The organism is Cupriavidus sp. FW305-F7, assembly GCF_058782875.1.
In genome coordinates, this window is sequence record NZ_JBYSYC010000047.1 from 1 (window position 1) to 56,282 (window position 56,282).

Annotated in this window: 54 protein-coding genes and 3 pseudogenes (1 of these 57 running past the window's edge); 37 read left to right on the top strand and 20 right to left on the bottom strand. The window is 61.5% G+C overall.

Going from position 1 to position 56,282, the window contains the following annotated elements; all coding sequences use genetic code 11:
• Positions 1-553 precede the first annotated feature (553 nt).
• From AC3WL8_RS31995 to AC3WL8_RS32015, 5 genes are all read left to right on the top strand, one after another.
• The gene (locus tag AC3WL8_RS31995) at positions 554-1,057 is read left to right on the top strand and encodes a type II toxin-antitoxin system PemK/MazF family toxin (protein ID WP_492379645.1); all 504 of its coding nucleotides are present in this window, start codon (positions 554-556) and stop codon (positions 1,055-1,057) included.
• A gap of 172 nt (positions 1,058-1,229) precedes the next feature.
• On the top strand, positions 1,230-1,835 hold the full coding sequence (locus tag AC3WL8_RS32000) for an SMI1/KNR4 family protein (protein ID WP_492379646.1): 606 nt from the start codon (positions 1,230-1,232) through the stop codon (positions 1,833-1,835).
• Between the two features lie 72 nt (positions 1,836-1,907).
• The gene (locus tag AC3WL8_RS32005; protein ID WP_148271722.1) at positions 1,908-2,222 is read left to right on the top strand and encodes a hypothetical protein; all 315 of its coding nucleotides are present in this window, start codon (positions 1,908-1,910) and stop codon (positions 2,220-2,222) included.
• Positions 2,223-2,307: 85 nt separating this feature from the next.
• Positions 2,308-2,496, top strand: coding sequence for a hypothetical protein (locus AC3WL8_RS32010; protein WP_492379647.1), 189 nt, complete (start codon positions 2,308-2,310; stop codon positions 2,494-2,496).
• 369 nt (positions 2,497-2,865) lie between these two features.
• Positions 2,866-3,315 carry a hypothetical protein gene (locus tag AC3WL8_RS32015; RefSeq protein WP_492379648.1) on the top strand — a complete coding sequence of 150 codons (450 nt, stop codon included), beginning with the start codon at positions 2,866-2,868 and terminating at the stop codon, positions 3,313-3,315.
• 536 nt (positions 3,316-3,851) lie between these two features.
• On the opposite strand, the gene AC3WL8_RS32020 is transcribed toward AC3WL8_RS32015, so the two are convergent.
• The 4 genes from AC3WL8_RS32020 to AC3WL8_RS32035 form a co-directional block, all read right to left on the bottom strand.
• Positions 3,852-4,355, bottom strand: a complete 504-nt coding sequence (locus AC3WL8_RS32020) for a hypothetical protein (protein ID WP_249221388.1) — start codon at positions 4,353-4,355, stop codon at positions 3,852-3,854.
• Positions 4,356-5,496: 1,141 nt separating this feature from the next.
• Positions 5,497-5,742, bottom strand: coding sequence for a hypothetical protein (locus AC3WL8_RS32025; RefSeq protein WP_492379649.1), 246 nt, complete (start codon positions 5,740-5,742; stop codon positions 5,497-5,499).
• 26 nt (positions 5,743-5,768) lie between these two features.
• Positions 5,769-6,317, bottom strand: coding sequence for a zinc-binding dehydrogenase (locus AC3WL8_RS32030; protein WP_492379650.1), 549 nt, complete (start codon positions 6,315-6,317; stop codon positions 5,769-5,771).
• Between the two features lie 199 nt (positions 6,318-6,516).
• Positions 6,517-6,708, bottom strand: a complete 192-nt coding sequence (locus AC3WL8_RS32035; protein ID WP_492379651.1) for an alcohol dehydrogenase catalytic domain-containing protein — start codon at positions 6,706-6,708, stop codon at positions 6,517-6,519.
• A gap of 23 nt (positions 6,709-6,731) precedes the next feature.
• Between AC3WL8_RS32035 and AC3WL8_RS32040 the strand changes: the two are divergent.
• Positions 6,732-6,890 (top strand): annotated as a pseudogene (locus tag AC3WL8_RS32040) (transposase); the annotation flags it as partial.
• Between the two features lie 368 nt (positions 6,891-7,258).
• The gene (locus AC3WL8_RS32045; protein ID WP_492379652.1) at positions 7,259-7,441 is read left to right on the top strand and encodes a hypothetical protein; all 183 of its coding nucleotides are present in this window, start codon (positions 7,259-7,261) and stop codon (positions 7,439-7,441) included.
• Between the two features lie 284 nt (positions 7,442-7,725).
• Here the strand turns inward: AC3WL8_RS32045 and AC3WL8_RS32050 are convergent, their stop codons facing one another.
• Complete coding sequence (locus AC3WL8_RS32050; protein WP_211984090.1) at positions 7,726-8,856, bottom strand: IS110 family RNA-guided transposase; 1,131 nt, start codon at positions 8,854-8,856, stop codon at positions 7,726-7,728.
• Positions 8,857-8,997: 141 nt separating this feature from the next.
• Here AC3WL8_RS32050 and AC3WL8_RS32055 point away from each other — a divergent pair, with 141 nt between their 5' ends.
• The 4 genes from AC3WL8_RS32055 (at position 8,998) to AC3WL8_RS32070 (ending at position 11,103) form a co-directional block, all read left to right on the top strand.
• On the top strand, positions 8,998-9,447 hold the full coding sequence (locus tag AC3WL8_RS32055) for a YdcF family protein (RefSeq protein ID WP_492379689.1): 450 nt from the start codon (positions 8,998-9,000) through the stop codon (positions 9,445-9,447).
• A 5-nt stretch (positions 9,448-9,452) separates the two neighbouring features.
• Positions 9,453-9,644, top strand: coding sequence for an NAD(P)-binding domain-containing protein (locus tag AC3WL8_RS32060; RefSeq protein ID WP_492379653.1), 192 nt, complete (start codon positions 9,453-9,455; stop codon positions 9,642-9,644).
• Complete coding sequence (locus tag AC3WL8_RS32065; RefSeq protein WP_492379691.1) at positions 9,622-9,765, top strand: hypothetical protein; 144 nt, start codon at positions 9,622-9,624, stop codon at positions 9,763-9,765. The genes AC3WL8_RS32060 and AC3WL8_RS32065 overlap by 23 nt, the downstream gene beginning before the upstream one ends.
• Positions 9,766-10,209: 444 nt before the next feature.
• Positions 10,210-11,103, top strand: a complete 894-nt coding sequence (locus AC3WL8_RS32070) for a FadR/GntR family transcriptional regulator (RefSeq protein WP_235205963.1) — start codon at positions 10,210-10,212, stop codon at positions 11,101-11,103.
• Positions 11,104-11,146: 43 nt separating this feature from the next.
• On the opposite strand, the gene AC3WL8_RS32075 is transcribed toward AC3WL8_RS32070, so the two are convergent.
• The 4 genes from AC3WL8_RS32075 to AC3WL8_RS32090 form a co-directional block, all read right to left on the bottom strand.
• Positions 11,147-12,454, bottom strand: coding sequence for an NAD(P)/FAD-dependent oxidoreductase (locus AC3WL8_RS32075; RefSeq protein ID WP_200872620.1), 1,308 nt, complete (start codon positions 12,452-12,454; stop codon positions 11,147-11,149).
• 129 nt (positions 12,455-12,583) lie between these two features.
• On the bottom strand, positions 12,584-14,314 hold the full coding sequence (gene dld, locus AC3WL8_RS32080) for a D-lactate dehydrogenase (RefSeq protein ID WP_492379654.1): 1,731 nt from the start codon (positions 14,312-14,314) through the stop codon (positions 12,584-12,586).
• 27 nt (positions 14,315-14,341) lie between these two features.
• A complete protein-coding gene (locus tag AC3WL8_RS32085) occupies positions 14,342-15,832 on the bottom strand; it encodes an NAD-dependent succinate-semialdehyde dehydrogenase (protein WP_492379655.1) in 1,491 nt (496 codons plus the stop codon).
• Positions 15,833-15,842: 10 nt separating this feature from the next.
• Positions 15,843-17,105, bottom strand: a complete 1,263-nt coding sequence (locus tag AC3WL8_RS32090; protein WP_492379690.1) for a 4-aminobutyrate--2-oxoglutarate transaminase — start codon at positions 17,103-17,105, stop codon at positions 15,843-15,845.
• Between the two features lie 435 nt (positions 17,106-17,540).
• Between AC3WL8_RS32090 and AC3WL8_RS32095 the strand changes: the two genes are divergently transcribed.
• The 18 genes from AC3WL8_RS32095 to pdxR all read left to right on the top strand — a co-directional run bounded on the left by AC3WL8_RS32095 (position 17,541) and on the right by pdxR (position 38,977).
• Positions 17,541-18,323, top strand: coding sequence for a FadR/GntR family transcriptional regulator (locus tag AC3WL8_RS32095; protein ID WP_492379656.1), 783 nt, complete (start codon positions 17,541-17,543; stop codon positions 18,321-18,323).
• 49 nt (positions 18,324-18,372) lie between these two features.
• Positions 18,373-19,359, top strand: coding sequence for a TRAP transporter substrate-binding protein (locus tag AC3WL8_RS32100; RefSeq protein WP_492379657.1), 987 nt, complete (start codon positions 18,373-18,375; stop codon positions 19,357-19,359).
• Positions 19,359-19,853: a TRAP transporter small permease gene (locus AC3WL8_RS32105; RefSeq protein ID WP_013958632.1), complete on the top strand. Its 495-nt coding sequence runs from the start codon at positions 19,359-19,361 to the stop codon at positions 19,851-19,853. The genes AC3WL8_RS32100 and AC3WL8_RS32105 overlap by 1 nt, the downstream gene beginning before the upstream one ends.
• A 3-nt stretch (positions 19,854-19,856) precedes the next feature.
• Entirely contained in the window at positions 19,857-21,140 is a 1,284-nt protein-coding gene (locus tag AC3WL8_RS32110; protein ID WP_035827125.1) for a TRAP transporter large permease, read from the top strand.
• A complete protein-coding gene (locus AC3WL8_RS32115) occupies positions 21,137-22,030 on the top strand; it encodes an HpcH/HpaI aldolase/citrate lyase family protein (RefSeq protein WP_492379658.1) in 894 nt (297 codons plus the stop codon). Before AC3WL8_RS32110 ends, AC3WL8_RS32115 begins: the two co-directional genes overlap by 4 nt.
• Positions 22,031-22,125: 95 nt before the next feature.
• A complete protein-coding gene (locus AC3WL8_RS32120) occupies positions 22,126-23,799 on the top strand; it encodes a thiamine pyrophosphate-binding protein (protein ID WP_049800748.1) in 1,674 nt (557 codons plus the stop codon).
• 17 nt (positions 23,800-23,816) lie between these two features.
• Positions 23,817-25,073 carry a Zn-dependent hydrolase gene (locus AC3WL8_RS32125; RefSeq protein ID WP_492379659.1) on the top strand — a complete coding sequence of 419 codons (1,257 nt, stop codon included), beginning with the start codon at positions 23,817-23,819 and terminating at the stop codon, positions 25,071-25,073.
• A gap of 25 nt (positions 25,074-25,098) precedes the next feature.
• Positions 25,099-26,598: an aldehyde dehydrogenase gene (locus AC3WL8_RS32130; RefSeq protein ID WP_013958627.1), complete on the top strand. Its 1,500-nt coding sequence runs from the start codon at positions 25,099-25,101 to the stop codon at positions 26,596-26,598.
• A gap of 70 nt (positions 26,599-26,668) precedes the next feature.
• A complete protein-coding gene (locus AC3WL8_RS32135; protein ID WP_492379660.1) occupies positions 26,669-28,018 on the top strand; it encodes an MFS transporter in 1,350 nt (449 codons plus the stop codon).
• Complete coding sequence (locus AC3WL8_RS32140) at positions 28,015-28,641, top strand: RraA family protein (protein ID WP_492379661.1); 627 nt, start codon at positions 28,015-28,017, stop codon at positions 28,639-28,641. Before AC3WL8_RS32135 ends, AC3WL8_RS32140 begins: the two co-directional genes overlap by 4 nt.
• A gap of 36 nt (positions 28,642-28,677) precedes the next feature.
• On the top strand, positions 28,678-30,276 hold the full coding sequence (locus AC3WL8_RS32145) for an ABC transporter substrate-binding protein (RefSeq protein ID WP_492379662.1): 1,599 nt from the start codon (positions 28,678-28,680) through the stop codon (positions 30,274-30,276).
• Between the two features lie 60 nt (positions 30,277-30,336).
• On the top strand, positions 30,337-31,338 hold the full coding sequence (locus tag AC3WL8_RS32150; protein WP_035827110.1) for an ABC transporter permease: 1,002 nt from the start codon (positions 30,337-30,339) through the stop codon (positions 31,336-31,338).
• Positions 31,335-32,174: an ABC transporter permease gene (locus AC3WL8_RS32155; protein WP_013958622.1), complete on the top strand. Its 840-nt coding sequence runs from the start codon at positions 31,335-31,337 to the stop codon at positions 32,172-32,174. Before AC3WL8_RS32150 ends, AC3WL8_RS32155 begins: the two co-directional genes overlap by 4 nt.
• Positions 32,175-32,183: 9 nt before the next feature.
• Positions 32,184-33,836, top strand: a complete 1,653-nt coding sequence (locus tag AC3WL8_RS32160; RefSeq protein WP_492379663.1) for an ABC transporter ATP-binding protein — start codon at positions 32,184-32,186, stop codon at positions 33,834-33,836.
• A gap of 41 nt (positions 33,837-33,877) precedes the next feature.
• The gene (locus AC3WL8_RS32165; protein WP_492379664.1) at positions 33,878-34,741 is read left to right on the top strand and encodes a carbon-nitrogen hydrolase family protein; all 864 of its coding nucleotides are present in this window, start codon (positions 33,878-33,880) and stop codon (positions 34,739-34,741) included.
• Between the two features lie 2 nt (positions 34,742-34,743).
• Positions 34,744-36,240 (top strand): biotin carboxylase, encoded by a 1,497-nt coding sequence (locus AC3WL8_RS32170; RefSeq protein ID WP_492379665.1) that lies wholly within the window; start codon positions 34,744-34,746, stop codon positions 36,238-36,240.
• Positions 36,241-36,244: 4 nt separating this feature from the next.
• The gene (locus tag AC3WL8_RS32175; protein ID WP_492379666.1) at positions 36,245-37,273 is read left to right on the top strand and encodes a C45 family autoproteolytic acyltransferase/hydrolase; all 1,029 of its coding nucleotides are present in this window, start codon (positions 36,245-36,247) and stop codon (positions 37,271-37,273) included.
• 96 nt (positions 37,274-37,369) lie between these two features.
• Complete coding sequence (gene pdxR, locus AC3WL8_RS32180) at positions 37,370-38,977, top strand: MocR-like pyridoxine biosynthesis transcription factor PdxR (protein ID WP_492379667.1); 1,608 nt, start codon at positions 37,370-37,372, stop codon at positions 38,975-38,977.
• Between the two features lie 99 nt (positions 38,978-39,076).
• Here the strand turns inward: pdxR and AC3WL8_RS32185 are convergent, their stop codons facing one another.
• The 7 genes from AC3WL8_RS32185 to AC3WL8_RS32215 all read right to left on the bottom strand — a co-directional run bounded on the left by AC3WL8_RS32185 (position 39,077) and on the right by AC3WL8_RS32215 (position 44,736).
• Complete coding sequence (locus tag AC3WL8_RS32185; RefSeq protein WP_492379668.1) at positions 39,077-39,574, bottom strand: RidA family protein; 498 nt, start codon at positions 39,572-39,574, stop codon at positions 39,077-39,079.
• Positions 39,575-39,633: 59 nt separating this feature from the next.
• Positions 39,634-40,302 (bottom strand): helix-turn-helix transcriptional regulator, encoded by a 669-nt coding sequence (locus tag AC3WL8_RS32190; RefSeq protein WP_492379669.1) that lies wholly within the window; start codon positions 40,300-40,302, stop codon positions 39,634-39,636.
• 83 nt (positions 40,303-40,385) lie between these two features.
• Positions 40,386-41,195, bottom strand: a complete 810-nt coding sequence (locus AC3WL8_RS32195) for an ABC transporter ATP-binding protein (RefSeq protein WP_404997162.1) — start codon at positions 41,193-41,195, stop codon at positions 40,386-40,388.
• Between the two features lie 20 nt (positions 41,196-41,215).
• A complete protein-coding gene (locus tag AC3WL8_RS32200) occupies positions 41,216-41,929 on the bottom strand; it encodes an ABC transporter permease (protein WP_013958613.1) in 714 nt (237 codons plus the stop codon).
• A complete protein-coding gene (locus AC3WL8_RS32205; RefSeq protein ID WP_013958612.1) occupies positions 41,929-42,615 on the bottom strand; it encodes an ABC transporter permease in 687 nt (228 codons plus the stop codon). The genes AC3WL8_RS32200 and AC3WL8_RS32205 overlap by 1 nt, the downstream gene beginning before the upstream one ends.
• Positions 42,616-42,646: 31 nt before the next feature.
• Positions 42,647-43,894 (bottom strand): FAD-dependent oxidoreductase, encoded by a 1,248-nt coding sequence (locus AC3WL8_RS32210; RefSeq protein WP_492379670.1) that lies wholly within the window; start codon positions 43,892-43,894, stop codon positions 42,647-42,649.
• A 53-nt stretch (positions 43,895-43,947) separates the two neighbouring features.
• Positions 43,948-44,736 carry an ABC transporter substrate-binding protein gene (locus AC3WL8_RS32215; RefSeq protein WP_492379671.1) on the bottom strand — a complete coding sequence of 263 codons (789 nt, stop codon included), beginning with the start codon at positions 44,734-44,736 and terminating at the stop codon, positions 43,948-43,950.
• A 257-nt stretch (positions 44,737-44,993) separates the two neighbouring features.
• Between AC3WL8_RS32215 and AC3WL8_RS32220 the strand changes: the two genes are divergently transcribed.
• From AC3WL8_RS32220 to alr, 5 genes are all read left to right on the top strand, one after another.
• Positions 44,994-45,935, top strand: coding sequence for a GlxA family transcriptional regulator (locus AC3WL8_RS32220; protein ID WP_492379672.1), 942 nt, complete (start codon positions 44,994-44,996; stop codon positions 45,933-45,935).
• Positions 45,936-46,064: 129 nt separating this feature from the next.
• Complete coding sequence (locus AC3WL8_RS32225; RefSeq protein WP_013958608.1) at positions 46,065-47,081, top strand: arginine N-succinyltransferase; 1,017 nt, start codon at positions 46,065-46,067, stop codon at positions 47,079-47,081.
• 19 nt (positions 47,082-47,100) lie between these two features.
• On the top strand, positions 47,101-48,156 hold the full coding sequence (gene astA, locus AC3WL8_RS32230) for an arginine N-succinyltransferase (RefSeq protein WP_492379673.1): 1,056 nt from the start codon (positions 47,101-47,103) through the stop codon (positions 48,154-48,156).
• Entirely contained in the window at positions 48,140-49,516 is a 1,377-nt protein-coding gene (gene astB / locus AC3WL8_RS32235) for an N-succinylarginine dihydrolase (RefSeq protein ID WP_492379674.1), read from the top strand. Before astA ends, astB begins: the two co-directional genes overlap by 17 nt.
• Positions 49,517-49,573: 57 nt before the next feature.
• Positions 49,574-50,692: an alanine racemase gene (alr, locus tag AC3WL8_RS32240; RefSeq protein WP_492379675.1), complete on the top strand. Its 1,119-nt coding sequence runs from the start codon at positions 49,574-49,576 to the stop codon at positions 50,690-50,692.
• 24 nt (positions 50,693-50,716) lie between these two features.
• Here alr and AC3WL8_RS32245 read toward each other — a convergent pair whose 3' ends face one another.
• Complete coding sequence (locus AC3WL8_RS32245; RefSeq protein ID WP_492379676.1) at positions 50,717-51,052, bottom strand: hypothetical protein; 336 nt, start codon at positions 51,050-51,052, stop codon at positions 50,717-50,719.
• 98 nt (positions 51,053-51,150) lie between these two features.
• On the opposite strand from AC3WL8_RS32245, the gene AC3WL8_RS32250 reads away from it, so the two are divergent.
• Both AC3WL8_RS32250 and AC3WL8_RS32255 read left to right on the top strand, forming a co-directional pair.
• Entirely contained in the window at positions 51,151-51,786 is a 636-nt protein-coding gene (locus AC3WL8_RS32250; RefSeq protein WP_492379677.1) for a hypothetical protein, read from the top strand.
• A gap of 240 nt (positions 51,787-52,026) precedes the next feature.
• Positions 52,027-52,353 carry a hypothetical protein gene (locus tag AC3WL8_RS32255; protein ID WP_492379678.1) on the top strand — a complete coding sequence of 109 codons (327 nt, stop codon included), beginning with the start codon at positions 52,027-52,029 and terminating at the stop codon, positions 52,351-52,353.
• Here AC3WL8_RS32255 and AC3WL8_RS32260 read toward each other — a convergent pair.
• Positions 52,307-52,489: pseudogene (locus tag AC3WL8_RS32260) on the bottom strand (Mu transposase domain-containing protein); the annotation flags it as partial. The gene AC3WL8_RS32255 and the pseudogene AC3WL8_RS32260 overlap by 47 nt on opposite strands.
• Here AC3WL8_RS32260 and AC3WL8_RS32265 point away from each other — a divergent pair.
• Positions 52,455-52,825, top strand: a pseudogene (locus AC3WL8_RS32265) (IS4 family transposase); the annotation flags it as partial. The pseudogenes AC3WL8_RS32260 and AC3WL8_RS32265 sit on opposite strands and share 35 nt — an antisense overlap.
• Positions 52,826-52,936: 111 nt before the next feature.
• Here the strand turns inward: AC3WL8_RS32265 and AC3WL8_RS32270 are convergent.
• On the bottom strand, positions 52,937-54,067 hold the full coding sequence (locus AC3WL8_RS32270) for a porin (RefSeq protein WP_492379679.1): 1,131 nt from the start codon (positions 54,065-54,067) through the stop codon (positions 52,937-52,939).
• Between the two features lie 371 nt (positions 54,068-54,438).
• Positions 54,439-56,282, bottom strand: the 3' portion of a protein-coding gene (locus AC3WL8_RS32275) for an arylsulfatase (RefSeq protein WP_492379680.1). It continues 496 nt past the right edge of the window; the window shows 1,844 of its 2,340 coding nt (coding positions 497-2,340); its start codon lies off the right edge, out of view — the gene reads right to left on this strand; it ends in the stop codon at positions 54,439-54,441.

The window sequence follows — 56,282 nt, forward strand, 5'->3', positions numbered from 1 at the left end:
GACAATCCGACGGGTAGCAAACTACGTGAGGCAACAGGTCAGCGCGAGTTGCAATTCTGATGAGTCAATGCGCCGGCCCAGCGACAACTATCTTGGCCGGTTGGCCGGGATGGTTGTCCGAAAGCTTTAGTTCATGGTTGTCGGCGGCGCTGACCGAACCTTAAGTCAGCATGACTTTCGTCGAGGCAATGGCTGGCCTGCCAAGCGTATCAACGTTAAGGCACACAATCATGCTAGGCAGAACATCCACGCTTTGCCGGTCGACAATGTTTGGACAATCGGTAACCGTACAAGTATTGCTTACCGCTTGAACAATTGAGACGGACCAAGACGGCAGGCGGACCCCTATCAGGTCACTCTGCGATCGCAATGATCTGGTTTAGTTGCTCACAAGCCGCAGCAAATACCTCCAAGGGAGCCTGTCTCCAGGTCTCACGGCCACCTTGCGGATTGCAGTCGATCCAGATGATGTCACGTCGCTCAGGCACCCATAGCTTGCCCGCCATTAGATAGCCTCCGCGCCGATGCGTTGCGTGACCATGGATTCGCTGCCGTGCTTGATTGGGTCAAACTGAAGGATATGCATCCGATGCTGGTCCTGTCCCCGCGGCCGTTCAATGAACGGACCAGCATCGTGATTGGCTTGCCGATGACTACCGCAGCCTACAACGAGACCAATCCGTTTGCGATCAAGTTTCAAGGACCGAAGGAAAAGGTCAGCTACGTTCTGGCTCATCAACCCAAGTCGTTTGACTGGCGTGCCCGGAATGCAAAGGCTCACAGCCAGACGCCCCGGCGCGGCCGCGCGTGCTTGTTGTTGGCGATCAATAATTCTGCTAGCGACGCCCCTATGTGCGCTAACAGGCCAATCGCAGGCCGCTGCGTCCGGGCCACAGGAGCGCAATTGATCGATCAGCCGCGTCGCTCGCAAGGGCCGAAACGCTGCGGTGGCCGCAGACCTCAGCACTTGCATGTGGCGATTCCCCTTGGCCAGCTGCTGGCAGCATGTCCGACCTACCTTCACAAGACAGCGGGCTTCCGGCAGAATCATCTGTAATAGGCACCGCTTTTGGCGTCCAATTTAATACTGGATAAAATCCAGCAAATTGGGCGGAGCTATAGATGCGTCAACGAGTTAGGGTCTCCCGGCCTCCCCGTGTGCGACATGGGTGGTGATAAACGGCACTTCGGTGCCCATTACAATACGTTAGAGCACAGGAGGCCGCCACGTGCACCAAACTTGGCTACAGATTCGCTCACTGCTGGAGACTCGAAGCTGTCTCTCGTTGTTTGACCTGAACCCACCCGCATCTGCTGACGCTATCCGCTCCCTTGAGCGACACATCAGACTATCATTACCGCAATCGTTCAAGGAGTTGCTCGCTTTGCATAACGGGCAAGGTCCGGGCCGGAAGTGTGGCTTGTTCTTCGGAGACGAGTTCCTGTCAATCACCGAGATTCAAACCCAGTGGGACAACTGGAAATCTCTCGAGGACGAGAATCTGAACGAAGAGTTGGCGTCCTCCATGTCATCGCAACCACCCGGGGTAGTCAAGCCGCATTACCTCAACTCAAGGTGGGTTCCCTTCACGCACGATGGGGGAGGCAACCACAGCGCCCTGGACTTTGACCCTGATTCAGAAGGTCACATTGGGCAGGTCATCGCCTTTGGGCGCGACGAAGATGAGAAGAAGCTGCTTGGCAGTTCCTTCGAAGACTTTCTCAGTCAGTTTCAGCGGCGCCTTCTCTCTGCTCGCTGGAGCTTGGTGGAAGGCTACTGGAAATTTGAAGAACCTCAATACCGCTGCCACTACCATGCGTGGCCTGTGCTCTAACCCGTATCGAGCGGACAGCCACATGCGTCTTCGCCCGCTTGCGTCTGCCGCTCATATCGAACGTTAGAGATCATGAAGAGCATCGTCCTACTCATCGCATTGTTAGTTGGGCCAATAACAGCTATGGCTGAATCTGTCCTTGAAACATATCCCATTCTGACAATTCCTCGATCCGATAACTCTGATGTCTTGCTTCGGTATAAACTCACCGCTCGCGAAAAGACTCTGTTCAAAGAGATCGATTCGGAAACGGCAAAGCTCTCCCCGACTGCGGAATTGTCCGAATACCATGACGTCGCAATTAGGGTGAGCAGAAAATATGGTCTTAGCACAGACCAGAGCGTCGCATTCTTCACGCGGACAACATTCAGTGAGTTTGAGCAATGATCTCTTACAATTCACTGCGGGGACGACTGCCCTGACGGGCCGTGCCTGAGCTCAAACGTTTATGCGCGAAGGCGAGGAGTCGACTATGAGCGAAACGAGCAAAGACGCGAGAGCCGAGCTGATGGCAGTTCTAGCCAAGCTCGATCAGGTTCTTCCTGCCGAAGTGCATACGACGCTTCGAGCGCCAGTGCAGGCAGCTGACCTGGCTGGACTGGCCAGTACCCTTGCAGAAGGCGTCCAACTGCCAGATGACCTTCAAGTACTGCTCGGCTGACATGATGGGCAGGTTTGGAATTCGCCACTCAGTCGGAAGAACAATCGTCGGCTTCTATCCGTTAGGGAAATTCTCAGCGAGCGTTCGTTTTTCGCTGATCCGATGTCGGATTTTATAGAGCCTTGGTGCGCTTCGTGGCTCCCGGTTCTGACCAACGACGCAGGAGACTTCGTGGTGTACGAAACCGTCGGGGATCTCAGGGGTAAGTTGCTGCACTACTGGCACGACGATCCATCGAGGAGCGTCGCACACTCGTCATTGCTTCAATGGGCCGAGAGGCTACTTCACGAATATGAGCGGCCCGAAGCCTAACCCCTCCATCGAGCGGCAGCCGCAAGCTGCGCTTGAGGCTGCCGCTCATGTCGAACGTTGAGTGAGCGCATTTGCCGCGCGATCCCGCGCCACGAATGCCCGCTCCCGGTCGGTCAGAGACCGGCGGCCAGGAGCAGCGTTCCTGAAGGTGACTCGGGAAGCAGCTACCATTCGGAAAGCCATCCCTACAACGACGGTGAGAAAACGATGGGTTCAAAAATGACCGAGCCAGATCTGACGCTTTATCGAATAGTTGACGAGATTCTCTATTATCTCTGGGATCCCATTGGCGTCGCGAACTCTGCGGGTCCTCGGGATGAATATCGCATGTACGTGCCAAAAGTCTTTGAGCTGGTGATATTGGCCGATGGTCCCACCCTGTTGGCATACCTTCTGTCAGTCGAGCGAGACGGGATGGGCCTCGCTGGGAATTCCGCATCCGCCCAGCAGATTGCCGAACTACTGCTCGCCTGGCGAGCAAAGCTTTCCGAAGCTTCCCTTTCGTGACAATGCGTGCAGCTGTCTGGTTGGCCGCATCCGGCCATGAAGGGACACTTGTCCGATGCGTCATCGAGACAGTCACGTGGCAGCTCTACTCAGCAAGCGGTCGTTCGATCGCCGAGAGACGGCGTCGCGTCTGACAGGGTCATACTTTGTTCGCGGCGATCAACCGGGCGCGCGAAGAGATCCTAATTGCAAGATCAAGCGACCCAAGGCCCCCGCCGCGCGAACGCGGAGATACGGGCAGGCGTGTCGCTGGCGCCACTCGCGATGCTCGACCGAATTGAGCTTCTGTAACAGCACTTTGTTGTGGCCCAAGGCCATTGTCCAACTGTTGGACATTGCAGCATACGCCACGCATCGGCGAAGGCGCGCATTGGCATCAGATTGGAGCGCGCCCGGCTGGCAATAGCTGGCCTAATACCGCCATCATCCGGGAAGATTAAAGGACCATTTGTTTCAGTTTTGGAACGCCCCGATGGCTAAAATTGGGGCGGCTGATCCCATCATCTAGCCGCCTTAGGCGCGCCTGAACAGAGAGCCTATTCGCACACGGTCAGAGTCGCAGAAAGCGACGAAGGCGTAGTGGACTGGACGACGTTGTTGGTCTGATCCGCGATCTTGATATCGCTATAGGTGACATCCGTAACTGCAACGTGCTGGCCACCAGGGCAGGTTAAATCGCCCGGCTGCGCTGGTGGTGGCGAGAGCGTAAGGCACGCCCTGATGGATCCATTCTTACCGGAACTGATCGTTGCGGGGGTTGACACCAGGCCACTTGTGGCGGTCTTGTTTGCGGCATTCGGGCATTTTCCTCCGTTATTCACGCAATGATACGTGGCAGAGGCAGTCGCACTGGCTAGGTAGCTAATGTTCTGATTGTCTCCAAGACCAGTCTCCCTAAAACACACATTTGCATCGCCATCGGCTTGCAGCGACGCCGTGGCCGAAAGGAAATGGGGATTAGCTGCCCACGCGACTAGCGCGAGCGCCGCCAGCATCGCAGCTACCGCGAGCTTTCTGTGAGTCGTGAATTCTTGTTTCATGTTGGCCTCCTGAACCGCAGGCGAAGATGGTGAATCGTCATCACCTAGCCTCCAACGCCGACGGAGCCATATGTGGCACGAAGGCAGTGGTGAATACCGGCCGCGCTAGCGGCAATTGAAGTTGGCTGATTTGCTGTGGATGATCGAAGGCCTCGTATGTCGCTCTAGCTCAGGAGAGGTTTCCTGTCATGCGGCTCCTCGCCCAGCTTCGCGATCCGCGCTCACTGTCCCAGGAGCCGGCTTTGCGGGCAGGACCGCAACACACGATTCGAGGAGTTCGCAATAACCACTCCCATAGCCGTCAGCTTTGCACCCCTTGGATCCGCGAAAAAACAGCCAGATATCGAATGTCATTCCGAGCGCTGAGGCCTCGAGGTCCTGGGGTCTCCGCGAGGAAGAGGCGGCGCCAGATGCGCCGCGCGCGCAGAGCTCGTGCCAACGATGGGCGCTGTCCAACGGACTAAGCCCAGTCGCAGACCGGACGCTTTGGAAACCCGACTGGAAAAAATGCCTCCGGGTCCGGGGGCTTCCCGGAGGCCGAACGCGGGAGACGCTACACATCCCCGCGAAGAAGGTCCTCCTGGTCCTGGGGGTGTCCGGAGGGCCAACGCGAGGAGACACAACACATCCCCACCAACCAATGCTGGACGATCGTCATCAAAGTTGGCACCAACCATAATGTCTACAGCGTAGAAATATAAGTATGTTTCAACGCTGTAGCTGGCAACATCACCTCGGGTGAATCGCCGGTGCGGTACCCTCCATCGGTCGCTCGCGGCGACCTTACCCCCGGGCTGCCCTCGCAGTTCCTTTCCATTTCCGACAAACAGGTCAAATAAGCACCGTGGGCCGCTTCCGCGGCACCAGCCCTTCCGCCGAGGGTAGGCATGCAGACACTCAAGGGCTGGATATCAACCTAAGACGCCCAGTGCAACGACCGCAGTCCTACCGGCAACGGTCATTCGAGCTTGTCGTCGAAAATGGCTGAGATGGGTCGACAGCGGCCTGTCGCCAGTAGCCTTGTCGGCCCGGCAACGGCGGAAGTCGCGCCGACCACCTTCATGTCATCGCAGCACTACCCGTCGCGCCCGAGTCCAGGCAGTCTCACGATTACCGTTTTTCCAGTCTCATGAAAAGCGCCCTAGTCGTAAGCGGCCTGCCGTCCCACCTTGCCGACCGAGAGCGATTGTGAGAGCGCAGACGCGCTCAGCGTGCAGGACGCCTGCTCGATGTCGGCACTGTTCAGCGCCTGCTCGCAACGGGCAAGTTGTCCGGAGATGGCCGCACTCGCCGTGCCTTCCGATGCCGGCGTGGCTCCCTGGGCAGCAAGCGGTAACATAATGGACGCTGCAACCGCAGCCAACAGGACCTGAAGTAAGTTACGCATGATGATGTCCTCGGAATTGGTTCGGACTAGAGTCGCACGACGAGCTTGCCGAGAGCACGGTCGCTCTCCATCAGGCTGTGCGCCTGGCGGACTCCATCGAAATCGAACGTTCTGGCATGAGTCGATGGAAGGTGCCCCTTGGCGAGATCCTGCGCAATCCATGGCAGCGGTGATTCTGACAGGGGCAAAGCGGCAGTTCCCAGCAGACCGCTCGGGAAGAAATTGAGGCGCACCGCGGCGGGAAGGTCTTGCATCAGGTGAAACGACTCCAGGGCAGGAGGCCATCCTAGTAATCCGATAACACTGACCGCCCCGAACGGCCGCAGGGTTTTGACCGTATCACGCAGCGTCGTGGCGCCGACGACTTCCAGCGCCGCATCTACGCCTTCCGGTGGGAGTTGGCGAACATCGCCCGCGATTACGCCGGTGTCGACGACAACTTTGTCAGCGCCGACCTCTCGCAGGCGCCCTGCATTCGCCTGCGAGCGGGTGGTGGCAATGACATTCAGGCCGAGCGCCTTGGCGTAGGTGAGCGCTGCGAGGCCGACGGACGACGTGGCACCGCGTATCAGCAACGTCTGCCCGCGTTCGGCAGCAAGGCTCTTCTCCAGTACGCCCCATGCGGTCAGATAGGCCTCCGGCAGCGCTGCAAGCTCCTCCTATGTCAGCGGGACGTTGTCCAGCGCAATGACATTGCTGCGCAACACGGTTACCTGGTCGGCGTAGCTGCCACCTCGCGTGAATTGCATGCCCTCCATGGCGGTGGCGACGCGCTCACCGGATGCGAAACACGCCCGCGGGATCGTCGACGATCTCGCCGACGGCTTCGATGCCTGGCACGCGTGGTGCGGTGATGGGCCTCATCCTCCCGGCCCGCAGATAGGCTTCGGCGCGATTCAAGCTAAACGCGCGCACGCGAATCCGAACCTCGTCCGGCGTTGGCTCTGGAGATGCAATCTCACGCATTTGCAAGACTTCGGGGCCGCCCGCTCGAGCAAGGCTTTGGATGGATCAAGACCGTTGGCCGCATACGTCAGGTGATGGTGCGCGGACTCAAGAAGGTCGACTAGATGTTTGTGCTGAGCATGGCTGCCTACAACCTCGTGCGCATGCGCTCGCTGGGACAAATCCGTCCGCAGTTGCAGTAATCATGGTAATGAGGCCGGAAATGGGCGCCAAAAACGTGGAAAAAAGACGCAGCGACGCCTTCCGGATTGTGAAAAGTAGCGAACACACCAGCCCTTTTGGGGGAAGCTCCGCCGCTTCCATGGTGAGTACTTCAGCAGCCTGCTAGCCCTGTTCCACTCCATTGTGCTGGCCCGCCAAGAAGCCTGATAACCCTATCTAAATTGGCAGGTTATATTTTACGGATATGGTGCGTACTATCCAAGCAAAGATTTCCAGACTGCCACTACATGGTAGCTATCTACGCATTGGGTCTAAATATATCGCATATGTATTATAAAGAAATATGCGATGAGATTGACATCAATCCAAAGAAATTATTGAGAGTCTGATGAGTATCGGCAAGAGCAGCATGGGTTTATTAAGTGAACCCAGAAATCGCATCAAGTTAATTGATTATGTGTCTCCAGACACGGAAATCTCCGGGTACGAGTTTGCTCTCATGTTCGGCAGTCGGCATGCTCAAGCGGAGCTGGTTGACGCCGCATTGGAGCTATTTCACTCCGGATACTGATATGACTTCCGTTGTCAATCGGATTGGTTCGGTTTCTGGTCAGTGCATTTGATCTGAATTTCCTGAGGGCGACGTAGCAGTAATTCTCGACGGTGGATCACACTGATATTCGCGGGTTGGCTACCGCATTACAGAGGTCCGTCCAACGAGCCTGCCGCTACCTATGGTCGCAAATCGGATGACATTCCTTGCGTAGTATCTTCGCGGGTTACTCGGATGCCCGGGCTACGCCGCCTTCAGGAAACTCTTCCAGTGGGTTGTGGGGTGGTTGACGAAGCGCTGTGTTACACGGCGGGCGCCTCTTCCGATACGGCCAAGGACATGGACAGCTGGCTGATGTCCCAGATGAAGCCGGCCAGTTCGCGAGCCGTCGCGACTACCGCGATGTTCGCGTTTTTGCCTCGCGCGGCCAGCTTGCGATAGCGCCGGCATAGCCGGACCTGCGCGTCCCAGGCGCGATCGATGATAGCCTTCGGGATGCCTTCGTGCCGACGTTGAATGTCGGGACTTACGCGTGCCGGATGCCGGTAGCTCCAGGCGGCCTCCACGAGCAGCTTCCTTGCATAGCTGTTGCCGGTCTTGGTGATGCTGCCCTGACGGCGCCTATCGCCGGAGGAGTGTTCGGATGGTGTCACCCCCAGCCATGCCATCAATTGGCGCGGATGCTCAAAGCGCGAGAGATCGCCCAACTCCGCGAGCATGCCCACTGCTGTGGTGAATTGCACGCCGCGCATCGTTTGCAGGCCGAGCACGGCCGGATAGAAGTGCCAGTTGACGACCGCCTCGCGCAACGCGGCCTCCAGCCGGGCGCATTGCGCGAGGCGGTCCTCGATCGTGCGTCGATGCTCCTCGAACGCCAGTTGCTGCCACGCGCTGTCGAACGCATACGTGCTCAGCCAGCGCCGGTGCGCCGGCCCCCAGTCGGCCCGGCCCGCATAGCGCACCCCATGCGAGAGCAGAAAGGCCTTCAGCCGTTGCCGGGCACGCTTCAGATCGTCTTTGGCACTTACCCACGTACGTGAGAGATCGCGGAACGCTTCGTCCTCCACGGTGGGCACATAGACCCTCGACAGGTCGCCCGCGCGGAGCGCACGCACGAGCTTCACGGCGTCACGTCGATCAGTCTTGACGCGTTCACCCGGCTTTTTGGGAATCAACGACGGTGCGCACACCATGCAGTCGAATCCCTTCCCTGCAAGCTGTCGGTAAAGACCATATCCGCATGGGCCCGCCTCGTAGACGACCCTGACCCGTCGCGCTTTGGACTGCAGGCGCTTGCACAAGCGTTCGACTTCCGCCTTCGTCGTGCCGATCTTGCCGAGCAGTTCAACCTCGCCCTCGCCGAGCGCATAGGCGACCGTGATCGATTCCTTGTGAACGTCGAGCCCTACATAAAGCGTGCTATCGTGGTCCATGCTGGCCTCCGTGCCGGAAATCGCCGGGTGCGGCCCTGTCCGCACCGTGCGGCTCTGGCAGCAATGCTAACCCGCGTTTGATTCCTCGCGGCAGGCCAGCCTCTGCCTCACGGAAGTCATACTGTCTATGAAACTCTGATCATAGCGGGAGGGAAAACCAGAAATCGCGCAACCAGCGAAGCGAGTGAGATCGCAGAGCGGCTGATTTCCGCAGGCCTGAGCAGCACAAGAATAATTCTGGAAGAAGACTCATCCAACACTGCCGAAAATGTGCAATATGCGCGCACCCTAATGAAGAGCAGTAGTGTTCGGGAATTGCTTCTAATCGGAAAGATATACGCCAAGCGCCGGTACGTAATGACCATAAAAAAGAACTGGCCGGAGATTGAGCGAGTTTCATGCTTCGCGGTTAACTATTTTTGTGTCAGTCGGGCTCAATGGTGGGAATCTCCGATGCTAAGAATGCGAATCCTGCAAGAGGTTAGGAAGATCGAAAGATATCTGGAAATGGGCTACCTCTCTGAAGTAGAGGTAATTAAGCGTGAATTCAGACTGTGGTCGCCGTCACAACCTCTAATGTCCAACGAGTAAATGCGATGAGAATTGAAATAATCGGCACTGGCCATGCCGGCCTCGCACTGGCAGCGATGCTGCTTCGGTCCGGAAAGCACGAGATACGTATTTATTCGGACGGACGCCATAGCGAGAAGCTGTCTGCGATAATGGACGGCGGCGGCCATATGCGATTCGTAGATCAGCCAAATAATGTTGACGCTGCCGGGCAGTGAAGTCCGGCCCGGGCCCGAAGCCAACCAGGAGTTGTTCCTGCTGCGTCGCGAAGCCGAGGGTCAGTGGCGATTCGCCCGCTACATTTTCACGACCACCCACTCGCCGGCCCGCCCCGAGTGAACGGCCATGGCCACCTACGCCCTACCTCATGGCTGGTCGCCTTGTGCAGCTCACCAGCGTTTGACCGGTCCGGCTCAGCGTGAACACCTGACGGACGTCCCCGTGACCGGACCGCTGCAAAAGCCCGTAAAGCGCGCCACCTTGCGGCGAATGCCGCGCCACGCCACCCGGCGCCTTGCGGTTTCCGTGAGAGTCAAAATGAGAATCTCATGACAAAGGCACGAATGAACTGAGGTAGCCTTACGTCCCGCGGACGTCCGGTGTTTGCAGACCGCACGCCCTTATCACGGATTTCCACCTGAATCTCGAATTTCGAAGGTGCAGGATGCCATTACAAGGATCGGCCTGATCCCGCAGCCGCCCAAAGTTGCGGATTGCCAGCTGGGCCCCGTGCAAACGCATCGTATAAACTGGTCAGGCCATCAAACCGAAGGAGTTGACTTGCTGTTCAATCTGGAAGCCGTCTCAGCGCAGCGCCTTTACCGGCTAATCGCTGAGAAGATTGCCGAGAAGATTCGCGCCGGGGAGTTCCCCGTTGGCAGCCGACTGCCTGCAGAACGGGATCTGGCGGAAGCCTTGAACGTCAGCCGCTCGTCGGTGCGCGAGGCTCTGATCGCCTTGGAACTCAGCGGCTACGTCGAAGTGCGCCTAGGGAGTGGTGTTTACGTCACAAACCCGAAGGAAGGAACAGCTGTGGGTTCACCGCCTCCGACCGAGTCCACGGCTTCTTCATCCCCCCGACCCGCGGGCGATGTGGGCCCTTTCGAGTTGCTTGAGGCACGCCTGCTCGTCGAGCCCGAAGTTGCCGCGTTGGCAGCCCAGCATGCCAGCAACCAACAGCTCTCGGTGATTCGGGAAGCCCAAGAGGCCATGTCGGCGAGCGGAGCACCTAGCCATCTCGACCGCGCATTCCATGCAGCAATCGCGGCCGCCTGTGGCAATGCGGCGCTCGAAGCCGTGGTCCTCTCGCTACGCGATTTGAGTGAAGCCAGCCCAGTCTATCAGCGCCTGGACAAGCACTTCATCGGCCGCAAGGCCTGGAATGCTGCGTTGGTCGAGCACGACCGCATCACTAGCGCGATCCTTGAACGGGACCCAATCCGCGCGCGTCATGAAATGTACGCTCATCTGATTGCTATCATGGCGCGGCTGCGCGAGGACTTCGGTGACAGCCTGTCTTCATCCAGGCGCAAGGTTACTCCCAAGAAACGCGCGCCCAGTGTCAGCGACCGGAGTTCCAGAAACGCAACTACCGAAGTGGAGGATGCCACCGACCTGGTCGACGCTGAGGCACTTGCGCAGCACGCGTCTCGGACCGCCGCCCGGCGCAAGGTATGAGTCCCACGTAGTGCTTCGCTCCGTATGCCCGCCGGCCGTTCGCTCAATGCATCTTCACGCGTGGTCGTGTACCTCGAGAGAATAATCGCGCCAGCGTGTCAAGCGCCGCTCTAGGTAAGCCATGTAGCGCTCGCTGGTGCATCTGGTACAGCGACATATACATCAGCCTGGCGAAATAGCCCTCCAGCCACAGGTTGCCGCGAATCAAGCCCCCCATAAGATTACCGACCGTACTGTGTCGACCGAGCGAGACGAGGGACCCGAAGTCTCGGTATCGCCAGGGCTTCAATGGCTTGCCCGCGAGCCGCCGGATGAGTCCCTCGGCCAAGTGCGAGGCCTGCTGATGAGCCGCCTGTGCCCGAGGCGGCACCAATACTCCAGCCTCGCGCCCTAGCCACGGACAGGCCGCGCAGTCTCCAATGGCAAATACATGCTCGTCGAGCGTGGTCTGCAGCGTCGGGCCGACCCGTAGTTGATGGATTCCGTTGACTTCCAAGCCATCCAGACCGCGAGCAAACTCCGGCGCCTTAACCCCAGCCGCCCAGACGACCAACTCCGCGGCAATGCTGCGCCCGTCTGCCAGCTGGACACCGTGCTGCCGCACCTCCGACACGCGCGCGCCTGTGTGGATCGTCACGTTGAGCGCGCGCAACTGCTTCGCCGCCCCGGCTGATAATCGTTCTGGCAAAGCAGGAAGAATACGTGGGCCGGCCTCAATCAGATGGATCCCGAGTTGCGCCGGATCCAGGCGCTCCAGACCGTAGCTCAGCAACTCACGTGTGGTGTGCTTCAGTTCGGCCGCCAGCTCTACCCCCGTCGCGCCAGCGCCAATAATGGCCACCTGCAACTGGTGGGGCTGAAGCTGCTCGCTCTGGGCATGCGCTCGGATGCACGCGTTGACCAAGCGCCGGTGAAACCGCTCGCCATCCGCGGGAGTCTCGAGCGCGATCGCGTGCTCCCGCACGCCTGGAGTACCAAAATCGTTCGTCCGGCTTCCCACCGCAAACACCAGGGTATCGTAGGGGACATCGCGCAGCGGCGTAACGGCATCGCCGAACTCGTCCACATGAGGTGCCAGATGCACGACGCGCCGGCTCCGGTCCAGCCCAATTACCTCACCGATGCGGTCGGTAAAGCCGTGCCAATGGCCTTGCGCCATGTAGCACAGCTCGTGCATACCAAGATTCATGCTGCCTGCCGCAATTTCATGCAAATGCGGCTTCCAGAAGTGCGTGCGTTTCTTGTCGATTAGTGTGACATGTGCCTGCCCGCGCTTGCCCAGTCTGTCGCCCAGCAATGTGGCAAGCTCCAGGCCGCCGGCGCCACCGCCGACGATTACGATGCGGTGCAGCCCGTCGGGTGCTGTGGTCTGTGGTATTAGGGACATGTCTCAGCTCAATAAGTCGAACTTCGATTGGCGCCGGCTGATGACTGCTTGCTTCATAGGCTCGGTCTCCAAGGAAATCTCGTATGGCGGCGCTTACATATAGGACCGGCGTTTGCTCATCTGGCCCACACCGGGATTGAAGGTATTCGTCGGATCCACATCCCGATAGAACGCAGCCAGCGCCGGCTTTGCGCAATAGACGTGCCCGACGTTGTGTTCGGCGGGATACTCGCCACCCTTGGCGGCAATGAGGTCTAGCACCCGCTGCTTGATGGCTTCGAGGTTTCCGCCCTTCTTGACTATGTAGTCATGGTGGAATACGTGACACAAGAAGTGCGCGTAGCGGTAGCGCCCAATGAGTTGGGCTTCGATATCGGCCGGCAGGTGCTCGATCCAATCGCTGGTATTTCGAGGCAAAGCAAAGTCAAGCGAGAACACGCCTTCGACGTCTGAGCGGTGAATGGCGTTGTATCGAATGGCTGCCCCACCGGCAACGAAGCGGTGCAGAAATGCTTTCTGGCCTTCTTGCGGGTCGCAGGCGAACCATTCGCCGTCGTCCGGATCGCGTAACAGCCGTGCCAGCTGCTCCAGTATCGGCGCAACGTCACCGCCCGCCACTTTCAGGAGCACGATATGCTCGTACCGCTCGCGCAATGTCCGCAGCCGGACTGGCACATGCTCGGGCAGGAGTTGCCCCACCATTTGTGCGATCCGGTCCGCGGGATTGGCCGGGAGGAACCTGAACCGGCCCAGCAAGCGGTCAATCTGAGACTTCCACGCGAAGATGCTTGGTATCGCATCGGTGCCGAAGCGCTCGATGACAGAGAACATGTCCTTTGCATAGCGTGCGGACAAGTCGAAGATGTCCCGGTGCATGTACTCGCAGGCCACTGGCAGCGCCATCTCGGGGGCCAGTAGCCGGTGCCTCAGCACGCTCAACATGGCAGGGTCGCGCACACCAATGCAGAAGACCTGCGTTTGCTCGTCTGCCTCGAAGGTGTCCACTCGCACCGCAAACACCGCCAGCTTGCCAGCGCTGCCGGAGGTCTCGTACAGTCGAGCGGGATCATTGTTGAAACGCGCCGGTGTCGGCGCCGCGAAATCGCGCACACGAGCTTCATAGTCGGAGCATGAGGCCTTCCCGTTCACAGCGCTATCGATATCGGTCTCGGTAAAGTCGCCGTGGTCCAGGCGCGTGAGAATGGATTCAGGCGTATCGCCTAGCCGTATGCCAAGGTGATTCACCAGTTGCAGCACTCCCGAGGCGTCGACACGGGCGAACAACGCCAGTTCTGTGTAGGCCGGCCCCCGGCGGACCAACATGCCACCCGAGTTGTTGCAGATACCACCGACGACGGAGGCACCGATACACGATGAACCGATTTCTGAATGCGGTTCCCGCCCGAAGGGCTGGAGTGCACGTTCCAGGCCATGCAAGGTGGCCCCCGGGAAGCAGATCGCCTGCCTGCCTTGGTCGATCACCCGGATAGTCGTCATCAACAATGTGTTGATGACGACTACCTGCCGCCCGTAGTCCTCGGCTCCGCCGTGCGGCGTGGAGCCCTCGGTGAGGCCAGTGTTGGCCGCCTGCATGACCACAGCCTTGCCGGCGGCGACACATGCCTGCAGCACCTGCCATTGCTCCAGCAGCTTCGTGGGAAACACCACCGCCAGCGCCTCGCCCTCGCCGGAGCGAAAGCCTCGGCGATAGCGCTGCGTGCGACGACGTTCAGTCAGCACGTTGCGTGGCCCGACAATACGACGCAAGCGCTCGACAAACTCCGCGTCGTTTGCCTGATGTGGCGGAAAAACAGGCAGATGCATCTGGGCCTCCCTTGATTGACCCGCCGCTCAGGCGGCGATGTCTCCCAGGCAGAGGTACTTGAGCTCGACATACTCCTCAATGCCATGCTCCGAGCCCTCGCGCCCTAGACCCGACTGTTTGACGCCACCGAATGGCACATGTTCCATGGAGATCATGCCGGAATTGACCCCTACCATGCCGTATTCAAGCGCCTCACCCACGCGGAAGATGCGGCCCACGTCGCGGCTGTAGAAGTAGCTCGCGAGGCCGAACTCCGTGTCGTTAGCGGCGTCGATGGCTTCCTGCTCCGTGCCAAAGCGGAACACCGGCGCAAAGGGGCCAAAGGTCTCTTCACGCGCGCACAGCATGTCCGGCGTGGCGTCGGCCACTACCGTCGGCTGGAAGAACTGTCCCGCGCCCAGTTGCGCTAGCCGATTTCCCCCGGTCACGATGCGGGCGCCCTTGGCCAAAGCGTCCGCCAGGTGGCGCTCGACCTTGGCGACGGCCGCCTCCTCAATCAATGGACCCTGCTCGACACCGGCCTCGAAGCCGTTGCCGACCCTGGCTCGACGCACGCGATCGGCGAACTTCCGAACGAACTCGTCGTAGACGCCGTCCTGCACATAGAACCGGTTGGAGCAGACGCAAGTTTGGCCGGCATTGCGGTACTTGCTCGCGAACGCGCCCTCAACGGCACTGTCGATGTCGGCGTCATCGAAGACAATGAAGGGTGCATTGCCGCCCAGCTCGAGCGAGAGCTTCTTGACCGTCGGGGCGCACTGCGCCATCAGGATGCGGCCCACTTCGGTCGATCCAGTGAAACTGAGGTGGCGCACCACGTCGCTCGCACACAGCACCTGGCCTACAGCGATGCTGTTACCACTATCGGCCGTGACAATGTTGAGCACGCCTGCCGGGATTCCAGCGCGAATCGCCAGCTCACCTGCAGCCAGGGCCGTCAGCGGCGTCAACTCGGCCGGCTTGACGACCACGGTGCAGCCTGCGGCAAGTGCAGGAGCGACCTTGCGCGTGATCATGGCCAGCGGGAAGTTCCACGGCGTGATTGCCGCGCATACACCGATGGGCTGCTTGAGCACCAGCTGACGGCGGTTCTCGTCAAACTGCGACAGGGTCTCGCCGCTTACGCGCTTAGCCTGCTCGGCAAACCATTCGACAAAGCTTGCGCCATAGGCCACCTCGCCCCTGGCCTCGGCCAGAGGCTTTCCTTGCTCGGCTGTCATCAGGTGCGCAAGATCGTCCTGATGGGCGATAAGCAGGTCGAACCATTTGCGCAGAACCTGGCTGCGCGCCTTAGCACCCAGGCGCCGCCAGGCCGGCCAGGCCGCGTTGGCGGCAGCGATGGCGGAATGGGCATCAGCCGCCTTGAGGTTGGCCACATCGGCCAGCTTCTCGCCGGTGGCAGGATCGTGCACGTCAAAGCGGCTCGCACCCGGCACCCATTGACCGTTGATCAGCGCATCGGTCTTGAGCAGGCTCGGATCGGCGAGCCCGTCCAGCGTGAGATGAATCTTCGTCATCACTCCTCCCTCAGGCCTGGACGGCGCGCTCGATGATGTCGAGCGCCTTAGCGAACAGAGCGTCGTCGATGGTCAGTGGGTACAGGAAGCGGATAGCGTTGCCATGCATGCCGCAACTTAGCAGCAGCAGACCTTCTTCCATGGCGTTGCGCTGGACTTGTTGAAGACGCGCCGCGTCCGGCTTGCCGGTCTGCGGGTCGCGAAATTCGATGGCGACCATGGATCCTAGGCCGCGCACCTCGGCGATGACTGGGCAGCGCTCGCGCAGAGCTTCGAGGCGTTGGGTGAGCTGCGCGCCCAGCTTCTGCGAACGCTCGCACAGTTCTTCTTCGGCCAGGACGTCCAGCACCGCATGGGCCGCAGCGACAGCCAGGGCGTTGGCCGCGTAGGTGCCACCGAGTCCGCCCGGCGCCGGCGCATCCATAACCTCGGCACGACCGCACACGCCAGACAGCGGCAGTCCACCCGCCAGGCTCTTGGCCATGGTAATCAGATCAGGCCTGACGTCGTAGTGCTCCATGGCGAAAATCTTGCCAGTACGCCCGAAACCGGTCTGGATTTCATCGGCAATGAGGAGGATACCGTGCTGGTCGCACAGTGTACGCAGGCCACGCATCAGTTCGGCAGGCGCCACATTGAACCCGCCTTCACCCTGCACCGGCTCCAGGATGATCGCGGCAACGCGCTGTGGGTCAATGTCGGTCTTGAAGAGACTCTCAATGGCAGCCAGAGCGTCATTGGTGCTGACTCCCTGCAGTGCGGCCGGGTACGGTACGTGAAACACATCGCTAGGGAAGGGACCGAAGCCGAGCTTGTACGGAGCCACCTTACCGGTCAGCGCCATGCCCATCAGCGTGCGGCCGTGAAAACCACCACCGAAGGCGACCACGCCCGGACGGCCAGTGTGGGCACGTGCGATTTTGATGGCGTTCTCCACAGCTTCGGCGCCCGTGGTGAAGAACGCAGTCTTTGCCGGCCCTTCAATCGGCGCGAGTGCGTTGATTCGTTCGGCCAGTGCTACGGCGCTCTCGTAGGGAACGATCTGGTAGGCCGTGTGGGTGAAGCGTCGCAGTTGTTCTTCCACTGCCTGCACGATCCGGGGATGGCGATGCCCGGTGTTCAACACGGCGATGCCGGCGGCAAAGTCAATGTACTCGCGCCCCTCGACGTCCCACAGCAACGCGTTCTCGGCGCGGTCCGCATAGAAGTTGCACATCACGCCTACGCCGCGGGGCGTGGCCGCCGTACGGCGCTGCTGCAAGTCGGCGTTCATAGGTTTGCTCACGATAAATACTCCTTTTTGAAGATGGCAATGGGCGCATTACATCGGCAGCTTGATCCCTTCTAAAGAGCCAATCTGAGGTTCCTAAAGGGGCCAATCCCATCGTTGGACGGGTGCGCCTGACCACGTTGGTCTCAGGCACTCCGCCAATCGCGCTCGGAAAGACAGCTGGACCCCCCAATTGCTCGAGCACAAGAGCCGTGCATTGGTACTAAGCGATTAAACGTCACATCGCAAATTGGCCGGACCAGTAGTCCACTTTAACGGCACTCCGCGCACCTCGCACCACTCATAGTATGCGCTAGTACATTGTTTTTATAGTGATTTTTCCGCTGACATTGAAAGCAAGGGAAAACACCTACGTGACCTTGACCGAAGAAGAACATATTCTCCACTGGCCTGACCACTAGTCCAAACCAGCGTATCATGCACAATCTGGAAGCTGTCTCTGCTCAGCGCCTCTACCGACTGATTGCGGAGCGCATCGCCGAAAAAATCCGCTCCGGCGAGTTCCTTGTCGGAACGCGTCTGCCCGCGGAGCGGGACCTCGCAGACATCCTGCAGGTCAGCCGCTCGTCTGTGCGTGAGGCCTTGATCGCACTGGAACTGAGCGGATACGTGGAAGTGCGAGTGGGCAGTGGCGTCTATGTGATGGCAACGCGCGGCAACGAAGCCAGCTTCGTAACGGACGCTGCTCGCTGTATCACCGAGCTGGCCAGCGACATTGGCCCCTTTGAATTGCTCGAAACGCGTTTACTGATTGAGCCCGAATGCGCTGCACAAGCCGCGCAGAAGGGCACGGACCAACAGCTCGCGAAGATTCGCGAAGCACAGGAATCGCTCTCAGAAGCCGGCGCCCCGAGTCACTACGACCGGGCATTTCATGCCGCCATCGCAGCCGCTTGTGGCAACGCCGCCCTGGATGCGGTGGTCTCCCATGTCTGGGACCTTGCGGAAGCCAGCCCCGTCTACGAGCGCCTGGACAAGCATTTCGTCGACAGCAAAGTCTGGGATGTCGCGCTCCTCGAGCACGACCGAATCGCGGATGCGATCCTTGAGCGGGACCCAATCCGCGCACGCCATGCAATGTACGCACATCTGATTGCCATCATGGCGCGCCTACGCGAAGACCTCGCCGGCAGCCTGCCTGACATCGCCGCACGGCCTGCTGCCAGCGGCAAGGTGCACCAATTGCGGTTGTCCCGATGAAGCCTCGACCCACTACCCCAATTCGAAACAAACCCTTCCTGGAGTCACCATGCGTCTTCTAAAGAGTCGATTGAGCACCTTGCTTGCCGCCACGGCATTTGCGGTCGCTACGCTGCCCGCGCACGCGCTCGACATCAAGCTCGGCCATGTACTGGCCGCCAGCCATAGCTGGCACAAGGCCGCAGAAGGATTCGCTGCCGAGGTCAAGGACAAAACCGCTGGCCGCGTCAATTTCATCCTGTTCCCCAGCGGTCAACTCGGCAATGAGAAGACCATGGTTGAAGGCATGCAGATCGGCAGCCAGGGCGCGGCGGTTATCGGATCGGGCTCGTTGCAGCCGGTGGACGCGCGCTTTGGCGTGGTTGAACTGCCATACACCTGGAACAACGCCGCACAGGCCTACAGAGCCTATGACGGCGACCTCGGAAAGGCGCTGGAGAAGATTGCCGATGGCAAGAACCTGGTGCTGCTGTCCTGGTGGGAGAACGGCTTTCGCCACATCACAAACAATCGCGGTCCTATCAAGACGCCGGCTGACCTGAAGGGCCTGAAAACGCGCGTCACGCCCGACAAGATGCGGCTCGACACCTTTACCCTACTGGGAGCCGCGCCCGCGCCGCTGGCATTCGGCGAGCTCTACTCTGCGCTGCAGCAGAAGGTGTTCGACGCCCAGGAGAACCCGCTGTCCATCATCTACACCTCGTCGTTCTTCGAGGTGCAGAAGTACCTGTCGCTGACGGGCCACGTGTGGAGCCCCGCGAGCCTGGTCGTGTCGAAGTCAGTCTGGAACCGCATCTCGCCCGACGACCGCAAGGCCATCAAGGCTGCCGCGGATCACTGGCGCGACGAACAACGCCGCATGATCACCGAAAGCGACAAGCAATACCTAACCCAACTCAAAGACAAGGGGATGTCGATTAACGAAGTGGACAAGGCTCCGTTCGCCACCGCCATCGCCCCAGTATGGAAGTCGTATGAGGCGACGTTCGGCCCGGAACTCATGGGTCTGGTGAAGAAGTACCGCGAGACAAAATAATGCTCACGCGCCTTTCATACGCCCTCTCCGCGCTGAGCAAGGCATTCGTCGCCGTCGCCTGCGCTGTGCTCGCGGTGCTGGTTACCGTCGTGGTATTCCAGCGCTTCGTCACGCACGACACACCGCGCTGGGCCGAGGAGCTGCCGCGTCTTGTGCTGGTGTGGTCCGCTTTCATTGGTGGCGTGGCCTGCAGCCGAGACCGCAGCCACCTAATGGCCGGCCTCCTGCCTTTCATCGTCAAGAACCCGCGAGTGCTAGGCATGGTAGACCGAGTCAACCATGTGCTGATCATCGCCGGACTGGTGGCCCTGGGTTGGGCTGGCTGGCAACTGGCGCAAATGACTATGGACCAGATGCTGCCCGCCATCAACGTCTCGGCCGGCGTGGTCTACCTCGCGCTGCCGATCGCCTGCGCGCTGACGGCTGTCGTCCATGTCGCCCAGCTCTTCGAGCCTTGGCCCCCGGCGCATGCCGAGTCTTTTTCCCTGGAGTAATGCGTGTCGAGCGGAGCTCTCTTTCTTATGGGCGTCTTCATGCTCACCATGCTGGTGGACTTGCCCATTGTCTATGGCATGGTGCTCTCGGGGCTTGCTTACCTGGCGCTTTTCGACGCCGCGCCGGTCGCCGTGGCCGCGCAGCAGTATGTCTCGGGCCTAGACAGCTTCACGCTGCTGGCCATCCCCCTGTTCATTCTTGCCGCCCAGTTGATGAACGGCGCGGGCCTCACGCAACGCATCGTGCGCCTGTGCGCGGCCATCGTCGGCGATATCAAGGGTGGGCTGGCCGTCGTCGCCGTTATGTCCTGCCTAGTCTTCGGCGCCCTGTCTGGCTCTGGGGTTGCCGACGTCGTGGCCATCGGCAGCCTGCTGCTGCCGGCAATGGCGCGCGCGGGCTACGACAAGGGCTTCAGTTGCTCGCTCGTAGGATGCGCCGGCACCACCGCTACCATCGTGCCCCCCAGCATCGTGCTCATCATCTACGGCACAACCACCAACACCTCGGTGGGCAAGCTCTTTATGGCAGGCATCGTGCCGGCCGTACTGCTGAGCCTGTCGTTGATCGTCATCGCTGTCTGGCAGGCACGCAAGTACAACTGGAGCGGCGGCAAACCCTTCGAGTGGGCCGAGCTTCGTGCATCGCTGGTCGATTCTCTGCCCGCGCTCATGGTGCCGGTTCTGATCATCGGCGGGATCCGTCTCGGTGTGTTCACGGCCTCGGAGGCCGCTTCCAGCGCCATCGCCTATTCGCTGTTAATCGGATTGTTCTGGTACCGCACGCTATCGCTGAGCGCCATCTGGAAGAGTCTCAAGTCGGCAGGCGAAGGCAGCGCGTCCATTTTGCTGATGATTGGCGCCTCGGGCTTTTTCGCGTGGATCCTGGTTGCAGAACAGGTGCCACAGGCATTGGCCTCGCTGCTGGCGAACTGGACCGACAGCCGCACCACGGTGCTGCTGCTCCTGACCGCCGTCTTGCTGTTGCTCGGCACGTTCATGGAGGCAATCCCAATCATCATCATCGTCGCTCCCGTCGTGATGCCGGTGCTCGCGCACTACCAGATCGACCCGGTGCACTTCGGCATCCTGCTGACTATCAACATGGCCATTGGCGCGGTCTCGCCGCCCGTGGGTGTGGATCTGATGGCCGCCTGCAAGGTGGGCGGCATCACGATGATGCAGACGTTGCGACCACTGACATGGATGATGCTTGCGATGGTGGGCGTGCTGATGCTCGTCACCTTCGTGCCTGATCTCGTGATGTTCCTCCCGAGGCATGTGCAATGATAATGCGCCCTACCCCCTCCCGCCGCCCGGTTACGCTGCGCCGAAGCTGGCTGTTCACCTCAGGCATGGACGAGCGCGCGCAGGCGGCCGCGCTTGCCAGCGGCGCCGACGTACTGGTTCCCGACCTTGAGGAGTTCACTGCGCCGGCCGACCGTCCCGTGGCGCGCCCACGCGTGGCCGCGCTGATGTCGCGCTGCCGCGCGCTGGGTATTGTCGCGGCGGTACGCATCAACCGACTAACTGGTGACGGCTGGGACGACCTGCGCGGCGTCATGCCTGGATCGCCGGACGCGGTTTTTCTACCCTACGTAGAGAGTGCCGACGAGATCGCCACACTGGATCGCGCCATATCGGCACTCGAAGCCGAGTTGGGACTGCCGAAAGGGACCACCGAGATCGTCCCGACCATTGAATCGGCGCTTGGCTTCATTCATATCCAGCACATCCTGGCAGCAAGCGAGCGCGTTCGTGCGTGCCTGCTTGCGGCCGAGGATCTCACGGCCGATCTCGGCGCCGAGCGCGGCCCCGACAGCCTGGAACTCAACCATCTGCGCAGCCGCTTCCACGTTGAGTGCCGGGCCGCCGGCCGCGTGGCCATCGACTGTCCGTACAACTACCGAGATATGCAGGCGCAGGCTGAGGATCTTGCCTGGGCCCGCCGCATCGGCCTCAAAGCCAAGTGCGCAGTGTATCCGGAGCAGGTCGCGCAGATTCATGCAGCATTCACGCCATCCATCGCGCAGGTTGAACTCGCAAAAGAACTGGTGGCGCGTTTCGAAGCAGCTCGCCGCGGCGAACCCATTGGTGACGCGCTCGTGGAGAGTCCCGACTACCACACGGCGCGGCGCCTGTTGACCCGTGACGCCGAATTTAAAACCTGGACCGCCTAGGCGCGGACCGAGACAGACTACGGAGAATCCCCTTGACATCGACTTTGCATTCAACGCCTGCTACCCTGCCGCGCCGCAACGGCGGCCAGATCCTGATGCAGCAACTGCGCATCCACGGCACCCGCCGCGTGTTTCTGGTGCCTGGAGAGAGCTACCTGCCCTGCATCGACGCGCTCAATGAGCACAAGGGTGCCATCGAACCCATTGTCTGCCGCCAGGAAAGCGGCGCTGCCTACATGGCCGAGGCAATGGGCAAGCTCACCGGCGAACCGGGCATCTGCTTCGTGACGCGTGGCCCCGGCGCGACCAATGCCAGCATCGGCGTGCACACCGCCTTCCAGGACTCGACGCCGATGATTCTATTCATCGGCCAGGTGGGCAACGACTTCTACGAGCGTGAGGCCTTCCAGGAGATCGACTATCGCCGCATGTTCGGCCAGATGGCCAAGTGGGTAGCGCAGATCGACCGTACCGAGCGCATTCCTGAGTACATCTCGCGTGCGTTCTCGATCGCCACCAGCGGCCGCCCCGGCCCCGTCGTACTGGCACTGCCGGAAGACACGTTGTGGGGCACAGCCGAGGTGGCCGACCTGCCGCGCTACACCCGCGCCCACAGCCACCCGGGTGCGGACGACATGCAGCGGATGGCGGAGCTGTTGGAGACCGCCGAGCGCCCCTTCATGATCGTGGGCGGCACGGGCTGGACGCGCGAAGCCATCAGCCATGTCGAGGACTTTGCCGTGCGCTTCCAACTGCCCGTGGGCACGGCATGGCGTCGCCTCGAGTGCTTCGACCAGCGCAGCCCCAACGCAGCCGGCCATGTTGGCTGGGCGATGACGCCCGAGTTGCGCCAGCGTCTTCGCGATGCCGATGTGGTCCTGGCCGTAGGCACTCGATTGGGCGAGGCAACCACCGAGGGCTACACCGTCATCGAAAGTCCAATGCCGCGTCAGAAGCTGATCCATGTCTACCCGGACGCCAGCGAACTTGGACGGGTCTTCGCACCCACGCAGGCCATTGTGGCGGACGTGTCAAGCTTTGCGAACGCCTTGGCGTCCCTCACGCCCCTCCAGCCCCTGCAGCGCAAGGCCTGGGTTGATTCTGCACGCGCGGAGTACCTGGCGAGCCTGAATCCACTGCCGGCCAAGGGCCCGTTCTCCCTTGACGAGGCTGCGGCCATCGCGGCCGAGCAGCTTCCGCGCGACGCCTGCATCACCGTGGGCGCGGGCAACTACGCGCTCTATCCGCACCGCTACCGCCAGTACACAGGCCCCGGTACCAGCCTGACGCCGACCGTCGGCTCCATGGGCTACGGCCTGCCTGCCGCGATCTCGGCCAAGCTCGAGAACCCGGACCGCACCGTGGTGTGCTACGCCGGTGACGGCTGCTTCCAGATGAACCTGCAGGAGTTGGGTGTCGCGCTCCAGTACCGCGTGGGCGTGGTCGTGCTGGTGTTCAACAACGGCATCTGGGGGACCATCCGCGCACACCAGGAACGTGAGTTCCCGGGCCGCGACATTGCACTGTCCTTCTCCAATCCGGACTTCGCGGCCCTGATACGCAGCTATGGCGGCCACGGTGAAGTGGTAGAGCGCACCGAAGACTTTTCTGCGGCACTGGCGCGGGCGTGCGCCTTCGCCGACCGGGAGAAGCTGCCAGCGCTCATCGAGCTGCGCTACGACGCTGACGGCATCGCCCCCGGTGAAACCCTCGCCGGCATTCGGGAGGCTGCCTATATTCGGCAACAGGCGGCCACATCCTCGAACTGACGCAGGAGCACCACATCATGAGTACATTCGATAACACTCAGAGTCTCGCCATCAACGGTCAGCGCCTGTGGCAGTCTTTGATGGACCTGGCCCGCATCGGCGCCACGCCCAAGGGCGGCAACGCCCGGCTGGCGCTGACCGCCCTGGATGGCCAAGGCCGCGACCTGGTGGTCGGCTGGATGAAAGACGCCGGCCTTGAGATCCATGTTGACCAGATCGGCAACATTTTTGGCCGCCGTGCCGGCCGCAACAACGCCTTGCCCCCTGTCATGACCGGCAGCCACATCGACACGCAACCGACGGGCGGCAAGTTCGACGGCTGCTACGGCGTGATGGCGGGACTGGAAGTGATGCGCACTCTCCAGGAGCGCGGCGTCCAGACCGAGGCGCCCCTGGAACTGATTATCTGGACCAACGAAGAGGGCTCGCGCTTCCTGCCAGTGATGATGGGCTCGGGCGTCTTCACTGGGCGCTTCACCCTGGACACCGCGCTCAACGCCCGCGACAGCGCCGGCCTGAGCGTGCGCGACGAGCTGGCTGCCATCGGCTATGCAGGCACCGAGCCTGTGAGCGAGCGCCCGGTCGGGGCCTACTTCGAAGCCCACATTGAGCAGGGCCCCGTGCTCGAAGCCCAGAACAAAGTCATCGGAGCCGTTACGGGTTCGCTGGGCGTGCGCTGGTATGACGTCACGGTCACCGGGATGGAGATGCACGCGGGCCCCACGCCAATGCCCGTGCGCAAGGATGCGCTCGTTGCCGCCTGCGAAATGGTGCAAACGGTGATTGGCATCGCCAACGACAATCTGCCGCATGGCCGTGGCACCGTGGGCGTGCTCAACGTGCACCCTTCGTCGCGCAATGTGGTGCCTGGCCGCGTGGATTTCACTGTGGATCTTCGTCATATCTACGCGGAAACACTGTCGGCGATGGACCGGCACCTGCGCGAGTCCTTCGCAACGATCGCGCAACGCCACGACGTGGAGCTCGATCTGCGCCTGGCTCAATACAACATGCCCACCCCATTCGCGCCGGAGCTCGTGGATAGCGTTCGCGAGAGCGCCGTGGGCCGCGGCTTGTCCACCATGGACATCGTCACCGGCGCGGGCCACGACGCCGTGCACATGGCCATGGCCCACCCCACGGCCATGATCTTTGTGCCATGCAAGGATGGCGTGAGCCACAACGAGATCGAGGACGCCCAGCCCGCGCATCTTGAAGCCGGCTGCAACGTCCTGCTCGATGCCATGCTGGCGCGTGCCGGCGTCGCGGCCTGATGCTGCTTCCAATCGGAGAAAACACATGGAACTGCACAACCTCGCCTACTGGCGGAGCAGGGCCGAAGCGATGCGCTTCGATGGCCTGGCGTACATCGACGGGGCCTACACTCCCGCCACCGACGGTGCCACGTTTGCCTGCATCAGCCCCATCGACGGCCGCAAGCTAGCCGACGTTGCGGCCTGTGGTGAAGCCGACGTGAACCGGGCGGTGGCAGCCGCGCGGCGCACCTTCGAATCCCGGGTCTGGTCTGGCCTGGCGCCGCGCGAGCGCAAACGGCGCCTCCAGCGCCTGGCCGCACTGATCGAGCAGCATGCCGAGGAACTCGCGCTGATCGAGGCCCTCGACATGGGCAAGCCGGTGCGCGACGCCCTGCTGTTCGACGTGCCCGAGACCGCGCGCTGCTATGCCTGGTACGGCGAAGCCGTGGATCAGCATTACGACGAAATTGCCCCCACCCACGAGGGTGCGCTCGCCACCATCACGCGCGAGCCCGTCGGCGTGGTCGCGGCCGTGGTGCCGTGGAATTTCCCGCTGATGATGTCGGCCTGGAAAGTGGCGCCGGCATTAGCCGCAGGCAACAGCGTGGTGCTAAAGCCTGCCGAGCAGTCGTCGCTTAGCGCGTTGCGCCTGGCGGCGCTCACCGCCGAAGCTGGCATTCCTCCGGGCGTGTTCAACGTGGTGCCCGGTCTGGGCGCGGTAGCTGGCCAGGCTCTGGGCCTGCACCCGGACGTAGACTGCCTGGCCTTCACCGGCTCGACCCTCACCGGCAAGCGATTCATGCGCTATTCCGCCGACTCGAACCTCAAGCGTGTCTGGCTGGAGTGCGGCGGCAAGTCCCCGCACATCATCTTCGACGACTGCCCCGACCTCGACCGCGCGGCGCTGGTCGCCGCCCAGGCCATCTTCGTCAATCAGGGCGAAGTCTGCATTGCCGGCTCGCGGCTGTACGTGCAGGAAGGCATCTACGACGCTTTCATGGAGCGCCTCACGGCACACGCTCAGGCAATGGCCCCGGGCGACCCGCTCGACCCCGAGGCCCCAATGGGCGCGATCGTCGATGAACGGCAGATGCAAGGCGTACTGGCCCGCATCGAGGCCGGTGTGCGCGAGGGCGCACGGCTTCGCACCGGTGGCCAGCGCGTGCGCAACGAGACGGGCGGCTACTACATCGAACCGACAATCTTCGACTGCGCCACCCAAGACCTGTCGGTGGTGCGCGAAGAGATCTTCGGGCCGGTGCTCGCGGTGCAGCGCTTCGCGACCGAGGAAGACGCCATCCGGCTGGCCAATGACTCGGTCTACGGCCTCGGTGCCGGCCTGTGGACCAGCAGCGTCGGCCGCGCCCACCGGCTCTCGCGCCGGATGCGCGCCGGGCTAGTGTGGGTCAACTGCTACGCCGACGGCGACATCACCGTGCCGTTCGGCGGCGTCAAGCAGTCTGGCTTCGGCCGGGACAAGTCCTTGCATGCACTGGAAAAGTACAGCGACCTGAAAACTACTTGGATCGATTTGCGGGATTGAACCTGAACCACGACGTGCCCTCCCCCGGGGGGCACGGTTGCCACACAACAAGAAATACTGAGGAACTGCCATGAACCGCCCCGTAGCCGCTGGAGAGCCAGCGAAAGCAACCCACAGCATCAAGCGCATCGCCGTTGCGAGCGTCATTGGCACCACTGTCGAGTGGTACGATCTGTTTATCTTCGCCACAGCGTCCGCGCTGGTCTTTAACAAGATCTTTTTCCCGGCGTTTGACCCACTGGTGGGCACGCTGCTGGCTTTCGGGACTTTCGCCTCGGCCTATGTCGCGCGCATTGTGGGCGCGGCGCTGTTCGGCCACTTCGGCGACAAGGTCGGGCGGAAGTCGATGCTGCTGGTCTCCCTCGTCATGATGGGCATGGCGACTTTTGCCATCGGCCTGCTGCCGGACTACAAGACGATCGGCGTCTGGGCCCCGATCCTGCTCCTGACGCTGCGCGTTATCCAGGGCCTCGCGCTGGGGGGCGAGTGGGGCGGCGCCGTTCTGATGGCCGTTGAGCATGCGCCCTCCAACCGCAGGGGATTGTATGGCTCCTGGGTGCAGATCGGCGTCCCGCTCGGCACCTTGATCGCCAACCTGGTCTTCCTGGTCAGCAATACGTTGATGCCCGCCGAAGACATGCTGTCCTGGGGCTGGCGCATTCCCTTCCTCGCCAGCATCGTGCTGGTGGGGGTGGGCATGTATATCCGCTTGAACATTGCCGAGACCCCGTCATTCAAGAAGGTCAAGGCAGCGGACGAGCAGGTCAAGGTCCCGCTGTTCGAAGTCTTCGCACGCAACTGGCGCCAGGTGCTGCTCGGCGGCGTGGCCACCATGTCCACCGGGACTTCGTACAACCTGCTGGTTGCGTTTGGACTGACCTATGGCACGCAGACTCTGGGCCACACCCGCAATGAGATGCTTGTGGTTGTGCTGGCGGCCTGCGCACTCTGCGTCGCCCTGCTGCCGCTCTTCGGCCGCCTTTCGGACACCTTTGGGCGCAAGCCGGTGATCCTCGCGGGCATTGCCGCTGAGGCTCTGCTGGCATTTCCGCTGTTCTGGCTCATGGATTCGCACGGATTCGTCGGGGCGCTTTTGGGCTATCTGCTGATGATGACCGCATTCGCTGCCAACTATGGCCCCATTGCCACCTTCCTGGCCGAACTGTTCGGCACCAAGGTCCGCTATTCGGGCCTGTCCATCGCCTACATGCTGTCGGGGCTGCTGGGTAGCGCCGCAACGCCCATCATCACCACCGCCCTTCTGTCAGCGACAGGACGTGGATCGTCCATCGCCTGGTACATGATCGGCTCGGCCATCCTGTCCGCCATTTCGTTGTGGCTGCTCGCAGAGACGCTGGGGCGGGAACGCGATGAAGGTGCCGTCACGCACTCGGCCGCAACGGTGGGGAGGGTGTCGTGAGCGTATCCCACATCCCTCCTGAACTGCTCGCCCGCCTGCGGGCGGTGAGCTTCCCCACTCTGGGTCATCTGCTGGAAGATGGGTTCGTCGACTCGGGTATCCGGGCACTCGTCCCGAACGTCAAGGTCGTCGGCCGGGCAGTCACCCTGCAGGTCACTGACACCGATGCCGTGGCCGTGAACCAGGCGTTGGCCAGCCTCACCCCCGGTGACGTGCTGGTGATCGACATGGGGGGCGACCATACGCACGCCCCCGTCGGTGCCGTGACCGCCTGCGCAGCAGCCAGCGCGGGCGCTGCGGCCATCGTGGTTGACGGCGTCGTCACCGACATCCTGGAGCTGCGCGAAACGAAGCTCCCGGTCTTTGCACGCGGCACGAGCCTGCTGACGACCAAGCGCCTGGGCGCCGGACGTAGCCAGCTCAACATCCCGGTGCGCTGCGGGGGCGCTGTCGCGCGGCCTGGTGATCTGGTCCTTGCGGACGACAACGGTGTGATGTTCCTGGACGCCGACACTGCCGCCCGCGTGGTCGACGAGGCGCTGGCCTCCGACCGGGCCGAGCCAGCCATCCTGGCCAGGTTGCGCGCGGGCGAACCAGTCACTCGCGTGTTGCTTGGCAGCTAAGACGACTTCCCCTTGCACTCCATCAGGAGAACCCCGATGTCCTCTCTATCCCTTTCCTCCCTGCGCACGGTGCCCGCGCTTGCATTCGCAGCGACCCTGCTTTCTGCCACGTTGGCCCCGGCAGGCAATGCGCACGCTCAGACGCACGGCGGTACGCTGTCGGCCATCGTCCAGCCCGAGCCGCCAGTGCTGGTCAGTGCGATCAATTCCCAGGCGCCCACCCAGTACGTTGCCGGCAAGATCTACCAGGGCCTGCTGACCTATAGCCCAGATCTCAAGCCGCAGCCCGAGCTGGCCAAGAGCTGGACGATCTCGCCGGATGGTCTGACCTACACCTTCGAGCTGCAAAGTGGCGTGAAGTGGCACGACGGCAAGCCGTTCACGGCTGCCGACGCGGCATTCACCATTGGTCAGCTACTGCCTGAAGTGCATGTGCGCACGCGCGCCGTGCTCAACAAGTACGTTGCCTCCGTACGTGCCGTGAGCGCATCCACGCTCGAGATCAAGCTGAAGGAACCGTTCCCGCCCTTCATCATGATGTTCGAGGTCGGCACGATGCCGATGATGCCCAAGCATCTGTATGAGGGCACGGACTATCGCAAGAATCCGGCCAACCAAACGCCGGTAGGCACCGGCCCCTTTATGTTCAAGGAGTGGAAGAAGGGTGCCTACATCAAGCTCGTGCGAAATCCCAACTACTGGAAGAAGGGGCTGCCCTACCTCGATGAACTGGTGTTCAACGTGATTCCGGATTCGGCGTCGCGTGCCGTCGCCTTTGAACGCGGCGACGTGCAGGTGCTGCGTGGCGGCGACGTTGACAACGTGGACGTCAAGCGGTTGCGCGCGATCTCTGGCGTCGAGTATACGACCAAAGGCTGGGAACTGTTCTCGCCGATGGCCTACCTCATCCTGAACCAGCGCAAGCCCCCGTTCGACAACGTAAAGGTACGCCAGGCCGCGATGCATGCGCTCAACCGCAAGCTCATTGCCGAGAACATCTTCTTCGGGCTGGGCAAGCCGGCGACAGGTCCCTTCACCTCCAACACGCTGTTCTACGACAAGAATACGCCGACGTTCGACTTCAACCTGAAGAAGGCCAGAGAACTCGTCAAGGAATCTGGCGTGGACGTGGCCAAGTATCCGGTCAAGATCCTCTCCACCTCCTATGGTGCCAACTGGGACCGCCTTGATGAGTACATCAAGCAGATGCTGGAGAGCATCGGCCTGAAGGTGAGCATCGAGTCGTCGGACGCGGGTAGCTGGTCCGGCCGCGTGAGCAACTGGGACTTCGACATGACGGTCACCTTCGCCTACCAGTACGGCGACCCGGCACTGGGTGTGGAGCGCTTCTACCGCAGCACCAATATCGTCAAGGGATCGCCCTTCGCCAACGTGCAGGGCTACAACAATCCCAAGGTAGATCAGCTCTGGATGCGCGGTGGCTCCACGCAGGTAGCTGCCGAGCGCCAAAGCGCCTACAGCGAGATACAGAAGCTGCTTACCAGCGAAGTGGCCAATGCCAACCTGCTGGAGATGGAGTTCCCCACCCTCTACCGCGCCAACGTGAAGAACCTCGTTACCACGGCAATTGGCCTGAACGAGTCGTTCGACAAGGTCTACATCGACAAAAAGTGAGCCCAGCCGTGGGCCGCAGTTGGTCGGCCCGCGGCTCCTACCTTGCGCCTGGAGCCCTCGATGAACTTCCTCTCCTTTCTGTCGTCCCGACTCGCAAAGGCCCTCGTGGTCGTGCTCGGTGTCGTCATTCTGAACTTCTTCCTCGTTCGCATGGCGCCCGGCGATCCGGCCACGGTACTGGCCGGGGAGGCCGGCGCTGGCGATGAGGTCTTCGTCAGTCAACTGCGCGAGCAATTTGGACTCGACAAGCCGCTCGTTATCCAACTCGGTACCTACCTCAAGGGAATCGCCCAGCTTGATCTCGGCTATTCCTACCGAAACCGGCTGCCGGTGCTGGATCTGATCCTCGACCGGCTGCCCGCGACATTCCTGCTCATGGGCGGCGCCTTCCTGTTCTCCATCGTGATGGGCGTGGCACTTGGCGTCCTGGCCGCCCGGACACGTTACGAGAACCGGCGCCGGTGGCTTGACAGCGCACTGATGTCCGGCGCCCTGCTGCTCTATGCCACGCCGTTGTTCTGGTTGTCGCTAATGGCCATCATCCTGTTCTCGGTCGTACTCGGTTGGCTGCCGGCTTTCGGCATGGAATCGATCGGCGCCAACCTGAGCGGATTCGACCGTATGCTGGACATCGCCCACCACATGGTGCTGCCCACGTTGTCGCTCGGCTGCTTCTTCATGGCCGTCTATGTGCGTCTCACGCGAGCATCGATGCTCGAAGCGATGGGCATGGATTTTGTGAAAACCGCGCGCGCCAAGGGCGTTCCGGCACGTCGTGTGATCCGCGTACATGTGCTGCGCAACGCCTTGCTGCCGGTCATCACCTTTGCAGGCATCCAGCTCGGCCAGATGGCAGGCGGTGCGGTACTCACCGAGACCGTATTCGCCTGGCCCGGCATCGGCCGCCTGATGTTTGATGCGCTGCTTCAGCGCGACTACCAGCTTCTGCTGGGCATCTTCTTCATGACCTCGGTCCTGGTCGTGACCTTCAACCTGGTGACCGACATCGTCTACCGGTTCGTCGATCCCCGCATCGCAGCCGGTCAAGGAGCACCCGCATGAAATCCTTCCTTCGCCGCTTCTCGCGCAACTACGGCGCGCTGTTTGGGGTATTCATCTTCCTGGCTGTCCTATTCTTCGCAGGAACCGCCTCGCTGTTCTACGAAGAGTCGCCGTGGACGATGGTCTCCTCGCCGCTGGTGGAACCGTTCACCGACCCGTCGCTGCCCTTCGGCACCGACATGTTGGGCCGTGACGTCACGGCCGGCATGCTCTACGGCGCGCGCGTGTCGCTGCTGGTTGGTGTTGTCTCCACCATCGTGGCCCTGGTGTTCGGCATCCTGATAGGCGCGGTCGCTGGTTACAGCGGCGGTCGGATCGATGATGGGCTGATGCGCTTCACCGAGTTCTTCCAGACCATCCCCCAACTGGCGATGGCGGTGGTGATCGTGGCCATTTTCAGCCCCTCGCTGGTGACAATTGTGGGAGCCATCGCGGTCGTGTCGTGGCCGCCGGTGGCGCGGCTCGTGCGTGCCGAGTTCCTGAGCCTCAAGCAACGCGAGTTCGTTCAGGCTGCCGTCGTGATCGGCCAGAAGCCGCTGCGCGTGATCCTCACTCAGATCCTTCCCAACGCGCTTTCGCCCATCATCGTCACCGCTTCGTTCATGGTCGCCACCGCCATCCTCACCGAGTCGTCGTTGTCCTTTCTCGGCCTGGGCGACCGCAACATGATGAGCTGGGGCTTCATGATCGGCGCCTCGCGCACCATGCTGCGCGAGGCCTGGTGGATGAGCGTGTGGCCCGGTGTCGCCATCCTCCTGACCGTGCTGGCCATCAACTTGATTGGCGAAGGCCTCAACGATGCCCTGAACCCGCAACTGCGCAAGCGCGGCGAATAGGAGATCCCCATGCCCCAGAAAGATCCATCCCAGGCGCCGCTGCTGTCGATCCAGCAGCTCAGCATCCCGCTGCCCCCAGGGGCGGACCGCTCCTATGCGGTAAAGGACATCTCGTTTGACCTGTTCCCCGGCGAAATCCTTTGCATCGTCGGTGAGTCGGGTTCGGGCAAGTCCATGAGCTCCAACGCCATCATGGGCCTGCTTCCCCCCGGCCTCGTGCCCGAAAACGGCCGGATTCTGTTCCAGGGCCGTGACCTGCTCCAGCTCGACGAAGCCACCCTGCTGTCCATGCGGGGCAAGGACATGGCCATGGTGTTCCAGGAGCCGCTGTCCGCGTTGAATCCCCTGATGACCGTGGGCGACCAGATCGCCGAAGTCATGCGCGTGCATCGCAGTCATGAGCCCGAGGCCTGCGAACGCCGCGTACTGGAGCTGCTCGAGTTCGTTGGTCTGCCTGATCCTGCGACGCTGCGCCACAGCTACCCGTTCCGCTTGTCGGGCGGCCAGCGCCAACGCGTCGTCATCGCGATGGCCCTAGCACTCGAACCCGGCTTGCTGATCGCCGACGAGCCGACCACGGCTCTGGACGTGACGACACAGGCGCAGATCCTCGCGCTCATTCGCCGCATCCAGGACGAGAAAGGCATGGGCGTGATGTTCGTGACCCACGACTTTGGCGTGGTGGCTGAAATTGCCGATCGCGTCGCTGTCATGGAAAAGGGCCGCCTGGTCGAGATTGGCCCCGCCGAGCAGGTGCTCAACGCGCCCCGGCACCCGTACACTCGGCGACTTATTGGCGCCGTACCCCGCGGCCGCGCACAGCGGACGTCGTCGACGCAGGCGGAAACCGTGCTGGCCGTGCGCAACCTGCGCAAGACCTACGCCACCGGAGGTGGCTGGTTCGCGCCTAAACGTGTGGTCCACGCGGTGAATGACGTGAGCTTCAGTGTTCGCCGTGGTGAGACGCTAGGGATTGTCGGCGAATCGGGCTCGGGCAAGTCCACCATCGGGAAGTGCCTGTTGCGCCTGACAGATATCGATGGAGGAGAGTTGCTGTTTGACGGCTGCAACCTCGCCACGCTGAGTGAACGCCAATTCCGTCCTCTGCGCCGCGACGTGCAAATGATCTTCCAAGATCCTTTCGCCTCGCTGAACCCCCGGCACACCGTCGGCCGGATCATTTCCGACGGGCCGGTCGCTAATGGCGTGCCCGTCGCCGCGGCGCACCGTCGCACCCGTGAGCTGCTGGAGTTGGTGGGTCTGGAGGCTTCGGCCTTCGACCGCTACCCCAACCAGTTTTCGGGCGGTCAGCGCCAGCGCATTGGCATCGCACGTGCGCTGGCGCTTGAGCCGAAGCTCATCGTCGCGGACGAATCCGTCTCAGCTCTCGACGTTTCGGTCCAAGCCCAGGTGCTGGAGCTGCTGGGCCGGCTGCAAAAGCAGCTAAACCTCGCGTTGATTTTCATTACACACGACCTGCGGGTTGCCGCCCAGATCTGCCACCACGTCATCGTCATGCACCGCGGCGGCGTGGTGGAGTCCGGCCCGCCCTCGCGCATCTTCGACGACCCGCAGCACGAATACACCCGCCGTCTTATTGGCTCCATTCCTGGACAGACTTGGGAGCCGCCAGTCGATGCTCCTGCTGCGGCCTGCGCGTGAACGGCCATCTATCGACAATCTCCCCCTCTTGAGGAGTGCAAGTGACCCTCTCCAACTTCGGCATCGCTGGCGTCCAGATGTACGTCTCCGCCTCACAAGACAACGTAGAACGCATGGGTGGCTACATGAAGCACATCAGCAAGCGTTTCCCCTGGGTGCGCATGGTGCTATTCCCGGAGTTGTGCCCGCTCGGTCCCAGCCGCGAGAAGGCTGAGGCGCTGCCAGGGCCGACCGAAGAGCGCCTGCGCGAACTGGCCCGCGAGACCGGCCTGTGGCTGATCCCCGGGTCGATGTTCGAATCTGTGGCGACACCCGACGGCACCGTGGTCTACAACACCACGCCGGTCATCGATCCGCACGGCAATGTGGTGACTCGCTGCCGCAAGCTGTTCCCGTTCCGTCCCTATGAAGCCGGCGTCGACGGCGGCACTGAGTTCTGCGTGTTCGACGTGCCGGATGTTGGGCGATTCGGGGTCTCGATCTGCTACGACATGTGGTTCCCCGAGACCACGCGGTCCCTGGTCGCCCTCGGTGCGGAGGTGATCCTTCATCCGACCATGACAGACACGATCGACCGCGACGTCGAACTGGCGATCGCCCGAGCCTCGGCAGTGACCAACCAGGTCTATTTCTTCGACATCAACGGTATCGGCGACGGCGGCGTCGGCCGCTCCATCGTCTGCGATCCGTCTGGATATGTGCTGCACGAGTCCCAGGCGGGTGATGAGATCATCGCCATCGAAATCGACCTGCAGCGCGTGCGCCGGGAACGGGAACGCGGTCTGCGCAGCTTGGGCCAGCCGCTGAAGAGCTTCCGCGACCGAGCGTGTGAGTTTCCCGTGTACGCGCGCAATGGGGCGAACGGCTATCTCCACACCCTTGGCCCGCTGACCAAGCCCGTCTGAGCATGCCTTGCCGTTGTCAGAAGAAACGTGGAACCAATCCTATGAGCCAGAAGATCCGCACCATCTCCGACATGCTGTTGATGTTCCACCGCAACGAGCGTCCCATCTATTTCATCAGCGCCACCAATTTCAACCTGCTCGGTGTAGATCGATGGGTCAACCGTTTCCGCTACATCAGCTACATCGACTGCTTCGACGGCAGGCACCCCAACGTCTTCGTTCCCAGCGAGACGCCCCATGAGGAGTTCGAGTCCATTGAGGACATTAACAACTACCTGCTGCAGCACAAGGAAGTGATCGACCTCATCGAGCGCCGCGGCGGCCGACCGGTGGCCACCTTCCTGATGTTCGACGAGAAGACCGAAGCGCTGGCTAAGGAAATTGGCATGGACGTATGGTTCCCGCCCGCAGCCCTGCGCCAGCGCTGCGACAACAAGATGGAGACCGTGCGCATCGGCAACAAGGCTGGCGTCCAATCGGTACCGAACACGCTCCAGAAGGTCACCAGCTACGAGGGACTCCTATGCGCCGCCGGCGCGGCGGGTCTCGGAACAGATCTCGTGGTGCAGTCAGCGTTCGGAGACTCCGGCCACACGACCTTCTTCATTGCCAGCGAAGCTGACTTTGAGAAACACAAGGACGACATCGTCGGCGAGGCCGAGGTCAAGGTCATGAAGCGCATCAACTGTCGCGGCGCTACTCTGGAAGCCTGTGCCACACAGTCCGGTACGCTAGTTGGTCCCCTCCTCACCGAGGTCGTGGGCGCGCAGGAGTTGACACCCTACAAGGGGGGCTGGTGTGGCAACGAGATCTTCCCTGGCGCGTTCTCGGAGGAGGTGCGTGCCAAGGCGCGCGATATGGCTGAGCGCTTTGGCAACCAGTTGCTCGAGGAGGGCTACCGCGGCTACTTCGACCTTGATTTCCTGGTTGATCAGGACACGGGAGAAGTCTATCTGGGTGAATTGAATCCGCGTATTTGCGGCGCCAGCCCGATGACCAACCACGCTGCCTTCGCCTACGCCGATGCCCCGCTGTTCCTGTTCCACCTGCTCGAGTTCTCGGGTATGCCCTTCGACCTCAACGTCAAGGAAATAAATGACCGCTGGGCGCAACCGCAATTCATCGACTCGTGGTCGCAACTCGTCATCAAGTCTACGCAAATTCAGGTGGACGAACTCGTTAGCGCGCCGCCGACAGGAATCTACCGGATGGCCGACGACGGCACCATTGGTTACCAGCGCTTCGATTATGAGCGCCGCGCTATCGACTCCGAGCGCGAGGCGTTCTTTCTGCGCATCTCAGGCCCGGGCGACTACCGCTACCAGGGGGCCGATCTCGGCATCCTCATTACCCGCGGCCGGGCGATGAAGGACAACTTCCGTCTCAATGTACGCTCGCGCGACTGGATCCGGGGGATCCAGCAGCTCTACGCCGGCAAGCCGTTCGTCCCCGCGGCCAACGAACCCGCCCCCGCCCCGGGCACGTTCAAGATCCTCTAATGTCATGACCCTCCATGCCGTTCACATTCCGGTGCGCTTCGAAGCGTGGGTGGAGGACCAGCCAGGTCCCCAATGGAGAGCGCGCTTCGACCGGTACTGGCCCGCCTACCGCACCTGGTTCCTGCGCACCGGTACGGTTGGTCGCCCGAGCTATCTCGATTGTCGCCGCGCACTGCGCAAGCACATGCCAGAGCTCGTTTCAGTATGGGAATCGCTCGTGGACCTGGCCGGCGGCGGTGACATCGAAGCGCGCTTTCTGTCCTTGTGGTGCCCGCCGCCGTACATCGGCGGCTGCACGCAAGCCATATGGACGGACCCTGCAGGCCACGAGGAGCCGGCGCTGGTGCGCAACTACGACTATGCGCCCGCCCTGCTTGAAGGCGACTGGGTGGCGACCCGCTGGCGTGGCCCGCGCGTCGTCGCCATGAGCGACTGCTTGTGGGGGGCGCTTGACGGCCTCAACGAAAGTGGGCTCGCCTGCTCGCTGTCCTTCGGCGGGCGTACCGTATCCGGCGAGGGGTTCGGGGTCCCTCTGGTACTGCGCTATGTGCTGGAGGTCGCCACCACGACCCGCGAGGCCATCCGTCTCCTCGAGCGCGTGCCCGTGAGTACCACCTACAGCATCACGCTACTTGATCGCCGGGGCGACTGGGCCACGGTATTCGTGGCGCCGGACAGGGCTACAGAAGTCCACCGCCTGGCCGTCATTGCGAACCACCAGAAGTGCGTCGAATGGCCCGAGCACGCCAAGGCGACCCGATCCGTGGAGCGCCAGCAGTGGCTCGAGGGCCGCATGACACAGCCGGGAAGTGCCCGCGACATTGCGATGGCGCTGACGCGTCCCCCGATTCTTCAGGACTCGTACCAACGCGGCTACGGAACGCTCTATACCGCCACCTACTGGCCTCGCAGCGGCGCGGTCGAGATGCAATGGCCAGGGAGAGAACCGTGGATGCAGTCGGTGGCCACGTTCGCCGAGAGCGAGCGCACTGTCCTCTTCTCGTTTGCGCCCGGTGAGCCGCGCCAGCAGTGACCGGCCGATTTCAAGACTAACCAAACGAGGGCGAGGGATTCCGCGACTGGTGACCGTGATATCCCAACACCTTTCCTCTCATGAGACCACACCCGCATGCCCGTCAAAGCTAGTCTGCTCTCCGAACTGCTGTTGCAAAAACGCGCCTGGACCCCTGGGGCGGGCACTGGCGACTGCATGCATCGGGAGCTCTATGAATTCATCAAGCGGGAGATTCTTGAAGGAAGCCTGTCGGGCGGCAGCCGGCTTCCACCGTCCCGTCTATTGGGGCAGGAACTAGGCGTCTCTCGAAATACGGTCCTCAACGCCTACGATCAGTTACTGGCCGAAGGCTACGTCACCGCCACCGTGGGACGCGGGACTTTCGTGGCGCATGTCCCGCTTCGAACCGCCCACCCTGCACCTGATCCCGCGGGCCGTATTCATGGGCAACTCACAACTCAATCCCCGAGCCTGTCTGCGCGAGGCACCCAGTTGCTGGCACACCGGGGGGCCTCAAACCGGCAATGGGGCGCCTTTGTCGCGGGTGTTCCCGATGTTTCGCTCTTCCCTCGCCAGATCTGGTTGCGACTACTGAACCGGCACTGGCGTCGCCCCGGCGCGGAGACGCTCAGCTACAACACGGTCGGCGGCCATCCAGCGCTGCGGCGTGCGCTTGCTGAGCACCTCCATCTTTCACGTTCCGTGCAATGCGATCCAGAGCAGATCGTGATTACCTCGGGTATTCACCAGGCCATCGATGTCGTCGCTCGTCTGCTGGGCGACCCGGGAGACCGCGCTTGGGTGGAAGACCCCGGGTACTGGGGAACGCGCAGTGTGCTCACCAGCAATGGCATTGAGGTTGTGCCGGTCGCCGTCGATGCCGACGGCATGGCACCCAGCGACGCGCACCTCAACGGTCAGGCGCCGCGCTTTGTCTTTACCACCCCCTCCCATCAGTATCCTCTGGGAATGGCGATGAGCGTGTCGCGCCGGTTGATGCTGATTGACTATGCACAGCGTGCGGGTTGCTGGATCATTGAGGACGATTACGACAGCGAGTTTCGCTTCGAGGGCCGTCCGCTGGCATCGCTACAAGGACTGGACAACAATGAGCGGGTCATCTACATGGGCACGTTCTCGAAAACTCTGTTTCCGGGCATGCGAACGGGCTACATGGTGCTGCCGAGATCTATCGCGAAGTGTGCCATGCATGCATTGGCGGAGCTGTACCGCGAAGGACAGCTCGTCCAGCAAGCGGCACTGGCTGATTTCATGACGGAGGGCCACTATGCGGCGCACATCCGCCGCGTGCGGCATGTTTACGCCAAGCGCCATGGACTGCTGCGCCAGTCCATCGCTGCGCATCTTGGGCCCGACTGGCCGGTCGCCGCACAGGATGCCGGTCTCCATCTGGTCTTGCTGCTCCCCGACGACATGGACGACGTAGAGATCAGCCATCAGGTTCAAGCCCGGGACGTTGCCGCGAGACCGCTGTCGCATTACTATCAGAGCCAGAATGCGCACAACTTCCGCAAGGGGTTGCTCCTGGGCTATGCCTGCGTTCCCGACAATGCCATCGACCAGGGGGTGCAAGTCATCGCTCGCGCCATCCGCGAAGCACAGGTGCCGCGCTGCACTACTGCCGGGCACACCCAGTATCACTATCCCTTCCAGAGCGAAAGGTCGCCACAGGAGTCTTGGCCGTCGCCGTCGCCCCTGTGATTCTTCGCCTCGCTTAGCTCAGTGCAAGCGGCCGTTTGTTCGGACTCAGCAATGGTCGCGAACATCGAAGCGTTGCTCGCCAGCTAGCCCGCGATAAAGTCAAGACTGAACTTTCGGATCGTGGAGCTCCACCACCATCTCGATTTCCACGCAAGCACCTAGCGGCAATTGTGCCACGCCAAACGCGCTCCGCGCGTGGCGACCGACCTCTCCGAACACCTCGCGCAGCAGCTCCGATGCGCCATTGGTCACCACGTGCTGCTCCGTATAGTCCGTCGAGGAGTTCACCAGGCTCATGACCTTGACGATCCTCTTCACGCGGCACAGATCTCCGAGGAATCCATGCAAAGTAGCTACCAAGTCCACGGCAGCTGCCCGCGCCGCCGCTTTGCCTTCCTCTGTGCCGATGCCCCCCCCAAGCTTTCCTTGCCACGATGCGCCGCTCCTGCGCGCGATATGGCCAGAAACAAACACCAGGTTGCCGCTTTGGACCGCCATCTCGAACGCGGCGCCCGGCACCAGTATCGGATCGAGCTCTATGCCCATTGCTGCGAGTCTTTCGTAGGGTGTGAGCATTTCGATTGTCTGAGTGGTCATAGGGTAGTGTTCCTTTCAATCTGGCCAGGCGAAGGCCTTCTCGTCGGCACGCCTGGCATTCATTTGTGAGCTTCGAGTTCGGGGATCAGTTCACCCCGCAACGCCTTGAGATGCTTGTAGACGGTTGCCCGTCCCATTCCGAGCAGGTTCGCCACATAGTTCGCTGCGCTCTTTCCCTTGAAGGCCCCCTCGATGTAGAGCGCTTCGACAAGTTCGCGCTTGTGGTCTCGGCTCAACGAATTGATCGCAAGCTGGCGCTCTTGCAGCCATCGGTGCAGAAACACGTTGATACGCTCCTGCCAGTCATCCTTGAACAGGTCGAGAGGATGCGAAGGCGCTACTCCGACACCACGTACGAAGAGTTCCAGTACATTACCGATTTCCTCGAATACCGCGATATTGAAGTTCACGCACATGACCCCGGCCATCGCCCCCTTGTCGTCCTCCAGCGTGACGCTCACCGAGCGCATCCGACGTCCATCCCAATTGACCTTCTCGTAGGGGCCATAGAGCCTCTTGGCCGGGTCTATATCGAGTTCATCGATCGCCGAATCGTCCCCCACTTCCCGCCGCGAAAGATTGTTGGCGATGTAGACCACCTTCTTACTGGCAGTATCGTGGATGACGACCTCAGCATATGGGAAAAAGAGCAAGGCCAAGCCATCCGAGATCGGCGCATATCGCTTGACTAACACATCTGCATTCCCGGTCTTCCGCTTCCGATTCATTGTCGTTCCTTTTTGCCAACACTGACTTCGCCAACAAGATACCGCAATCGCGGTCGACGAATTGCCATGGCAGCCTGAAACGCCTATTTGAGGTTGCTCGACAGAAACTGCCTGAGTCGGTCCGACTGGGGATTGGCAAACAGCTTCTCGCCGGACCCGGACTCTTCGACCTTGCCACGGTGCAGGAACATGACTTGCGATGAGACCGAGCGCGCAAAGCCCATTTCGTGGGTAACCACCACCATCGTGCGACCCTCGGCGGCCAGTTGCTGCATTACCTTCAGCACTTCGCCGACCAGTTCCGGGTCGAGCGCCGACGTCGGCTCATCGAAGAGCAGGACGTCCGGCCGCATGGCCAGCGCCCGGGCAATGGCAACGCGCTGTTGCTGGCCGCCGGACAGGTGGGCGGGATACGCCTGGCGTGTACGGGCGTTCAGGCCAACCTTGTCCAGACAATGCGCCGCCCACTCCTCCGCTTCTTTTCGCGCTACACCCAACACATGGCGCGGAGCTTCCATCACGTTCTGCAGCACTGTCATGTGCGACCACAGATTGAAGTGCTGAAAGACCATGGCGAGCCGGGTACGAATCCGCCGCAGTTGCCTAGCATCGCTGACGTACATCTTGCCGTCCTTGCCGCGATGCATGCGAATCGATTCGCCGCTTACAACGATGTCGCCGGCATCGGGCTGCTCGAGAAAGTTCAGGCAGCGCAGAAACGTGCTCTTGCCCGAGCCGCTGGATCCGATGATCGAGATCACATCGCCTGACGCGGCAGCCAGTGACACGCCGGATAGTACCTCGTGGTCGCCATATCGCTTGTGGATGCCAGTAGCGGCAAGCGCCGGCATTACAGCGGTGGACCGAACCGGAACAGGTTCCGGCGTAGCCATCTTCAGTGCTTGTGTCGACATCATGTCTTCTCCGTCGGCCGCAGAAATGCGAGCCATTTGTACTCTGCCTTTTTGAACAGGTGGACCACCGCCAGTGAGATCACCAAGTACAGTGCCGCGGCTAGGCCAAACGCTTCGAACGAGCGATAGGTGGCGGCATTGACATCGCGCGCCACCTTGAGTAGGTCGGGTACCGTGGCAACAAAGGCAACGCTGGTAGCATGCAGCATCAGAATCACTTCGTTGCCATAGTTTGGTAACGCCCTGCGCAGCGCCGAAGGCAGGATCACCCGCAGATAGAGTTTCCAGCGCGACATGCCGTATGCGCGCGCTGCCTCGACCTCGCCGTAGGCAGTGCTCGCGATGGCGCCGGCAAAGATCTCCGTCGTGTACGCGCAGGTATTCAACGCAAATGCGAGGATTGTGCAGTTGAATCCATTGCGGAAGAATTGGTTCAATACGTCGATATCTCGCACCGTGGCCAGCCCGTATACGCCCGAATAGATCAGCAACAACTGCACGTAAAGCGGAGTGCCGCGGAAGAGATAGGTATAAAGGCGTACCGGCGTTGCCAGCCAGCGGTTTGACGATGCTCTCGCCACGGCCAGCGGCACTGCTGCCATGAAGCCAATGGCCAGCGACAGCACCAACAGCCACAGGGTCATTGCCAAGCCGGTCATCTTGCCGCCGTCGGTATAGAGATATACCTTCCAGTATTCGAATAACATGTCCATCAGAGTCTTGCCTCCCTGACACCGAGTGAGTAGCGCTTGCCCAGCCAGATCAACACCAAATTAGAAGCCGAGGTCAAGGCCAAGTAGATCACTGCCGCGACCAGGATGAAGTGGAACATGCTGAAGGTGCTCTTGCCTGCGTCTTGCGCGACCTTCACCAAGTCCGTCAGGCCAATCAGTGACACCAGTGCGGTCGCCTTCACTAGGACCTGCCAATTGTTGGCAATGCCCGGCAACGCAAAGCGCATCATCTGAGGAAATAGAATCCGCCGAAACACCTGGAATCCCGTCATTCCTACCGAAACCCCCGCCTCGAGTTGGCCGGCTGGCACGGAGAGGAACGCACCGCGGAACGTCTCGGTAAAGTACGCGCCATAGATGAAGCCAATGGTCAGTACGCCGGCTACAAACGGATCGATGTCGATTTGGCCGATCCCGGCGTAGTCGGTCAAATGATTTAGCCACATCTGGATGCTATAGAACAGCAACAACATCAGCACCAGATCCGGCACACCGCGTATCAGCGTGGTGTAGAGCGCGGCGACCCGATTCAGGCCCTTGCGTCTAGCCACCTTGGCGCTTGCACCTAGCAGGCCGATGAGAACCGCCAGTAGTAGGGACAGGAAAGCAAGCTTGACGGTCTGCCAGGTCCCTTCGGCAATGACCGCACCATATCCATGAAGCATTTGTAGTCTCCCTAGTTATGCCATCGGGCGCTCACCCGAAGCGGGCCGGACGGTACGGCGCGGGATCCGTGAACGGCTTCTCGCCGGTCATCATCTCCGCCAGCAGCCGGCCAGTAACCGGGCCGAGCGTCAGCCCGTGATGGTTATGGCCGAACGCGAACCACAGCCCGAGGTGGCGCGACGCCGGGCCAATCACCGGGCGCATGTCCGGCGTACAGGGTCGATTTCCCATCCAAGGTTCCTCATCCAGCCGCCTGCCCAGTCCAAAGATGGGCTTCGCCTGGCGCTCTGCCCGGTCAAGCTGGATCGTGGTCGGCGGACGGGATGGGCTCGTCACTTCGACGCCCGTTGTAAGCCGCAGTCCCCGCTGCATGGGCGCCACCACGTAGCCGACTTCAGCATCGGCGATTGGATATCGTTGCGGATGGCGGGTCTCGGCCTGGTAATGCATGTGATACCCGCGCTTGGGGCGCAGTGGGATCCGGTAGCCAAGCGGCGCGATCAGCTCCGTGGACCAGGGTCCCTGCGCCACCACCACCTCAGCGGCTAACATGTCGCCACCGGCCTGCAAACGGACTTGCCAACCTTCCGCGCGCTTGCTTAGCGCCTGTACGGTGTCGCGTTCGATACGGCCGCCCATAGATTCGAACAGGCGAGCATAGCCCTGCGTCAGCCGGCCTGGGTCGGTCACACTGCGCGGGTCGATCCAATGAATTCCGCCGATGAAGCCCGGGCCAAGGCCCGGCTCGGTCGCCTCCATTCCGCGCTGGTCCAATGCCGCCATCGCCAGCCCGTGCGCATCCCCAAGTGCCCTACACACTTGAAGGCGACGCTCGAGCGCAGCCTCGGTCCGGTACGCCTCAATCCAGCCGTCAGGTTTCACCAGTCCCCCGAGGCCTCCCAGCTCGATCAGTTTGTCGTGCTCCGTGACACTATTGGCAATAAGGGGCAGCATATCGGCGCTTGCGCGGGCCAGCCTCGCCGGCGCAGATTCGCGCCAGTATCTGAACAGCCATGGCGCAAACGACGGCAAGGATCTCGTGTCGTAGCGCATGGCTGTCTGCCGGTTGGTCGCGTAACGCACGATGGTGAGCAGGTCACGCGGGAAAGCATAGGGTACGACCGAGGCTCGCTCGATCAGCCCCGCGTTCCCATGGCTCGTTTCTTCGCCGGGCAGACGGCGGTCGATTACGACCACGCGCCGCCCGCGCTGTGCGAGGTGAATGCCGACACTCACACCTACAATCCCGGCTCCGATTACAACGACATCTGCGTCCACGCTGCCCCCTCCGATCCACTTCTTTTGCCACCGACAAACGACAAGGCTTACCGTCAATCTTTGACAATGATGTCTCGCTTGAAGTACTTGTGCGAAAGCGTCGACAGCGTACCGTCCTGCTTCAGTGCAACGATTGCGCCCTGCAGCTTCTCGCGCAACGCGCTGTCGCCCTTACGGATGCCAAGGCCGGTACCGATCCCAAGCGTCGACGGATCAACCAGCGGCTCGCCGGCGAACTCGAAGTCGCGCCCTTCGGGCTTGCTCAGTAACCCGTCCAGTGCCGTCTGCGATTCTTGAACCGCGCCGTCGATGCGCCCGGCAATCAGGTCCGCAAAGACCTGCGCCTGATCCTGGTAGGAAACGATTTCAGTACCTGTTTTCGACCAATGTTTCTGCAAGTAGGCCTCCTGCGTCGTTCCACGCATCACGCCCACCGTCTTGCCCTTCATCCCGGCTGGCGTGGGCTGCAGTTTTGTCGACTTGCGCGCTACCAACTGAATCGGCACCACGTAGATCGGCGCAGTGAAGTCAATGACCTGCTTACGCTTCTCGGTAATGTTCATCGCCGAGTTGACCACGTCGAACTTGCGCGCCTGCAGCGCGGGAATCAGCCCGTCGAAGTCGTTCTCCACCCAGACGCATTTGGCATTGAGCTTCTTGCAAATGGCGTTACCAACATCGATGTCGAAGCCCTGCAATTCGCCGGAAGGGGCTTTGCTTTCGAATGGCGGATACGTCGGGTTCAGGCCCATGCGCAACACCTGAGCCGATTGTGCGCCCGCTGTGCCGGCGAATCCCAAAGCAGCCAGAAGGCTCGCCAGCAGTTTCGTATTCCAGTTCATCGCGTCTCCTTTGATTGTTTCGCTGGCGGCTTCCGCCAAACCAGCATGACGATTCGTGGAAACGAAATATAGACAACTAATCTATTCTGGACAATCGGGTATACGATAGAGCAACTCGCCAATCGGGCGCAAATGCAGCACAGACGCGGCGCGCGAGCATTGGTCTGGTACCTGCACGTGGAATTGGCTCTTATCAGCGCCACGCCCAATGACTACCATGGACGCGGAACGACCTGTATTCGCGAAGAGGAACGGCATTGAGCACCGGCATGGACGCACCGCACGGGGGATCGCCCTGGCACCGAATTGCCGGTGCCGCGTCGATTCATGTGATCCTGCCCGGGGATCCGGCATACCTGCCGGCGGACGTGGCCCTGCTGCGGCAAATTCTGGAATTGGCAGGTACCGAGCATGAGACGCTGCGTGTCTCAACTCTGACGCCTCAGGCCGCGACGCTAGCCCCGCCGGATGTACTGATCCTATGGCAACAAGAGCCGGACTGGCTTGCGGCGCCGCAACTCGAGTCACTGGTCGAGCGCGCCACGTATGTCATCGCCGTTGGCGCGGCGGTGTTATGGATGATCAACACTGGGCGCGCCAAGGGCATCCGCGTCGCGCCGCACTGGATGCAGGCAGCCCAACTCGTGGCCGAATCCGACAGTATTCTCTCGCCAGCCATCATTGAGCACGCGGGTCGATGGACCACCTGCTGCGGTGGTGCGGCGGTCATCGACCTAGCTTTGATTTTCCTGCGCGACGTACTGGGAACGCGTGCCGCTGCCGACCTCCAAGCTCGCCTCTGCGTCGGGCAAGTGCGTGCGCCCGCCGACCTGCAACGCCCCGCCGATCCAGTGTCCGCGGGGCACCCGCCGGCCTTGGTCGAAGCTATCGCGCTGATGGAGGCAAACCTCGAGGAGCCGCTGCAGGCTGACGAGATCGCACGATTAGCCGGCGTTTCTCGGCGGCAGTTGGAACGGATTTTTCGGCAGTGTCTCGGCACTGCACCGTCGCGACATTACATGGAACTTCGCCTAGCCCATGCACAGCGGTTGATTCGCGATTCCCGCCACTCGCTGCTGCAAATCGCACTGATGTGCGGCTTCTCCTCCGGCCCGCATTTTTCCACGGCGTACCGTACGGTGTATGGCACGACGCCACGTGAGGAGCGGCAGCGCATCTTGGCTGGCGGCGCGCCCTGAAGGCTAAGGCACGACGTCAGCTGCTTTACGCAACGACGCAACGACGCAAAATCTCGTCGCAATCCTGAACGGCAACCGCGCAATTTATCCGTAGAGTGACATCCGGATAGTTGATGGAGCTTCCCCGCCATGTGGATTGCACGCCCCGCCGCCGATGACGATGTGCCAAGCCTGATGGCGCTTGCGGAAATGGCTCCCCCGCATGTCCATACACTCCCCCGTACGCACGACGCCATTGAAGAAGCCATCGCGCACACGCGTGAGGCCCTGGCCCGACTGGTTGATGCCCCTGCAGACGAGCACTACCAACTCGTACTGGAAGACGACACCGGTGCCATCGTCGGGACGGCGGCCATTGCCGCCACGGCAGGATCCGCAGGCGCCTACTTCTCTTATCGCAACGATGTCGTACACCACGTCTCTCGCGACCTGCGAATCGCCAACAATGTCCATGTACTGACACTGAATTCAGACCTGACGGCACATTCCCAACTGTCCGGTCTGCAGGTTTCGTCCGGGCATGCCGCTGCCGCAACGCTCTTGTCGCGGGCGCGGCTGATGCTGGCGGCGGCCGACCGCCGACGCTTCGCCGACAGCTTCTTCGCCTGCCTGCCGGGGCAGACCTTCTCCGACCATACATCGCCCTTCTGGGACGCAATCGGTCGCAAGTTCTTCAACATGGATTACCTGTCTGCCGAGCGCGCGGTGCGTGGCGCCCGCAATGGGACTCTGATTGTGGAGCTGATGCCGCACTACCCAGTCTACGTACCACTTCTGCCCGAAGCCGCTTGTGAAGTCATAGGCCAGCTCCATCCGGCAGCGAGCACCGCCTTCGACATCCTCGCGGGGGAAGGCTTCGAGGTGGATCGCTACGTCGACATCTTCGATGGAGGCCCCGTGCTCGAAGCTCACGCATCGCGCCTGCGCACCCTGTCGACGACCCGCACGCTGACCGTCGCGGAAGCCGTCGATAGCCGTCCGGGCGAAACCTGTCTGATTGCAACGGCCACCGCGACCCAGGCCTTCCGCTGTGCGATGGCACCGGCTACGGTTGAACTCGATCGGGGCCGAATCCTTCTTTCCGCCGCGACGCAGGACGCGCTCCACGTCGGCACCGGCGATGCCGTCATCGTTGCATCGGCCTGATGCGTCAGGGGAAACAAACATGCTAGTACTGCGTGCGATCCGTTTTGCTGACCTGCCCGCCCTCCTCTCCCTCGCCGGCCGTGTCGGGCCAGGAATGACGACACTGAAGGCCGACCCTGACGCGCTCGCGAGGCGCATCGTAACGGCCGAGGCCTCCTTTGCCGGCACGATTGCCCCCACCGAGCGCGACTATGTGTTCGTACTCGAGAACACCCGCAACGGCGACATCGCCGGCGTCAGTGCGATCAAGGCCGCGGTCGGCCTCGACGAAGCGTTCTACAGTTTCCGCCTTGGCCAGCTCGTCCATTCGAGCCGGGAGATCGGCGTGTACTCGAACAAGAAGACACTTTTCCTGTCGAACGACCTCACTGGCTGCGCCGAACTGCGCACGCTCTTTCTCGACCCTTCGCACCGGCAGGGACACAACGGCAAGCTGCTGTCCAAAGGTCGCTTGATGTTTGCCGCCAGCTTTGTCGATCTGCTACCGGACGTCCTCTGTGCGGAACTACGTGGCTACCTGCGCCCGGATGGCACCTCGCCATTCTGGGAAAGCCTAGGCCAGCATTTCTTCAAGATGGATTTCTCTGTCGCCGACGACCATAGCGGCGGCGGGGCAAAGTCGTTTATTGCCGAACTGATGCCACGCTTTCCTATCTATGCGGACTTCCTGACCGAGGAAGCACAAGCGGTCATCGGGCGTGTCCATGCATCCACGGAGCCCGCCCGCCGCATGCTCGAGCAAGAAGGGATGGCCTATGAAGGCCTGGTCGACATCTTCGATGCCGGCCCGGTTGTACAGGGCCACATCCGGCACCTACGAATTACCAAGGAAAGCACATTAGCAATTGCGTACCCGGCGCCGGATGGGACGCGCGCGCTGCACGCCGGGGCTCCGCAGCTAGTCTGCAATACGCGTCTGGCGGACTTCCGCGCTATCGTCACCGATGCTGCACCTGCATTTGGGAGGCTATCGCTTACGCACGAGGAATGCGCCGCCCTGGCCGTCGATGCAGGCAATCCGGTGCGCGTCGCCACGCTCAAACCAGGAAACATCGCTCATGGCCAGCCTACTTGACACTTGCACTTCATCGACCTGTGAGGCCCGAGAATTCAACTTCGACGGACTGGTCGGCCCTAGTCATCACCATGCCGGGCTAGCGAGCGGCAATGTCGCCTCCATGCGCCACCGTGGCACGGTATCGAACCCACGCCTGGCAGCGCTGCAGGGGCTGGAAAAAATGCTCGCACTTCATCGTCGCGGCGTTCCCCAAGCTATCCTGCCCCCACTGTCGCGCCCAAACCTGCGCCTGCTGCGCCAACTGGGCTTTCGCGGGAATGATGCCGCGGTACTCGCCGAAGCCGCACACGCGGACCAGCGGCTGCTTTCCGCGGCGTATTCCGCTTCCTCAATGTGGGTGGCGAACGCGGCAACGGTCAGCCCTGCAGCTGATTCGGCCGACGGCAAAATGCATTTCACCCCGGCCAACCTGAGCGCCAAACTGCATCGATCCATCGAACACCCCGATACTACCCGACTGCTTCGCGCAATCTTCGCTGATCCGGCGCGTTTCGTCGTGCACGATGCGGTCCCGGGAGCCACGTCGCTCGGCGATGAAGGCGCGGCCAACCACACGCGGCTAACGGCGGGTCACGGCCTGCCCGGCGTGCAGTTGTTCGTCTACGGGGGAGAAACCTTTGGCGCAGAACCCAGTGCTCGTCAGCGCTTTGACTCTCGCCAATATGATGAGGCCAGTCGCGCCATTGCGCGCCTGCATTGCCTCGATTCGTCTCGTGTGCTCTTCGGCAAGCAGTCCGCCGCGGCGATCGACGCCGGCGTGTTCCACAACGACGTGATTGCCGTTGGCAACCTCGACACCCTTTTTTACCATGAGGCCGCCTTCGAGGACGAGTCTGGCCTGATTGGCGCGCTCAGACGGAGTTGCGAGGCCGTCGGCTTCACTCTGCGAGCCATCCGGGTCGATTCCCGGGAAGTTTCGCTCGACGACGCCGTCTCCACGTACCTGTTCAACAGCCAACTGCTGCGCGATGCGCAGGGTCGCACACTGATTGTCGTGCCACAGGAGTGCCTTGAGCTGCCTGCGAGCCGGCACTACCTCGAGGCGATCTCTGCCCCCGGCGGCGCGGTCGACGAGGTGCTGTCGTTCGACTTGCGTGAAAGCATGCGCAATGGTGGTGGCCCGGCTTGTCTGCGGCTTCGAGTCGTGCTCGATGACGGCCAGGCGGCAGCCATCCGTGCCAACGTCTTCTTCAGCGAGGAACTTCACGCGCGCCTCACAGACTGGGTCTGCCGTCACTACCGCGACCGCTTGCTGCCGCAGGACCTCGCGGATCCAGCTCTGCTTGACGAGATTCGGCGCGCGCTACAGGAACTGGAGACGATCCTCGCGCTTCCGGGCTTTTACGCCGAATCCTGACATCCGACGCATCGATCTACGGGCGCGGCAATTCGAAAACATCTGCAACACATCGACATGGAAAACAACGCATGGGTGGAGGTGGACCTCGGCAAGTTTGAGGCCAACGTCCGGGGCATACAGACGCGTATCGGCGATAAAGCCGAGATGTGTGCCGTGATGAAGGCGGATGCCTGCGGGCACGGTATCGCGCTGCTGGTGCCTACGCTGGTTGCTCTTGGCGTGTCGTCAATCGGCATCGCGAGGAATGACGAGGCGCGACAGGTCCGCCAAGCTGGCTTCACGGGCCGTCTACTGCGCGTACGCGCCGCCACGCTGGCTGAAATTGAAGACGGACTGCCATATGGTCTGGAAGAAATTGTCGGCAACCTCGACTACGCCCGGCACATCGACGCCCTTGTGCACCGCTACCGGCGCGTGGCCCGCGTGCACCTGGAACTGAACTCCGGCGGCATGAGCCGCAATGGCTTCGACCTCGACTCGCAACCGGAGCGCGAGAAGTGCCTGGCCGCCGCCGCGTTGCCACACCTACGGGTAGTCGGCATCATGACCCATTTCCCCGTACAGGAGGTTAGCGACGTCGAACGCGGCCTCGCCCGTTTCCGGGATGAAGCCGCATGGCTGATTGCCAGCGCCAGCATGGTGCGCAGTCAGATCCAGCTACACTGCGCCAACTCTTTTACCACGCTGGAAGTGCCGGCTGCCCACCTGGACATGGTACGCACAGGTGCCATACTGTTTGGCTGCCTGCCAGCCTATCCGGACTTCCAGCCAATCGCCAGCCTTAAGTCGCGCGTGGCGTCGGTGAATGCCTATGCCGCTGGCAACACCGTAGCCTACGACCGCACCCTGTGTCTGTCGCGCGATTCGCGGCTTGCCAATATCCCCGTCGGATATGCCGATGGCTATCGGCGCGCGTTATCGAACCGCGGCCAAGCACTGATTCGCGGCAGGGTCTACCCTGTGGTGGGGCGTGTGACTATGAACACGCTGATGGTCGACGTCACCGAAAGCCCCGACATCCTGCCCGGCGACGAGGTGGTGCTATTCGGAACACAGGGCGGCTCGCGCATCGACGTGGCCAGCATCGAAGCCGCAGCCGGCACGATCTATCCGGATCTTTGCGTTGGCTGGGGAAACTCTGTCACGCGAGTCGCCGTTCCGGCCAATCACTAGCAGCTTGCGACGCAAGGCCAGCTCCTAACCAACAATCTGCACACCATGCAAAGTATTCACATTCCCACCGACAGAGTTCCCACCGAGCAGGCTATCGGCCAGCCCGCTTGCCCCGCCGAAGCAGCCAGGGAGACAGACGTCGCCGGTATCACGAGATTCTTGCAGGTCGTCGACGAGGATCCACTCGAACACATCGCGGTGCTCGGCTACAACTGACGACAGCGTGGTGCAAAGCAAGAATTCGATGATCTCGGCCTCAGCATAGGCGAGCACGCAATGACTGATGCGCGTCAGCTGTCGCGCCACTTTACGGGCGAGGCCTCCGAGGACCGCGGACCCTCCGCTGGACAATGCGTCCATGCCGGGCGAGCCATGATGCCCGCTCTCTCGCTGGCTGGCCGACGTCATCGGGCAATACACGCCAGTTCTGGTGGATTGGCACCTATAAGGAGAAGGAAATGGCACTTGAACTGCTCGTACTGACGCTAGACGACACGGTGTCGTGGCATGACGACCAGAACGAGGATCAATTTAACGGCGCTCGCCCTACCACGGGCGCCATCGACGATCGGCACGCGGTTTCGGCCGCGAAGGCTTTGGCTGACGCCTTCAGGCAATATTGCCACGAGGCGCATCTGGCAAGAGGCGAGTTGGCTCGTGCGCATGCCAAGTCCCTCATGTCCGCCTGTGAGGAGAGCTTCATTGCTGCGTGCGCAGAAGGCAATTTCCATATCCAGCGACAGGCGCTCGCGTGGATGGAAGATGCCGAGCGTACCGGCGGACGCCTCGCGCTCGCCTCGATGCTTTCATCCCGAATGGTATGCGCCATTATGGAAGGGGCGCTGGGACGGGATTGGTCCGAACGATTCTCTGTTGTAGCCACTGCCGATGCCATGTCCGCCCACCAGGCGGAGGGCGAGCAGTATGGCCTGATTCTGCGCACAACCGCCATACCGGCACACCAAGCCTTGCTCGTTACAGCGTCAGCGCACTGTGAAAAGATTGCTCGCGGTATCGGCATACATGCCGTACGGGTCAATGCGCAGGTGCCTGTAGCCGCGCCATCCCAAAACAACGAGATGTATCCTGGCTAACGGATGACGCGGCGACGCAAGCCCGTAGCAAGGACACGGTCGAACCCGTGGTTGGTTAAGTTCCCGACTCTCGCGAAAGGTCATGAAGGTGACTCTTCACGTCGGCGACAGCGCTGCCGGGATGTAAATCGCCAGCCAAAATCGCATGCCATGGAAGCGCAGGAGTGCCGTAGATGGACGGTATAGCGAATTAATATAGGACGCGTCAGATTCGCCATTCGTCCCGCTGGGAGAACGACCATGAATTTCAATTCCGACGATTTCCGAGTGCGTGAGGGCGACACGGTTTTGCTGACGAAATGGCCGACGCGCGTGACTCCCCTCCACGGGTCGAGGGACCAGTATCGTACTCTGCTAGCCGAGCACATCGAGAGGCTCAGCAAGCTACAAAGTTTGCTCTATGCGGACAACCGCTACTCTGTTCTCCTTATCTTCCAGGCAATGGATGCGGGGGGCAAGGACGGCGTCATCAAACACGTCATGTCGGGCGTCAACCCGCAGGGATGCCAGGTGTTCAGTGGCCTTCGGCCACGAACACGAGCCGCGCGGCATAGACGCGCAGGCTAATGGGGCGGTTGGCAAACGAGGCGGGAACGCTGTAGCGGTTGCGCTCGAAGGTCACCAAGCAGGTCGGCGAGACGCGCGTGGTGTGCTCGACAAAGCCGTCGAACGGCTGCCAGACCGGCATCAGATGTGGTCGCTCGGAGCGGCTCGAACGCGCGCTGGCATTGTTCATGGTAGTGGCCTGGCGCATCGCAAGGCTAAATGCGGCTGAGGCACACCTGCCCCCGGAGCTCGAAGCGCAATTGCTGTTTGAGTGAGATGAATGGCAGGCGGCGTTCATTCTCAACAGGAAGGGGAGCCGCCCGAGACGCCGCCAAGCCTCAATGAAGTGGTTCGTCTGGTTGCCAGGCTCGGCGGCTTCCTCGCTCGCAATGGCGATGGCGAACCGGGGGTCAAGACAATCCGGCAGGGCTTGCAACGCGTCATGGACTTCGGCGCCGGCATCAAGTACGCCAGGGAAACTGGTTACGAGTGACTTGGGTGTAATGCAATGCTTTAACCGGTCACACGGCTCCGTGAAGAATCAGAAAAAACGGCCGCATTGCTGCGGCCGAAAGCATGAGTCAGCAAGGCCGGTTGCCACGCGTCAGAAGATATGCCTAATACCCAGCGCCGCGCCAAACATGCTGTTCTTCCCTGCCCCGAGGTAGTAGCCGGTTCCCAGCCCACCGACAGAGGTATCGAAGTTCAGGGACGCGTTCTTGGCATAGGCAGTAGTCAGATAAAGGTTAGTGCGCTTCGACAGGTAGTAGTTGTTGATTACCTGCACCTGCCATGGATTGGCGATATTGCCCAGTAGCGCATTGGTAACCGGATTGGCGACTTGCTTGACGTTGTCATAGTAGTAGCCGGCCGTCACCTGCCAGGCCTGGGTCACACTATAGGAGCCGCCGATCCAGTAGTAGTCGTCACGCAGGATCACCGTGCCGACTGGATTCTTGCTCTGACCCCAGCGGTAGCCGGCAACGAAACGCAGGTTCGGTGTCACCGCATAGCTGGCCGCTATCGCGGCTCTCTGATTTTTTCCATCAGCGCCGGGGGTGGTCGCAGGCAGGACCTGGTCGAAACCAACGCCGATACCGAACGGTCCGGCTGTATAGTTGCCGCCGACGCCCCAGCCGGCCCCATCGCGAATTCTTCCGGGGACTTCCCCGGTCGTCGCCGGCGTGGTCGTATCTACGCCGAAAGACCAATGCGCGACCGCGTTCAGGCCGCCAAACGTTCCCGAGTACTTGACCGTGTTGTCCTCCCGAAAGAAACGGCCATTCTGCGCTACCACCGGTTCGTACAACGGCTGGTAGGCTGCCACTTGAAAGTTGGCAAGTGCCTCGAACATCGACACATACTGACGACCAAAACTCAGCTTTCCGTAAGGGCCACCGACCCCCAGGAACGCCTGGCGCCCGAACAAGCGGCCGCCGAACGAGGCCTTGCCGTCGTCTAGAGTAAAGCCGTTCTCCAGTACGAAGAACGCGCTATAGCCCTTCCCTAGTTCTTCAACGCCGCGAAGTCCCCAGCGGGAGCCGGCTTGTGCACCGGACAGCAGGGCAACCCGGCTTTCGGCCGTCCCTGGGACAGCGTTCACACCGGTCGCGGAGTAGTTGTTGACATACTCGATGCCCGCATCCACCACGCCATACAGGGTAACGGTTGTCTGTGCCTGCGCGGAACCCAAGAGTGTGCTGAAGGCGGACAGCGCGATCAGTGCCTTCTTCATATTAGATAGTCTCCCCGAATCATTTTTGGAAATGTTGCCCGGCACGTGGCAAGGCGCGAACAATGGCCATGTAGCCGCCGGTACGATCGATTATGGGAGTGAGCGCAAACGAAAATCTGTCACCGTATGGACAGTATCTGCAGGAAGAGGATGCCTGATATGCAATGGCGTCACGCCATGCTCGAATGACTGACTGATCGCCTTGAAGCCGAGTAAAAATGGGGGCCGGGGACGCCCTGCGGTTGCAGGACATCCGGCCCCCTTGTTGCTCCGCGTGACAACGCGGTCGCTACCTACAGCGATCTCGTGCGCATAGAGCGTCGGACACGTTGCGATGCTGTGGTGCAATTGGCCGCATGCGCAAATGGAATTCAGCCATTGTTGCGTGTGGCACTGTCTCGCATGCGCGCCTGCACTGCTGCCTCGTCGAGCACAAGCGGCGAATCCGGTGCCGGCTCGCCTGGCATGAGACGCACGATCTCGATTTGCCCGCTGTAGCGGAAGCCGCCGCGCCCTGCAATGCGTTGGCTGATCGGCTGGCGTCGGTTGATGCCGACATCGAGTCCGCCGGACGGGAGGCGCACCGGCGTGGGTGACAGCTCGGCGGCTTCGATCACGGCTTGGCTGTTCAGGGTGAAATGGCCCATGCCCTTGCGTTGGCCCAGTGCGCGATAGTCCAGGGTGAACGTTTGTGGTCCGGCATTCAACGGTATTGCATCCAGCTCAACCGGCTTCATCCAGCGTTGCCAGACGAAATGCAGTGCGCCACTTTCAACAAACGCGAGAAGGCCGGTGAAGCGATCGCCCAATGCATAGATGACGCCCTCGTTCCCGCTCTGGTAGTCGAAGCTCGCGCTCAAGGTAAAGGAACGGTCCGCGATCAGCGGCGAAACGATGATGCTGGGGGTTGACTGGCTCTCCGGGTAGAAACTGCGTGCCCGGTTGACGTCATCGAGTTCATAGGGTGGCAGCGTGATGGCCCGCAAGGTATCCCGGTTGTCGAGCGGATATACATAGTTGGCACTGGCATCGCCTTCAAACGCTTCGACCATCATGCGCAGGCGCTCTGGCTCTTGCGCCGCGAGGTCGTTGATCTCGGTCGGATCGTTGACCAGGTCGAACAACATCCAGTTGTCGAGCTTGATCGGCATGCCCGGTGGTTGCAGCGATACGATTTTCCAACCATCGCTGATGTAGCCACGGTTGCCTTCCAGTTCATAGTGCTGGCTGCTGCGTTGCGACGCCGCCGTGGCATCCTGCAGCATCGCCGCGAAGCTCACGCCATTCAGGCCGCGTGTGCGGAAACCGTTGAATTCGGCCGGATAGCTGCCAGCCGTCAGTGCCAGCACGGTGGGCAGCAAATCGGTCACGTGGATCCATTGGCGGCGCAGGGCGCCACGCTCGGCAATGCCTCTCGGCCAGTGCGCGACCAGCGGCACGCGAATGCCGCCGGCCATGGGTGTGCGCTTGTAGTAGCGGTATGGCGTGTTGGAAACCTGAGCCCAACCGGTGGGGTAAGCCGCATAGGTATCTTCCCCGCCGATGCGGCCTTCATCAAGCAAGCGCCGCACCAGATGAGGATCCTCAGGATTGCCCTGGCGCCTGTCGTTGAGGTTGGCCACCCCACCTGGTCCGCCGATCGAGTTGGCGCCATTGTCCGAGGTGATCAGAATCAGGGTGTTGTCCATCTGGCCCGATTGCTTGAGGAACGTGATGAGCTTGCCGACGTTCTGGTCGACATTGTCTACCAGCGCGGCATACACCTCCATATAGCTTGCGTATAGCGCCTGTTGTTCCGGCCCGAGTTCGTCCCAGGCAGGGATACCAGGGTTGCGTGGAGACAAGGCGGCGTTCGGCTCGATCAGTCCCATTGCACGCTGGCGTTCGTAGCGGGCGGCGCGGGCGGTGTCCCAGCCGGCGCTGTAGCGGCCCCTGTAGCGCGCGAGGTCGGCCGGTTTGGCATGCAGCGGGGTATGAGGCGCCTGGAATGCAAGGTAGGCGAAGAAAGGCTTGTCTGGCGCGCACGCATGATGCTCCTTTAGCCAGCCGATCATCCGATCGGTGTAGTCGTCCGTGGCGAAATACCCTTCCGGATAGGCGTCTACCTGCGCGAGCTGGTTTCCTTCGACCATTCGCTCGGGGTGGAAATAGCTCGTTTCGGCATGCAGGAAGCCGTAGAAGCGGTCGAAGCCTCGCTGCAGCGGCCAGGAGCTGC

What these genes read in the sequence shown, in the direction of transcription:
- AC3WL8_RS32185 (WP_492379668.1), bottom strand. Translation starts at nt 39,574, where the DNA reads ATGACCACTCAGACAATCGAAATGCTCACACCCTACGAAAGACTCGCA.
- AC3WL8_RS32215 (WP_492379671.1), bottom strand. Translation starts at nt 44,736, where the DNA reads ATGAACTGGAATACGAAACTGCTGGCGAGCCTTCTGGCTGCTTTGGGA.
- AC3WL8_RS32060 (WP_492379653.1), top strand. Translation starts at nt 9,453, where the DNA reads ATGAGAATTGAAATAATCGGCACTGGCCATGCCGGCCTCGCACTGGCA.
- AC3WL8_RS32190 (WP_492379669.1), bottom strand. Translation starts at nt 40,302, where the DNA reads ATGAATCGGAAGCGGAAGACCGGGAATGCAGATGTGTTAGTCAAGCGA.
- AC3WL8_RS32150 (WP_035827110.1), top strand. Translation starts at nt 30,337, where the DNA reads ATGAACTTCCTCTCCTTTCTGTCGTCCCGACTCGCAAAGGCCCTCGTG.
- AC3WL8_RS32125 (WP_492379659.1), top strand. Translation starts at nt 23,817, where the DNA reads ATGAGTACATTCGATAACACTCAGAGTCTCGCCATCAACGGTCAGCGC.
- AC3WL8_RS32120 (WP_049800748.1), top strand. Translation starts at nt 22,126, where the DNA reads ATGCAGCAACTGCGCATCCACGGCACCCGCCGCGTGTTTCTGGTGCCT.
- AC3WL8_RS32145 (WP_492379662.1), top strand. Translation starts at nt 28,678, where the DNA reads ATGTCCTCTCTATCCCTTTCCTCCCTGCGCACGGTGCCCGCGCTTGCA.
- AC3WL8_RS32135 (WP_492379660.1), top strand. Translation starts at nt 26,669, where the DNA reads ATGAACCGCCCCGTAGCCGCTGGAGAGCCAGCGAAAGCAACCCACAGC.
- pdxR (WP_492379667.1), top strand. Translation starts at nt 37,370, where the DNA reads ATGCCCGTCAAAGCTAGTCTGCTCTCCGAACTGCTGTTGCAAAAACGC.
- AC3WL8_RS32255 (WP_492379678.1), top strand. Translation starts at nt 52,027, where the DNA reads ATGAATTTCAATTCCGACGATTTCCGAGTGCGTGAGGGCGACACGGTT.
- AC3WL8_RS32160 (WP_492379663.1), top strand. Translation starts at nt 32,184, where the DNA reads ATGCCCCAGAAAGATCCATCCCAGGCGCCGCTGCTGTCGATCCAGCAG.
- AC3WL8_RS32065 (WP_492379691.1), top strand. Translation starts at nt 9,622, where the DNA reads ATGTTGACGCTGCCGGGCAGTGAAGTCCGGCCCGGGCCCGAAGCCAAC.
- AC3WL8_RS32250 (WP_492379677.1), top strand. Translation starts at nt 51,151, where the DNA reads ATGGCACTTGAACTGCTCGTACTGACGCTAGACGACACGGTGTCGTGG.
- AC3WL8_RS32175 (WP_492379666.1), top strand. Translation starts at nt 36,245, where the DNA reads ATGACCCTCCATGCCGTTCACATTCCGGTGCGCTTCGAAGCGTGGGTG.
- AC3WL8_RS32270 (WP_492379679.1), bottom strand. Translation starts at nt 54,067, where the DNA reads ATGAAGAAGGCACTGATCGCGCTGTCCGCCTTCAGCACACTCTTGGGT.
- AC3WL8_RS32105 (WP_013958632.1), top strand. Translation starts at nt 19,359, where the DNA reads ATGCTCACGCGCCTTTCATACGCCCTCTCCGCGCTGAGCAAGGCATTC.
- AC3WL8_RS32045 (WP_492379652.1), top strand. Translation starts at nt 7,259, where the DNA reads ATGAGTATCGGCAAGAGCAGCATGGGTTTATTAAGTGAACCCAGAAAT.
- AC3WL8_RS32155 (WP_013958622.1), top strand. Translation starts at nt 31,335, where the DNA reads ATGAAATCCTTCCTTCGCCGCTTCTCGCGCAACTACGGCGCGCTGTTT.
- AC3WL8_RS32090 (WP_492379690.1), bottom strand. Translation starts at nt 17,105, where the DNA reads ATGAACGCCGACTTGCAGCAGCGCCGTACGGCGGCCACGCCCCGCGGC.
- alr (WP_492379675.1), top strand. Translation starts at nt 49,574, where the DNA reads ATGGAAAACAACGCATGGGTGGAGGTGGACCTCGGCAAGTTTGAGGCC.
- AC3WL8_RS32050 (WP_211984090.1), bottom strand. Translation starts at nt 8,856, where the DNA reads ATGGACCACGATAGCACGCTTTATGTAGGGCTCGACGTTCACAAGGAA.
- AC3WL8_RS32020 (WP_249221388.1), bottom strand. Translation starts at nt 4,355, where the DNA reads ATGAAACAAGAATTCACGACTCACAGAAAGCTCGCGGTAGCTGCGATG.
- AC3WL8_RS32115 (WP_492379658.1), top strand. Translation starts at nt 21,137, where the DNA reads ATGATAATGCGCCCTACCCCCTCCCGCCGCCCGGTTACGCTGCGCCGA.
- AC3WL8_RS32085 (WP_492379655.1), bottom strand. Translation starts at nt 15,832, where the DNA reads ATGACGAAGATTCATCTCACGCTGGACGGGCTCGCCGATCCGAGCCTG.
- AC3WL8_RS32005 (WP_148271722.1), top strand. Translation starts at nt 1,908, where the DNA reads ATGAAGAGCATCGTCCTACTCATCGCATTGTTAGTTGGGCCAATAACA.
- astB (WP_492379674.1), top strand. Translation starts at nt 48,140, where the DNA reads ATGGCCAGCCTACTTGACACTTGCACTTCATCGACCTGTGAGGCCCGA.
- AC3WL8_RS32095 (WP_492379656.1), top strand. Translation starts at nt 17,541, where the DNA reads ATGCACAATCTGGAAGCTGTCTCTGCTCAGCGCCTCTACCGACTGATT.
- AC3WL8_RS32205 (WP_013958612.1), bottom strand. Translation starts at nt 42,615, where the DNA reads ATGCTTCATGGATATGGTGCGGTCATTGCCGAAGGGACCTGGCAGACC.
- AC3WL8_RS32170 (WP_492379665.1), top strand. Translation starts at nt 34,744, where the DNA reads ATGCCTTGCCGTTGTCAGAAGAAACGTGGAACCAATCCTATGAGCCAG.
- AC3WL8_RS32200 (WP_013958613.1), bottom strand. Translation starts at nt 41,929, where the DNA reads ATGGACATGTTATTCGAATACTGGAAGGTATATCTCTATACCGACGGC.
- AC3WL8_RS32195 (WP_404997162.1), bottom strand. Translation starts at nt 41,195, where the DNA reads ATGGCTACGCCGGAACCTGTTCCGGTTCGGTCCACCGCTGTAATGCCG.
- AC3WL8_RS32130 (WP_013958627.1), top strand. Translation starts at nt 25,099, where the DNA reads ATGGAACTGCACAACCTCGCCTACTGGCGGAGCAGGGCCGAAGCGATG.
- AC3WL8_RS32245 (WP_492379676.1), bottom strand. Translation starts at nt 51,052, where the DNA reads ATGGACGCATTGTCCAGCGGAGGGTCCGCGGTCCTCGGAGGCCTCGCC.
- AC3WL8_RS32035 (WP_492379651.1), bottom strand. Translation starts at nt 6,708, where the DNA reads ATGCGTGAGATTGCATCTCCAGAGCCAACGCCGGACGAGGTTCGGATT.
- AC3WL8_RS32010 (WP_492379647.1), top strand. Translation starts at nt 2,308, where the DNA reads ATGAGCGAAACGAGCAAAGACGCGAGAGCCGAGCTGATGGCAGTTCTA.
- AC3WL8_RS32225 (WP_013958608.1), top strand. Translation starts at nt 46,065, where the DNA reads ATGTGGATTGCACGCCCCGCCGCCGATGACGATGTGCCAAGCCTGATG.
- AC3WL8_RS32100 (WP_492379657.1), top strand. Translation starts at nt 18,373, where the DNA reads ATGCGTCTTCTAAAGAGTCGATTGAGCACCTTGCTTGCCGCCACGGCA.
- astA (WP_492379673.1), top strand. Translation starts at nt 47,101, where the DNA reads ATGCTAGTACTGCGTGCGATCCGTTTTGCTGACCTGCCCGCCCTCCTC.
- dld (WP_492379654.1), bottom strand. Translation starts at nt 14,314, where the DNA reads ATGCATCTGCCTGTTTTTCCGCCACATCAGGCAAACGACGCGGAGTTT.
- AC3WL8_RS32025 (WP_492379649.1), bottom strand. Translation starts at nt 5,742, where the DNA reads ATGCGTAACTTACTTCAGGTCCTGTTGGCTGCGGTTGCAGCGTCCATT.